Consider the following 56,774-nt stretch of genomic DNA (forward strand, 5'->3'; position numbering starts at 1 on the left):
GCTGTTCGCCACTGACGCCCTGCTCCAGCAGTTGCCGCGTGGGGATCTCCAGGCTTAACGGAACACTCGCTGGCAACCCGCGCAACAGGCCCGTCAGGTCGGCATCACCCTCCCCCGGAAAACGCCGCTCGTTACGGGCCTGGCGCAAGATTTCATCCATGTCTGCCGGCACCGGCCCAGCCACGTCACACAACTGGGCGTAGCGCATGCGCTGCGGGGCCAGGCGCGCCAGGTCGTCGAGCGACGACCCGGAGCGGTTGAAATGAAAGGCATCCACCAGTACGCAAGCGTTCGGGCGGTCTGCGTTGGCAACGATGCGCATGGCCTGTTGCAGGTCGCGAACGTCGGTCCAGGGCATGAACTCCAGATGCGGGTGAATACCGTAGCCGGCAGCCAGGTCGCACAATTGAGCGAAGCGCTCGGTGAGGCGCGCCTCGCTCGGGTCGTTGCCGGCAACCAGCAGTTCGCTGCCGCCAAGCTCGGCACCGACCGCCAGCATCGGCTCGAAATCGGCCACGCAGGTGTCGGGTTTGAGACGCAGGATTTCCAGGTCCAGGACTTTGATGCCAGTGTCGCGCAGGCGCGCCTGGGTCTGGCGGCGCAGCTCGGCATCGGTAACCAGCGGGAAGTGCTGCTCTTCGCTGGTCGCTGGCAGCAAGCGCAGGCCAACGTGGCTGTAACCGGCACGGGCGGCGGCTTCGACCATTGCCGGGGGTGACAGCTCCAGTACGGTGAGCGCGGCCAGGGAAAAGATTCGATCAGTCATGCGGGTTACCTGCGGGCAAATGGGTACGGGGCGAAAGAACGCTCACGCGGCTCACACGATTGTCTCTGGCGCGCAAGCCCGGCCGGTGGCGGCCGCCTGGCGGATCGCCTCGATCAACGCCAAGGTGCGGCCACCGTCAGCGGCATCGGTCAGTGGCGCTTCCTGCCCACGGGCAACACGGACAAAGTGCTGCAACTGCAGGGTCAATGCCGCCCCCGCCGGGATGCCCGCCTCGCTCTGCAGCAACGGTGTATGCCAACCCGAGTTTGCCTCGGCGTACTGCCAGTGCTTGAGCTGCGGGATGCTCAGCGCTCCCCGGGTGCCGGCCAGCAGGTAGCAGGGTTGGTCTGCCTGGCGTGGATAGACAGGGCTTTCTCCCGAGCTCAGCTCCCAGCTCCACGGCGCTGCCACCGCATCGGAGCCGGTCAGGCTGCCCAGCGCGCCGTTGGCGAACTCCAGCAACACTGCCGCGCTGTCCTCGTTGGCAAAGCCGCGCACCTGGTTACGGGTGAACGCCTGCACCTGTACCACCTCACCGCACAGGTAACGCAGCAGGTCGAGGTCGTGGATCAGGTTGGTCAGCAGGAAACCGGCGCCGGGCTCGCGGCGCCACGGTGTGTCGAAATAGCTGTCGGGCTTTTGCAACTGCCACAGCGCGGTGACGTTGACCAACCGGCCCAAGGCCCCTTCGGCGATCACGCCGCGCGCGCTGGCGATCAGCGGGTTGTGCCGCCGGTGGTGGCCGACCAGCACCGGCACGCCGCAGCGGCGCGACGCCTCCACCAGCGCCCGCACTTCATCCAGGTGCACTCCCACCGGTTTTTCTACCAATACCGGCACGCCGGCTTCGACACAATCGAGGGCGGTGGCCACGTGCAGGTTGTTCGGATTGGCCACGATCACGGCCTCGGGGCGCACAACCTCCAGCATCTGCCGGTGATCGGCGAAATACGCCACCCCGCACTCGGCGGCGAAGGCTTCAGCCTGGGGGCCGGGGTCGGCCACCGCGCACAACTGCGCTTGCGGCACCTGGCTCAGATGCTGGTAATGCTGGCGGCCCATGATGCCGGCGCCAATAAGGGCGATGCGAAGGGGTGCGTTCAACGGGCGGTCCTCTTTTCATTGTTGTTCTGGCAACTTCGGAACCCAGTTCCAAAATCAGCTATCGCTAATTTAGAACTGCGGTCCGCTTTGCAAAAGGACGCTGGGCATAGAGTGGGCGGTAATCGACCGGAAAGTTCAGAGGCAGGCCCGTGCTGCCGTGCATGTCAGGCAAACAACTCACTCGCCTGACTGGCTGCCGACAACTCCTCCACCGCCGCCAACAACAACGGCGCCAGCTCCGGCAGGCGTGCTTGCGAAAGGCGCGCACTGGGCCCGGCAATGCTCAGCACGCCAATGACCTCGTTACCCTGCGGCCGACGCACCACCGCAGCCAGGGCCGAGGTACCGACTGCCGAAGTTTGCTCGACCCAGGCATAACCCCGCTCACGGGCGCCCGCCAGGTAGCTCAGCAACTGTTCAGTGGAGCGCGGCGCGTTGGGGCCGAATTGCTCGGGGTCGGCAATGCCCTGGCGCAGGACCATCTGCAGCGCCTCGTCATCGCTCAGGCTGGCCAGCCAGGCATGCCCGGAGGCGGTATAGAACAGGGGCGCATCGCGGCCCATGTCCGGGTCGTAACGCAAACCGGACCGCGCGCCCTGGGATTTGGCGATCCAGGTCTGGCGGGCACCGTCGATCACGCCCAGGCGTACCAGCTCGCCGCTTTCCTGGGCCAGGCGGTCGAGTATCGGCTGGATGATGTCGGCGCCGCTGCTGGACAGATAGCGAAAGCCCAGCGCCACCAGCTTGGCGGACAACTGGTAGCGGCTGTTGTCACGGTTCTGGCGTACGTAGCCCAGGCGCGCGAGTTCAGCGAGCATGCGATGGGCTGCGCTCTTGGGGATCTGAAGCTGGTCAGCCAGGGTTTGCAGGCCCAGGCCCTGGGGCTCGGCGGCAAGGCTTTCTACAAGACTGAAGGCGCGTTCGATCTGACTACCGGCCATGACAGGGTTTCCTGATAAAGAAGGCAAATTCTGGAAGATGATTCCATATCTCGTTGGCCACCGCAGCTGACCAGCGCTGAAGTGTCCGTTTATCGACCACTACTTGCTGGCGTCACTTGCATCCCGGCGGGTCAACCAAGAAGAATATGGAACCTTGTTCCAATAATAATACCGGAGACCCGCAATGCCCACCGACACCTTGCAAGCCGAATGCGATGTACTGGTCATTGGCTCCGGCGCCGCCGGGCTGGCTGCTGCGGTCACGGCTGCCTGGCATGGGCAGCGGGTTACCCTTGTGGAAAAAGACCCGGTGTTCGGCGGCGCCACGGCCTGGTCCGGCGGCTGGGCCTGGGTGCCGCGCAACCCGCTGGCGCGCCGCGCCGGTATCGAAGAAGACATCGAGCAGCCACGCACTTACCTGCGCAACGAACTGGGCGCGCATTACGATGCGCAGCGCATCGACGCCTTTCTCGAAGCCTGCCCGCACATGGTCGCCTTTTTCGAGAAACACACGGCCCTGCAGTTCGCTGAGGGCAACGCCATCCCCGACATGCACGGCGACACTCCTGGCGCCGCCACCGGTGGGCACCAGGTCATCGCCGCCCCTTATGACGCCCGCGAACTCGGTGCGCTGTTGCCACGCTTGCGCAGGACACTGCGCGAAACCTCGTTCATGGGCATGCCGATCATGGCTGGCGCCGACCTTGCGGCCTTTCTCAACATGACCCGCTCGCCCCGCGCCTTCTGGCATGTGTGCAAGCGCTTCAGTCGCCACCTGTACCACCTTGCCCGCCATGGCCGGGCCATGCACCTGGTCAACGGTGTGGCACTGGTGGCGCGCCTGGCCAAGTCGGCCGAAGACCTGGGCGTGCGCCTGCTTGAGTCTGCGCCAGCCAAACGCCTGCTGATGGAGGACGGCCAGGTGCGTGGCGCGGTGATCGGTACAGCGCAGGGCGACATTACGCTTCGCGCCAAAGCCGTGGTGCTGGCCGCTGGTGGCTTTGCTCACGACCCCGTGCGGCGCCGGCAATTGTTCCCGCGCGATGCCAGTGGCCACGACAACCTCGCACTGCCGCCGCCGTCGTGCTCCGGCGACGGCCTGCGCCTGGGCGAATCAGCCGGCGGCGTGGTAGCCACCGACCTGAAGTCGGCGGTCGCCTGGGCCCCGGTGTCCAAGGTAGCGCACCGTGATGGCAGCGTCGGCCACTTCCCGCACATCATCGAACGCGGCAAGCCGGGCATCATCGGTGTGCTGGCCAACGGCAAGCGCTTCGTCAACGAGGCGCACGGCTACTACGACTATGTCGCCGCCATGCTCGACGCCGTACCGCAAGACGAGCAAGCTTGCTCCTGGCTGATCTGTGACCACCGCTTCCTGCGCCGGTATGGCCTTGGCCACGCCCGCCCCGCCCCGCTGCCGGTGTGGCCACACCTGCGCAGCGGCTACCTCAAGCGCGGTGCCAGCCTGGAACTGCTGGCCCGCGCCTGCGGCATCGACCCTGCGGGGCTGAGTGCCACGGTGGCCGAGTACAACCGCCACGCGCGCCAAGGCCAGGACCCTGAGTTCGGGCGCGGCAGCACCCCGTTCAACCGCAAACAGGGCGACCCCCAACACAAGGGGCCCAACCCCTGCGTCGCGCCGATCGAGCAAGGCCCGTTCTACGCGGTCAAGGTGCAGCCCGGCTGCTTCGGCACCTTCGCCGGCCTGCGCACCGACGGCCACGCACGTGTGCTGGATGAACACGGCCAGCCCATCGGCGGCCTGTATGCAGCGGGCACCGACATGGCCAGCGTGTTCGGCGGCTGGTACCCGTCCGGGGGCATCAACCTGGGCCCGGCGCTGACGTTCGGTTATGTGGCCGGTCGGCATGTCGCCGGGGCCCAGGCGCAGGAGTAAGCCAGCCCGGGGTCAGAACAGCTTTACCGTATAACTGAGGATCAACCGGTTCTCGTCAATGTCCGTGCGGTAGTTCGAGCGGGCCATCACGTTGCGAACCCGCACCCCCAGCCCGGCCAGGGGGCCGCTCTGCACCACATAGGCAAGGTCCAGATCGCGCTCCCGGTCACGCCCCTCGAAGCCCAGGCCGGTCTCCACGTCACGCCCCTTTACATAGCGCAGCGTCGAGGTCAGCCCGGGTATCCCCAGCGCAACGAAGTTGTAATCGTGACGAACCTGCCACGAACGCTCACCGGGCGCTGCGAACTCATAGGTGGGCAGGGTATTGCCCATCGGGTTGGTGTTGGCGCCAACCTGGATGAACCCGTCGTCCCCGCCGATCTGCTGGTACCCCACATAGAAGGTATGCCCACCCGTTTTGGCCGAGAACAGGCTGAACAGTGCATGGTTGTCGTAACGGCCTGCGATCTGCCGGCCATCCTCCTGGGCATCGAAGTAGCCGGCATTCACCCCCAGGGTCCAGTCACCCAAAGGTTCGGCGTGCTTGAGGCTGTAGAACCGCTGCTGGTAGATGTCTTCCAGTTGCGCTTGCCATACGCCGACCTGGGTACGGTTGTCGTTGAACGCATAGTCCGCGCCGACATAATTGAAACGATCACTGGTGAATCGCGCCAACCGTGAAGGGTTGATCGGGTCATTGACCAGGGCATACATCTTCTGGCTGTTGGAGGAGTCGCGCAGGCTGGTGGAGCGAAACTGCCCGGCGCTCAAGGTCAACCCGGCAAACTCGCGGGACTCGAGCATGGCGCCCTGGTAGGTCGGCGGCAGCAGGCGCAGGTCGCTGAACAGCAACACCGGCAGGTTGGGCATCAATTCGCCCACCTTCAGTTCGGTGCGCGACACCTTGAATTTCACCGCCGCGCCAAGGCGGCTGTAATCGTCTGCCGACTGGCCGCTGTCAAGGCTGGGCAACAGCCCTGACCTGGCATGCGCGGGGCTGCTGTCGAGCTTGAAGCCCAGTAGCCCGGTGACGTCCATGCCAACGCCGATGGGGCCTTGGGTGTAGCCAGAGGCGGCATTGAGGATGAAGCCCTGGGCCCACTCCTGGGTGCGCGACTGGGTGCTCGCGCCTTTGATATCGGCATAATCGCGGCTGAAGAAATAATTGCGCGCTTGCAGCGTAGCACTGGCGCCCTCGATGAAACCGGCCTCTTCGGCCGTCGCTTCAGCACAGAGGGCTGCGGCGATACAGCCGCCAGCCAGGCGCGCGGTCGGGGAATGACGCTGTGGCATGTTAACGGGCATTTGAAAACGACTCCTGGATTCGGGCAACAGCTCCCCGCCGCAGTGGCCTTGAGGCCACCCGCGCGGAGTGTTTTTGGAAGGGTCTTCAAGCGGGCTGGCTGGCCCGCTTGCACTGCCGTGACGCGAAGGGTCAGGCCGTTATCGGTTGACCAGCTTGGCCGGCAAGGCGATGACCAGGAAGCAGCTGAGCAGCAAGCAGAGGGCGAACACCCACAGCGCCGCATGGGAGGTGCCGGTCAGGTCGGTGACCATCCCCATCAGCGAGTTGCTCACCAGCCCCGCGATGTTGGCCAGCGAACACGCCAGGGCGAAACCGGTCGCCGCAGCGGTGCCTTTGAGGAAGGTCGCCGGCAGGCTGAAGAACACCGGCACTGCGCCGATGATGGCTGCCGAGGCGATGGCGAACAGCAGCACGGTCATCACCAGGTTCTGGCTGAACAGGGTGCTGCTGGCCATGGCAATTGCACCGATGATGAAGGGCACGATGATGTGCCAGCGGCGTTCGCGATGACGGTCGGAACTGGCCCCGATCATCAACATGCCAAGCAATGCCGCCAGGCTCGGGATCGCCGTGAGCAGGCCGATATGGAAGGTATCGCTGACACCGGCGTCGCGGATGAAGGTGGGCATCCAGAAGCCCATGGCGTAGGCGCTCAGCAGGATCGAGAAATCGATGCCACCGAGCATCCACACTTTCAGGTTGAAGAAACCGTCGCGGAAGCTGTGCTTGCTGCCCTTGCCTTCGGCATCGTCGGCGGCAAGGTCGGCGGCCAGTTGTGCCTTGTCGTCTGCGGACAGCCACTTGGCCTGCTGGAAGTTATTCGGCAATGCCCAGAACGTCAGGATACCGAGCAGCACACTGGGGATCGCCTCCAGCAGGAACAGCCATTGCCAGCCCTGCAGGCCATGCACCTGGTCGAAGTGGCCCATGATCCAGCCCGAGATCGGCCCGCCGATCACACTCGACAGCGGCAGCCCGATCATGAACAGCGCGATGATGCGCCCGCGCCGATAGGTCGGGTACCACATGGTCAGGTAGAACAGCACCCCCGGCAGGAAGCCCGCTTCGGCCGCCCCGAGCAGAAAGCGCAGGACATAGAACTGCGTGGTGGTGGTGACGAACATGGTGCAGGCCGAGAGCAGGCCCCAGGTGATCATGATGCGGGCGATCCACAGCTTGGCGCCGACGCGCTGCAGGACCAGGTTGCTTGGCACCTCGAAGATGATGTAGCCGACGAAGAACAGGCCCGCCCCCAAGCCATAGGCTGCGGTGCTGAACTGCAGGTCTTCGAGCATCTGCAGCTTGGCGAAGCCGACGTTGATGCGGTCCAGGTAGGCCGCAAGGTAGCAGAAGCACAGGAACGGTATGAGCCTCCAGGTGATCCTGCGGTAAAGCGCTTGAGTCGATTGGTCGATGTCGCTGTGGACCGCTGTTGCATTCGCAATTGGCATTTCCTGTCTCCTGGCGGGTGACTTTGTGGTTTTGTTTTCAGGCCAGCAGTTTTCGACGCTCCGGGCGCGCCGCGCACTATACGCGGCGTTTGAGGATGGCGTCACAAGACCCCGGGTGCTCCTGCGGGGTGGCCGCCCGCACAGCGGACGGTCATGCAACGGGCTTCCCGCGCCGTTACTTGATTGTTATGGGTGCAAGGTGTGCGGTTTCAGCTGGCCAGGCGCTGGAGTTGCGCCATGGCTTCCTGCAGGCTGACGACATCGCCGTACTTGCTGTCGATGTCGAACAGGTTTGCTTCGTGCGGCGCGGGGTGGCGATCACCGACGCACTCACGCACCACGATGGTTCGCAAGCCGTGCTGCAGCGCATCCACCGCACTGGCGCGGATGCAGCCACTGGTGGAGCAGCCGGCCAGCACCACGGTGTCGATCCCTTGTGCATGCAGCAGCGGTGCCAGGCTGGTGCCGAAGAACGCGCTGGCGTACTGCTTGGTGAGCACCGGCTCATCAGCCCGTGGCACGACGGCCTCGCAGAACGCCGCCAGCGGGTTGCCTTCGACCATGTCCTTCATTACCGGCGCCTTGCGTACCCACACGCCGCCATCGGCAAAATGCGGGGCCTGGTAGCGGATATTGGTATGGACCACCAGCGTACCGCAGTCCCGGGCCAATGCCAGCAGCACGGCAGCCTGCTCGACCGCCGTCACCACGCCGGGGGCGTAGAGCGGCGCACCGGGGGTGGTGTAGCCCTGCATGAAGTCGATCATCAGCAGGGCTGCCTTGCGCCCGAAGCCGATACGCTGACCCCATACGCCCTGGTAGTTGTCGCTGGCGCTTTGTGCGTCGCTCATGTTCGTCTCCCGATTCAGTAGGCGCCCGACAGCAAGGCGCCAGCGCCCGGAACCACCGGTTCCAGGTCCAGCGCCTTGAGCATGGCGTAGGTGGTGGCGATGGCAGCGGTGACCACCGGTTTGCCGGTTTGCGCCTCGACCTTGGCGACTGCCGGCAGCGACTGCATCTGCACGCAGGCCGAAAGCACCACCACATCGACGCCCTCAAGGTTCATGCCGGCGACGATGCCCGGCAGGTTGGCCGGGTCGTGACGGGCCACGGCGAGGTTGTCGGGGATTTCCAGCGCGCGCCAGTCCTGCACCTCGAAGCCTTCCTCACGGATGTAGTTGACCACCAGTTCGGTCAACGGCTTCATGTAGGGCGCGACGATGGCGATGCGCTTGGCCTTCATCACGTGCAGGGCTTCCACCAGCGCACCGGCACTGGTGATGACCGGCGCCAGTGCGTCGTTGTCGGCAGTGGCTTTTTGCAACCGCTTCTCTGACTGGCGGTGATACCCCAGCCCCATGGCCATGATCGCCACCAGGCAGGCATAGCCGAGCACGTCCACCTTGGCGTCTGACAGTTCCACTGCGCAGCGGTCGGACTCGCCGTCCATCGCCGCCAGTTCTTCCTTCTTCACCTGCTTCATGCGCATGCGGCTGGAGTGGAAGGTGAAGCGCTCCGGGCGGATCGCCTGGCGGGCCAGGAGCATCGCCGGGATCTCGGTTTCCATGGTGGTGTTCGAACTCGGCACGATCTGGCCGATACGGTAGGGCTTGGTCATGTCGCGTGCTCCTTCAGACAAGGGGGTGGCCCAGGAAATCACCGAAGGCGGCAAAGAAGCCTTCGAGGTCATCCCAGGGAATCATGTGGCCGGCGTTGTCGACGTGAGCGACCTGGATGTCCGGCTTGAGCTCACGGATCTCGGCGATGTCCTGGGGCTGGATCACCCCGCCTCGCCCCGCCACCATCAGCAATGCCGGTTGGCGCACGCGGGGCAAGTCCTGGTGGATGTCCACCTGGTGGAAATCGTTGAAGGCACGCACGATCGCAGGCTCGTGGCAGGTGTGCAGCCACTCGGCGCGCAGCGCCAGCTGCTCGTCGGTCCAGGTTGCACAGAAGGCGCGCATGTCGTCACCGCTCATGCCACTGCAGGCCTGCCGGATAGAGTCGACGTACCACGGCAGCTTGCTCGGGTATTCGCGCCGACCCGGCCCGGATACCGGCGGGTCGACCAGCACCAGGCGCTGCAGCCCGGGCGCCCCTTGCGCGGCGGCGCGGATGGCGAAACGCGCGCCCATCGAATGGCCGACCAGGTGGTAGCTGGCCAGGCCCAGCGCCGCTGCGAACGCCGGAATGTCCGCAGCGCAGGCATCGGTGCCATAGTCCAGTGCAGGCTCGCTCGCGGACAGGCCGCGGCCGCGTACATCCAGCACATAGGTGTCGAACTGCTGCCCAAGGCGCTCGGCGACGAAGCCCCAGGTGATCGCCGGGCTGGTGATACCCGGCACCAGGATCAGCGCAGGGCCCTTGCCGCCGTAACGCAGGTAATGCTGACGGATACCGTTGGCGTTGACGTTGCCGCCGGCGACGAAGGTGCTCATGCTGCCTCCCCGCTCTTGAGCGCCTGGCCGTAGAGGTCGTAGCCATAGACCCATGCCGGGTCTTCCTGGGTGTAGAGGAAGGTGTTGGCGTTGGAGACCGCCTGCACCCGCGAAGCGCGTTCCTTGCGGTTAGCCTCGTACAGAGCGAAGGCGGTGCGGTGGTCGGACAGCCCGGTCTCTTCCAGGCAACGGGTGAGCATCGCCGCGTCCTCGATGGCCATGCACGCGCCTTGCGCCATGTGCGGCTTCATCGGGTGGCAGGCATCCCCCAGCAGCACCAGGCGGCCACGGCTCCACAGCGGCAGCGGGTTGCGGTTGCGCAACGGCCACTTGGTGATCGATTCGGTGGCGTCGATCAGCTTTTGCACAGTGGGGTGGTAGCCCTGGAACGCAGCACGCATTTCTTCCTGGCTGCTGTCCACGAACGGGCCCTGGAAGTCCCACGCCTCGTGCGGGACGCCGGTGACGAAGTAGTACTCGTCGCGCTTGCCGGTGGTGTAATAGACCATCATGTGGCGGTCTTCGGTCCACCATTTCACGCAGTCCTCGAACACGTCGGCATGTTGCGCCAGATGCTCGCCGCGGATCAGTGCGCGGTGAGCCACCCAGCCGCTGTAGATCGGCGCTTCGACACCCAGCAGCGCTTCACGGATGCGCGAATGGATGCCGTCGGCACCGATGACGATGTCGGCCACGGTGTGGGTGCCGTCGGCGAAGTCCAGGCGTACCTGATCGCCGTCGTCCAGGATCTTCTCCAGGCGCTTGCCGAAGTGCACGGTGCCCGGCTTGATCGCATCGATCTGCAGGGCGTGCAGGTCGCCACGGTGAATGGTGATGTACGAGGCACCGTATTCACGGCGGGCGTAATCACCCAGCGGGATGCGCGCCAGGTAGTCACCCGTGTTGCCGTCGCGGCTGAACCAGAAATCCGGGTGCGACCCCATCAGCTCCAGCTTCTGCTCCAACCCCATGCGGCGGAATATCTTCATCACGTTAGGGCCGATGTGAATACCCGCGCCAAGGCGGGTGAACTCCGGTGCCTGCTCGTACACGTCGACCTCAAAGCCGGCCTGCTGCAACAAAGTGGCGGCGGCTGCCCCGCCCAATCCTGCACCGACGATTGCGATTTTCTGCCTGCCCCGCATAGGTATGTCCCCTCTTGTTCTGTGATGTAGTCAGCCGAACCGCCTGACGAATTAGAGTGTATACGCTGTATTTTTTTATTGGGAAGGGGAATATTCAAAAAAATTCAAACGGGTGATCGAAATCGGCGAGCCGGCTAGATGTAACCGTATTATCTAGGCTATGTGTGGATTCGTAACGTTTCAACGCACCACTTGCGCTTGCAGGCCGGATACGCTTTCATCAACGCATATAGGGCGTACACACTATTAATTTGCACCGAGATAAAGCGCCCCGCACCACTGCGGTGCGGCATTTCGGTTTCATCGAGGCCTGCCAGGAGAAAGCTGATGCCGGTTAGCAACGCAGAACTGACCCAGATGTTCGAACACGTACTCAAACTGTCCCGGGTGGACGAAACTCAGAGCGTCGCCGTGCTCAAGAGCCACTACTCCGACCCGCGTACGGTCAGTGCCGCGATGGAAGCGGCGCAGCGGCTCAAGGCGAAGGTCTACGCCGTGGAATTGCCCGCGTTCAACCACCCCACGGCCATGGGCAACGACATGACCGCCTACTGCGGCGACACCGCCCTGACCGGCAACCTGGCAGCCCAGCGGGCGCTGGAAGCCGCCGACCTGGTCGTCGACACCATGATGCTGCTGCACTCACCCGAGCAGGAGCAGATCCTGAAGACCGGAACGCGCATACTGCTGGCGGTCGAACCCCCGGAAGTCCTGGCGCGCATGCTGCCCAGCGAAGACGACAAGCGCCGCGTGCTGGCCGCCGAAACCCAGCTCAAGCAAGCCCGCACGATGCAGGTGCGTTCCAGGGCCGGCAGTGATTTCCACGCCCCACTGGGCCAATACCCGGCCGTTACCGAATACGGCTATGCCGACGAGCCCGGCCGCTGGGACCACTGGCCAAGCGGCTTTTTGTTCACCTGGCCGAACGAGGACAGCGCCGAAGGCACGCTGGTACTGGATGTGGGCGACATCATCCTGCCGTTCAAGAACTACTGCCGCGAGCGCATCACCCTGGAGATCGAGAAAGGCTTCATTACCGGCATCCATGGCGGCTTCGAGGCCGAGTACCTGCGCGACTACATGAAGTACTTCAACGACCCCGAGGTCTACGGCATCTCCCATATCGGCTGGGGCCTGCAGCCGCGTGCCCAGTGGACCGCCATGGGGCTGCACGACCGCAACGACGGCATGTGCATGGATGCCCGCGCGTTCTATGGCAACTTCCTGTTCTCCACCGGCCCCAACACCGAAGTCGGGGGCAAGCGCAAGACCCCCTGCCATCTGGATATTCCGCTGCGCAACTGCGATATCTACCTGGATGACCAGGCCGTGGTGCTGGCCGGTGATGTGGTCGCGCCTGAGGAGTCCAAGGCGCGATAGTGGTTATACTGGCCCGGCGCCCCGTTCCGGGGGGCCGGCCAGCCAACCCACACAGCCCAAGCCAACCCATGTCGAATAAAAACACCCCCGCTCCCGCTGCACCCGACACTACCCCCTACGACGTGACCGAACAGGTCGGCCACCTTTTACGCAAGGCCTACCAACGGCACACCGCGATTTTCCAGCAACAGGCGTGCGACCCGCAGTTGACCTCGATCCAGTTCGTCACCCTGTGCGCCCTGCGCGACCACGGCCCCAGCTCCCAAGCCGAACTGATCAAGGCCACCGCCGTCGATCAGGCGACCATCCGCGGCATTGTCGAACGCCTCAAGGCACGCGGGCTGATCGAGCTGTCACCAGACCCGGATGACCGGCGCAAGGTCATTGTCGGGCTCACCGACAGTGGCGCAGCCTTGCTCGATGCGATGATCCCCTGCGCCCGGCAAATCAGTGAACTGAGCATGGGCTGCCTGAACGCCGCAGAGCGGGTGGCGATCCTGTTTCTGCTGCGCAAGATGATCGACGGGGACGATCAGGCGGGCTGAGCGCGCCCAATACCCCGAGCAACCCCTACGGAATCGTCCCTGGCCTGCTTCTTGCCTGAACATTTCATGTAGTGAGTACTTACCTAAACAAGCGCACCACTTGAGTGGTTTGGTAGCGCAGGTACTCGCTTTTGAACGGCATGCAAACTTCCAGAGATGAGCCAACCATGCAAATCACCCTCCCCCTGCGGGTCAACGGCCAGGATGTCGAAGTCAGCGCCATGGCCGACACGCCCTTGCTCCTGGTCCTGCGCAACGACCTGCGCCTGAACGGCCCCAAGTACGGCTGCGGCCTGGGCGAGTGCGGGGCGTGCACGGTGATCATCGACGGCGTGGCCGCACGCGCCTGCGTGATCCCGCTGTCCGGCGCCGCCAACCGCGACATCACCACCCTCGAAGGCCTGGGCAGCAAGGCCGCGCCACACCCGGTGCAACAGGCGTTCATCGATGAGCAGGCCGCCCAGTGCGGCTACTGCATGAACGGCATGATCATGACCGCCAAGGCCCTGCTCGACCGCATCCCCGACGCCAGTGACGAACAGATCCGCAACGAACTGTCAGGCAACCTGTGCCGTTGTGGCACCCATGTCGAAATCCTGCGCGCAGTGCGCCGCGCTGCCGGCCGCCAGGCCTGAGACCCGGAGCAGAACATGAACCACTCCCAACACGTTCCCACCCGCGACCAGTTGCTGGGCAAAACCGGCGTACTGTTGATCGTCGACCAGATCACGCCGCCCTCGGGCCCTGTGGCCAAGGGTGTGACACCCACGGTCAAGGCGCGTGAGCTGGCGCTGTTTCTTGCCGTAAGCGATGACGGCATGGTCTACGCCTTCAATGGCCACGTTGACCTGGGCACCGGCATCCGCACTTCGCTGGCTCAGATCGTTGCCGAAGAACTCGACCTGCGCATGGACCAGGTGCACATGGTGCTGGGTGACACCGAGCGGGCGCCGAACCAGGGCGCTACCATCGCCAGCGCGACCCTGCAGATTTCCGCCGTGCCGCTGCGCAAGGCCGCAGCAACGGCGCGGCGCTTCCTGCTGGAACAGGCCAGCCTGCGCCTGGGCTGCCCGGTGCAGGCGTTGCGCATGGATGCCGGCACGCTGATTACCGAAGATGGCCGCACCCTGAGCTTTGCCGACCTGGTCGGCGGGCAGCGCCATCAACTGCACATTGCCGACGATGCGCCGCTCAAGGCCGTCGAGGATTACCGCCTGGTCGGTCGCAGCGCGGCACGGGTGGACATCCCTGGCAAGGCGACCGGCGAACTGACCTACGTCCACGACATGCGCCTGCCCGACATGCTGCATGGCCGGGTGATCCGCCCGCCCTATGCAGGCCACGACAGTGGCGAGTTCGTCGGCAACAGCCTGCTGGCAGTGGACGAATCGTCTATTGCCCATGTGCCGGGGGTGGTCGCGGTGGTGGTCATCCGTGACTTCGTCGGTGTGGTTGCCGAGCGTGAGGAGCAGGCGATCCGCGCCGCCCATGATTTGAAGCTCAGCTGGAAGCCGCTCACCGGCAAATTGCCTGACCTCAGCGATGTCGCTCAAGCAATCCGCGACAACCCCCGTGTGCAACGCACTGTGCTGGACCAGGGCGATGTCGACGCCGGCATCGCCAACGCCAGCCAGCGCCTGAGCCGCAGCTATCTCTGGCCCTACCAGTTGCATGGCTCGATTGGCCCCTCCTGCGCGCTCGCCGACTACACCGACGGGCAGATCCGCGTCTGGTCGGGCACCCAGAACCCGCACCTGCTGCGTGCAGACCTGGCCTGGCTGCTGGACTGTGCCGAACAACGCATCGAGATCATCCGCATGGAAGCGGCCGGCTGCTATGGCCGAAACTGCGCCGACGATGTCTGCGCCGATGCAGTGCTGCTGTCGCGTGCAGTCGGCCGCCCGGTGCGGGTGCAGCTGACCCGCGAGCAGGAACATGCCTGGGAACCCAAGGGTACCGCGCAACTGATGGAAATCGATGGCGGCCTGAATGCCGACGGCACGGTCGCCGCCTACGATTTCCAGACCAGCTACCCCTCCAACGGTGCACCTACGCTCGCCCTGCTGCTCACAGGCGCGGTGGAGCCGGTACCGGCACTGTTCGAAATGGGCGACCGCACCTCCATTCCCCCCTACGACTACGAGCACATGCGCGTCACCATCAATGACATGACGCCCCTGGTACGCGCCTCGTGGATGCGTGGTGTGTCGGCCATGCCCAACAGCTTCGCCCATGAGTCCTACATCGACGAACTGGCCTTTGCAGCAGGCGTCGACCCGGTCGAGTACCGCCTCAAGCACCTCAGCGATCCGCGCGCCATCGACCTGGTCAAAGCCACGGCCGAGCGCGCCGGCTGGCAGCCGCGCACCGAGCCCATGCAGACACCCGCCGAAGGTGATGTGTTGCGCGGACGCGGTTTCGCCTATGCACGCTACATCCACAGCAAGTTCCCGGGCTTCGGGGCTGCGTGGGCGGCCTGGGTCGCCGATGTTGCAGTGGACCGGCGCACCGGCGAGGTCGCCGTGACGCGTGTGGTCATCGGCCATGACGCCGGCATGATGGTCAACCCCGACGGGGTGCGGCACCAGATACACGGCAATGTAATTCAGTCCACCAGCCGCGTGCTCAAGGAGCAGGTGAGCTTCGAAGAATCGACGGTGGCGAGCAAGGAATGGGGCGGATACCCGATCCTGACATTCCCCGAGGTGCCGGCCATCGATGTAATGATGCTGCCGCGCCAACACGAGCCGCCGATGGGCAGCGGTGAATCAGCCTCGGTACCCAGTGCAGCAGCCATCGCCAACGCCGTGTTCGATGCCACCGGCATTCGTTTCCGCGAGCTGCCGATCACGGCTGAGCGGGTGCGCGAGGCACTGAGTGGCGATGGCCAGGGCTCCGACGGGCCGGCGCCGGCACAGCCCGCGCCGAAGCGCTCGAAATGGTGGTTCGGCTCGATCGCCGGAGTGTTCGGCGCCGCGTTGGGCATGGCCGCTACCGCCCTGCCCTGGCGCGCTGAAATCGCCCCGGTGACACCACCTGCTGCTGGCAGCTGGTCGGCCTCGATGCTCGAGCGCGGGCGCCAAGTGGCTGCTGCCGGCGACTGTGCTGTCTGCCATACGGTACAAGGCGGCAAGGTCAATGTCGGTGGCCTGGCGATGGAGACTCCGTTCGGTACGCTCTACAGCACCAATATCACTCCCGATCCGGATACCGGTATCGGCCGGTGGTCGTTCGCCGCCTTCGAACGGGCCATGCGCGAAGGCATCAGCCGCGACGGCCGGCACCTGTACCCGGCCTTTCCCTACACGTCATTTCGCAACATCACTGACGCCGACATGCAGGCCCTGTACGCCTACCTGATGTCGCAAACGCCTGTGTACCAGGCGCCCTCGGCCAATCAGATGCGCTTCCCGTTCAACCAGCGCCCACTGATGGCCGGCTGGAACGCGCTGTTTCTCAAGCGCGGCGAATACCAGCCCGACCCGCAGCGCAGCGAGCAATGGAACCGTGGCGCCTACCTGGTCGACGGGCTCGGCCACTGCGCGGCGTGCCACTCGCCACGCAACCTGATGGGCGCGGAGAAAAGCGGCAACAGCTACCTAGCCGGCGGCATGGTCGATGGCTGGGAAGCGCCTGCACTCAATGCCCTGGGCAAGTCATCGACCCCCTGGAGCGAGAATGAGCTGTTCACCTACCTGAGCACCGGTTTTTCCGACAAGCATGGCGTGGCTGCCGGCCCCATGGGGCCGGTGGTCAGCGAACTGGCAACTTTGCCGCAAAGCGATGTACGCGCCATTGCCCATTACCTGGCCTCACTGGACGGCACGCCGCAGGCGGTCGCAGCCAAGGCGCCAGCGCAAGTCGACACCCAGGTGTCCCTGAGCAATGGCGAGCGGGTGTTCAAGGGCGCGTGCATGGCCTGCCACAGCGACGGGCTGGGGCCGAAGCTGTTCGGGGTCAGCCCGTCCATGGCTGTGAACAGCAATGTTCACAGCGACCTGCCGGACAACCTGCTGCGCGTGATACTGCACGGCATACCGGCGCCGGCGACACGTGAGCTGGGCTACATGCCAGGGTTCAAGGACAGTTTGTCGAACCGCCAGGTGGCGGACCTTGCCGCTTACCTGCGCCAGCGCTTTGCGGCCCAAAAGCCGGCCTGGGAGGGGCTGGTGGCCAAGAGCGCTCAGGTGCGCGCCAACCCCGGCAGCCATTGACCCGTGCGCTTGCCCGTCAGCAGCGCAGCCCGCGCAAGGCCAGGTCGCTGATGAACGCCAGCCAGTCGGACTTGGCCTGTTTATCGGCCAGGTCCACGGCAAGAAACGAACTGAGCGTGTAGCGGTTGGAGTTATAGAAATAGCAGAGCGAGGCAATCATCAGGTAGGTGTGCCTGATGTCGATATCCGTGCGGAACACGCCCTTGGCCTGGCCCGCCTCGACGATCGGCCGCAGTACGCCGACCGCCTCGCCGGACAGCCCCTTCAGGTTTTGCGACTGCCTGACGTGCTTGCCCTGATGGAGGTTCTCTGTGGCCAGGAGGGTGACGAATTCGGGATGGCGCACGTAGTAGTCCCAGATGAACGCCACCAGCTCGCGCAGTGCCGCCTCGGGGTCGGAAAGGTCCAGTCGCAGCTTGGCTTCAGCTTGGTTGAAGCTTGCGTAGATGTGCTCCAGCACGCTGATGAACAGCTTTTCCTTGTTGCCGAAGTAGTAGTAGATCATCCGGTCATTGGAGTTTGCCAGCGAGGATATCTGCTCGATGCGCCCGCCAGTGAAGCCTTCCTTGCTGAAGACCTTCACCGCCGCCTGAAGAATGTTGTGCCTGGTGCGGTCCGCCTGCTGGGCGCGAACACCGGTTTTGCGAGTTTGCATGTGGAACCACTGTGGGGCTGGCCAGATGCCTAACACTGCCACAGACGTTGGGCCTTTGCGCGGCTTTTTCAGGTGCAGCGCCAACCATCGACAGCACTGCGCCCGGACGCATCATCACGATGCCGGCTGCTCGCCTACGTGCCGCGTGCGCCCGCCGCCGTTTGGCGCACGGTGCAGGCGCCCTCGTGAAAACAGGCTAAGCTCGGGTTTCCGAGGCCACACCAGTGCCCGGCAAAGCATCGCAGGTCCATCGTCGCTCGGGCGATCCACACCGACGGGCCGTTAACGGCTCAAAGAGGGTGCAGCAATGGCGACAATCGAGACAACAGCGCTCGCTCAGGGGCTGCAGCAGGTGGAAAACAGCTGGCAGGCATATCTTGCCTCGCAAAAGCACGCACAGGGGCTGACCGGTGAGCAGCTCAGCACAGCGCTCAAGGCCTGTAGCCGCGATTACATCAGGTTCCAGAACCAGAGCCAGCAGTTCTACGCTGAAGTACGCAAGCGCGTGGGGGATGCTGAAAAGCTGGAACTTGACCGGGTGCTTTACCCTCACCACTTCACCGACAAGCACTGAGACACCTGCAGACCAGTGGCTTGCTCGAGCAGGCAGGCGCTGATGCACCGGTGTGAACCCATCGGGTATACAGAGGCCCAGGGCGCCTGACCCTGGGCCGGGGCCATCACGGCTTGATTTTTTGCCAAGGCTGATAGCTGTACCGTTCAGCCTCAGAAGCCCTGGACGGGTCCGGCCGACCCGAACCTCTTTCGCCTTCCGTGCGCGCCTTCTCATCCCTATGGTCATCAGAAGCCTGTGCTTTGGAGCGCTCGTCCTGCTCACTGTCCTCGTCGTCTTCCCCGGTTGGCCAGTCTGCGTCCTCATAGGGTTTGGCACCTGGGGCATCGATATCCGTGAAGCGCTTGCCAGTGGTCATACGCACCTCTCAATGCCCAGAAGTCCTGGGCTGTTTCGAGTGTGCGCCTTCCCGTCCGGCAACAGGGTTATATCGGACCGACTGCGCGGCCCTGCCCTGCCTGCCGGGTACTGCCCTGCTCAGCTATGAACTGTGTTCACACCCGGTGTGACGCCTGGCCGGCTAATCCCACACGCCTTTGCCGCTTAAGGTGACCCTGCAAGGCCGTTGCGCAGACGGCCCACGACAACAACAAGCGAGCAACCGAGGTGCAAGCCGATGCGTGGCGATCAAGGCAATACAAACAACAAGCTGGGGACGGGCTTGAAAGGCAGGCAGGTCACGATGATCTCGATCGGCGGGGTAATTGGCGCCGGCCTGTTCGTGGGCTCCAGCAACGCCATCGTCACCGCCGGGCCGGCGGTACTGGTGGCGTACCTGATTGCCGCAGCGATCGTGGTGCTGGTCATGCAGATGCTCGGCGAGATGGCCACGGCGCGGCCAGACACCGGCTCGTTTTCCTCCTACGCCGACCAGGCCATCGGGCGCTGGGCCGGGTTTTCGATTGGCTGGCTGTACTGGTGGTTCTACGTGCTGGTGATCGCCATCGAGGCCATCGTTGCCGGCAACATCCTGGGTGACTGGCTGGGCTTGCCGCACTGGCTCACCGCCTTTGCCATGACCTTGGTACTGGTCTTGTGCAACAGCCTCAGTGTCGGTTCGTTCGGTACGCTGGAGTACTGGCTGTCGCTGTTCAAGGTGGTGTCGATCGTCAGCTTCATCGGGCTCGGCGTGCTGGCGATCCTGGGCCTGATGCCCGGCTCGGCCACCAGCGGCATCAGCAACCTGTACGCCAACGGCGGCTTCGCCCCCAACGGCAATGTGGCCATCGTCGCTGCGCTGCTGACCGCGATGTTCAGCTTCCAGGGCAGCGAGGTGGTGACCATCGCCGCCGCCGAATCACCCGACCCCAAAGCCAACATCAAAAAGGCCATCCGGGCCGTGGTGTGGCGCCTGGGCCTGTTCTACCTCGGCTCGATGTTCGTGGTGGTGTGCCTGATCCCGTGGAACGCCCCGGGCCTGGCCCAGGGCTCGTACCAAGCGGTGCTGAACGCGATGAACATCCCTTGGGCGCCGGGCATCATGAGCATCGTGGTGCTGGTGGCCGTCACCAGCTGCCTGAACTCGGCCATCTACACGGCGTCGCGAATGGTCTATTCACTGGCGCGCCGCGGCGATGCGCCCGACGCTGTTTCCCGCACCACCGCCCAGGGCGTGCCGCTACTGGCTGTGGCCCTGACCTCGGCGGCCGCACTGGCGGCGCTGGCCGCCAACTATCTGCTGCCGGCCCAGGTGTTCCAGTTCCTGCTGGCCACCAGCGGTGCACTGGCCCTGCTGATGTACCTGGTGATCGCCATCACCCAACTGTGCATGCGCCGCAAGCTGGTTGCCCTGGGCAGGCCACTGGCGGTGCGCATGTGGCTGTTCCCTTGGCTGACCCTGTTCACCATCGCCTTGATCGTCAGCGTGTTCGCCATCATGGCGGCGTTCCCCGGCCAGCGGGCCGAGTTGCTCAGCACCCTGGGGCTGACGGCCGTGCTGGTGGCCATCGGCGTCTACCTGCAAAAGCGCCAGCCGGCGCTGTCGGCCCAGCGCAGCGCCTTGCAGTTCGAGGCCTGCCAGCCGTGACCCCGCGTCACAGCTGCTGTGCCGAGCAAGCCCTTTTTCGCCCTGCAGCGCATCCCTAAGCTGCCTGCAACCCCGGCCCTGAACGGGCCGGGGATTCAAGAAACCCAACTGTGGAAGCCCTCATGAGCATTGCCCCCAAACCCGACGAACTGGCCATCCCCTATCAACTGCCGCAAGTACCGTTCATGTCCCCCGACATGGTCCACCCCGGTGTACTCGGCAAGTGGCTCGAAGACGACCAACTGTGGGTCCCGGTGACCGCTTCGGTATCGTTCAAGCCCTTGCTGCTGAGCGTCTCTGGCGGCTATTACATCAACCTGCTGCGGGTGCGCCAGAGCGGTGTGCTGTCGCGTCACCGCCACACCGGCGGCGTGCACGCACTGGTGCTCAAGGGCCGCTGGTACTACCTGGAGCACGACTGGGTCGCCGAGGAAGGCTCGTTCGCCTTCGAGCCACCAGGCGAAACGCACACCCTGTTCGTGCCGCAGGACGTCGAAGAGATGATCACCTGGTTCCACGTGCAAGGCGGTTACACCTATGTCGACCCACAAGGGGTCGCCGTGGGGTACGAGGACGTGTTCACCAAGCTTGAGGCCGCCCGCGCCCACTACAAGGCGCTCGGCCTGCCGGACGATTACATCGAGCAGTTCATTCGCTGAACGGCCACCACGCCACCCGACCCGCGTATCCCGATGCACGCGGGTTGCCACCCCGACGCGGCGCTGCCAGCATTCTGCTGATCACCGGAGGCAGAACATGGACAACTACTCACAACTGCTGGCCTTCCTCGGCGCTGCCGAACACGGCAACTTTTCAGCCGCGGCGCGTGCTTGCGGCATGACGCCGTCAGCCATCAGCAAGCTGATCTCGCGCCTGGAGGACCGCCTGCAGGTGCGCCTGTTTCAGCGTGGCACCCGCAGCCTGACGCTGACCGAGGAAGGTGCCGCCTACCTGGTCAGTGCCCGTGCAGTCAGCAATGCCATGGCCGAAGCCGACTCGCTGGCCGAGGCGTTTCCTACCCGCGTCAGCGGCACGCTGCGGGTCCACACCATGACCACCTTCGCCAAGCACCAGATCATCCCCTGGCTGCCGGAGTTCCTGGCTGCCTACCCGGGGCTGACCGTGGATATCCAGGTTGGCGCGCAGTTCAGCGACCAGTTCGACCAAGGGCTGGACGTGGCGATCCACAGTGGCGTGCTGCCCGACTCCTCGCGCATCGCCCGCAAGATCGGCCAGAGCCGTTGGATCCTCTGTGCATCGCCCGCCTACCTGGCCGCGCACGGCACACCTGCACACCCTGGGCAGCTGTTGCAGCACACTTGTTTTTCCTTTGGTTTCAGCAGCGTGTGGAACACCTGGGGGTTCGTGGTCGATGGCCAGGCCATCACCGTACCGGTGGTTCCCAAGGCCACGTTCGCCCAGGGCGACCTGCTGCGCGACCTGGCGCTGGGCGGCGCCGGCATCGTGCGCCTGGCGGAGTTTCATATTGGCCAGGACATCCAGGAGGGCCGCCTGGTCCCTCTGCTGCAGGCATACGCCCAGGACAGCGTCGAACCGCTCTACATGATCTACACCAATCGCAAACACCTCAGCCCGCGAATCCGCGTGTTCCGCGACTTTCTCGAACAGAAGCTCGCCAGCAGCCCGTGGAACACCCGCTGAGGGGACGAAATCCTGCCAGCAGAACCTGACGCGCCGTCAGCAATGCTGCGCACAATTACACAGAGGTACTCATGCGCAATCTCGTAGGCGATGTTTCCAGCGCCGCCCGTATCCTGCCCGCACTCGACGGTCAGGCATTGTTCATCCGCAACGGCAAAGGCCCGTACCTGTGGGATGACCAAGGCCAGCGCTACATCGATACCGCACTGGGCTTCGGCGCCGTACTGCTCGGCCATGCCGATGACAGCGTCAATGCGCAGGTGGCCCAGGCCCTGGGCGACTCCGCATCGCCCTCTTGGGCCCACGTGCGCGAACATGCTGCTGCCAGTGCGCTGGCAGCGCACACCGGCACACTCAGCCGCGTGATCTTCACCAACTCCGGCAGCGAGGCCGTGCACCTGGCCTGCCGCGCTGCCCGCGCTTACACCGGGCGCGGGCGAATCGCCAAGATGGCAGCCGGTTTCGACGGCTGGTTCGACGATGTCAGTTTCGGCAACGTCGGCTCGCCCGAAGCCGCGTTCGCTGATGGCGAGCGCCCCTCGACAGGCCGTACCACACTGCTGCGTTTCAACGACTTCGACGATGTGGAGCGGTTGTTCGCGCAGGACCAGGACATCGCTGCCGTGCTGCTGGAGCCGATGCTCGCCAACGCCGGCTGCATCATGCCGGCGCCAGGTTACCTGCAGCATGTGCAGGCCGTGGCTCATCGCCATGGTGCACTGGTGATCAGCGACGAAGTGCTGATGGGCTTTCGCCTGCATGCCGGCCTGGCCAGCCTGCAGGCAGGCCTTGACCCGGACATCGCCAGCGTCGGCAAAGCCATCGGCAACGGCGTGCCGGTATCGGCCATCGTCGGCAAACCGCACATTCTGGCGGGCTTCGAAGAGGGCAAGGTGCTGCGCGGCGGAACCTTCAGCGGCAACCCGATGGCCTGCGCAGCGGTGCTCGCCACGCTGGCAAAACTGGACAGCGCCGCTTACCCACAGCTGATCGAGCGTGGCGAGAAGCTGCGCCACGCCGTGCAGGCGATCTTCAAGGCCCAGGGCATCACCATCAGCACCAGTGGCTACGGCAACGTGTTCGCCATCTGGCCATGCGAACGCGCGCCCTCCGATTATGAAGAAGCCGCCGCGTTCGCCGACGCCGCGTTCAGCCAGGCGCTGCACCTGGCGCTACGTGCCGAGGGCGTGCTGGTGATGCCCTCGCCGTATGGCCGTATCTACCTGTCGTTCGAGCACAGCGATGAAGTCGTCGAACAGATGAAGCACGCGTTCGAAGCGGCGGCAGCTCGCCTGGCTCCACGTTTTGCAAAGGGTGGCGTCAACACCCGATGACGTGAGGGTGCAGCACACAAGCAATCAGAAAGGCGCCTGCATGGGCGCCTTATCAATCGCACTGATGATCACTATCGAAAGACCCGCCTGTCGGCCTGGCAGACAGGCCCCGTATACTCCTCCCCGAATTCTCCCCGCTCCACGCGCCTGCTCAAGGCGACACTCCCCTTCTGGAACCCCGCACCATGTCAAATACCAGCCCGGCCCCAAGTGGCCTCCCCGAACACAGTCAGCAAAGCGTCAAACAGCAGTGGCTGGCGATACTCTCGGTCGCCGTGGGTGCCTTCGCTTTGGTGACCAGCGAGTTTCTGCCGGTAGGCGTATTGAACGATGTCGCCAGTGACCTGGGCATAAGTGCAGGCCACGCCGGCCTGATGGTCACCCTGCCCGGCATCATGGCCGCCCTCGCCGCGCCCTTGCTGTCGGTGGGCATCGGTGCACTGGACCGGCGCTATCTGCTGATCGGCCTGACGCTGATCATGATCATTGCCAATGCGGTGGTGGCCTACGCCAGCGACTTCAACCTGCTGCTGTTCGGCCGCGTTTTGCTGGGCATCAGCATCGGCGGTTTCTGGGCTACCGCCATTGCCCTGAGCGGCCGCCTGGCACCCAAGGGGGTGGGCGTTGCCCAGGCCACCTCGATCATCATGGTCGGTGTGACCCTGGCCACTGTGCTGGGCGTGCCGGTAGGCACCTGGCTCAGTGGCCTGCTGGGCTGGCGCATGACTTTTCTGGTCACCGCCCTGGTAGGCGTACCGGTGCTGCTGGCGCAGATCCTGCTGCTGCCGCGGCTCAACCCGGACAAGGCCATCCGCATCAGTGACCTGCCGGCGCTGTTCATCAACCCACAAGCCCGGGTGGGCCTGATTGCGGTATTGCTGATCGGCCTGGCGCATTTTGCCGCCTACACCTACGTCGCGCCCTTCTTCAAACAGAATTCCGGTTTCGATGGGCCGACCATCGGTTCGCTGTTGCTGCTGTATGGCGTGGCCGGGGTGATGGGGAACATTTTTGCCGGTTTCGCCGCCAACCAAAGCGTGCGTCACACCCTGTTGCTGGTCGCGTTGATGATCGGCATCAGCACCGCCCTGTTCCCCCACTTCGCCACTGGCATGACTGGCGCGGCGATGCTGATCGCGCTCTGGGGCTTCGCCTTCGGCGCCTTCCCGGCCTGTGCCAGCATCTGGATGTTTGTCGTTGCACCCAAGGATGTCGAACGCGGCATGCCACTGTTCGTCGCCATGTTCCAGGTGATCATCGCGCTGGGCTCGTTCTTCGGCGGGCAGATCGTCGACCAGTTGGGCAGCTCGGTGCTGCTGAGTCTGGCCACGGCGCTGGTGGGCTGCGGGTTCGTCACGGTGCTGGTGCTGGGGCGCAGCGTCAGCAATAGCGCTGTGGCTGAGGCTTGCTGACAGGCAGGGTGCAATCACCACGAATTCAACGACATACACCTGGCATCCCGCGTTACCATTGACCCCTACCCGAAGCATGGAGCTAAGCGATGACCCTGCATATCCACACCCCTCTGATCGAATCCCGCCCGCTGTCGCTGGCCGCTGGCCGCTCGATCTGGCTCAAGCTCGACGCGCTTCAGCCCTGTGGCTCGTTCAAGCTGCGCGGGGTGGGCCATGCCTGCGAAGTGCACCATGCTCGGGGCGCCCGCCACTTCGTGTCCTCGTCCGGTGGCAATGCCGGCCTGGCGGTAGCCTACGCCGGGCGCCAGCTGGGTGTGCCGGTCACGGTGGTAGTGCCTGAGACCACCACCGAACGCGCCAAGGAACTGTTGCACCAGGAGGGTGCCAAGGTGGTGGTGCATGGCAGCTCGTGGCAGGAGGCCAACGCGTTGGCGCAAACCCTGGTCGGGCCGGACGATGCCTTCATTCACCCCTTCGATGACCCGCTGCTGTGGGCCGGGCATGCCAGCCTGGTGGATGAAGTTGCGGCAACCGAGTACAAGCCCGATGCGGTGGTGCTGTCGGTGGGCGGCGGCGGCCTGCTCAGTGGCGTGGTCGAAGGGCTCAGGCGCAACGGCTGGAACGATGTCCCTGTGCTGGCGGTGGAAACCGACGGGGCGGCCTCGCTGCACGCGGCGGTACAGGCAGGTCACCCGGTAGAGCTGGAGCGCCTCACATCGGTGGCGACCTCGCTGGGCGCCAAGCGTGTTGCCGACCAGGCCCTGGCGTGCGTGCAGGAGCATCCGGTGCACAGCGTTCTGGTCAGTGATCGCGCGGCGCTTGAAGCATGCGAGCGGTTTCTGGCAGACCACCGGGTGCTGGTGGAGCCTGCCTGCGGGGCGGCATTGGCGTTGGCTTATGAGGCCGCGAAGCTGGACGGTTACCAGAATGTGCTGGTGGTCGTTTGTGGGGGGGCTACGGCCACGCTGAAACAGATTCAGGACTGGTTGAAGCAGATCGCCTGAGGTTGCCTTCACGGCCCTGATCGCCGGCAGGCCAGCGATCAGGGCAGAGCATCACCCAAGCAATTGAATGATGCGCGGCGCCAGGTGCTCGCCCTCGATGTCAATGACCGCCACCGTGACCGGCAACTTGAACCGCCGCGGCCCGGCACTCCCGGGGTTCAGGTACAAGCGCCCTTGCCGCCAGTCGATCAATGGCTTGTGCGAATGCCCAGTGATCACCACGCGCACCGCCTCATCCAGTTCGGCCGGTACATCGGCAATGTCGTGCACCAGCAGTGTCTGCCACCCCTGCATGTCGAAGTATCGCTGATCGGCCAATCGAGCTGCCCAGGGCAGCGTCAGGTCGTTGTTGCCGCGCACCACCTGCACGGGCGCCAACGCCTGGAGTGCCTCAATGATTTCAGGCTTGCCGATATCACCGGCATGCACGATCAGTTCGCAACCGGCCAGCGCATCAAGCGCCTCGGGCCGCAGCAAGCCGTGGGTGTCGGAGATGACGCCAGTTTTCATTCATGGCTCCTGTGCGGGTCTGCTGCGTTGCAGCTACTCATCGGATTCTCCTTCAAATGCGCAGCCGGTGATTAGGATGGTCATACTGGCCTGTTCCAATGAGCTCGCCGCAATCGGAAAAATTCCGGCCTGTCGGCAACGACCTCGACGAAATGCATATCTCGCCCTTTCGGTATGCAGCAAGTGAAGGCACAATGCGTGTCCTTTTTTTGGCCGGCCTGGCCGGGGGCCTTTAAATGATCAAGACGCCGTATTACCTCATCGATAAAACCAAGCTGCTGAGCAACATGGAGAAGATCGCCTACGTGCGCGAACACTCCGGTGCCAAGGCTCTGCTCGCCCTCAAGTGCTTCGCCACCTGGTCGGTCTTCGACCTGATGCAGCAGTACATGGACGGCACCACGTCCTCGTCGCTGTACGAGCTCAAGCTCGGCCGCCAGAAGTTCGCCGGCGAGACCCACGCCTACAGCGTGGCCTGGGCCGACGACGAGGTCGAGGAAATGCTCGAGAACTGCGACAAGATCATCTTCAACTCGATCGGCCAGCTGCAGCGCTTCGCCGAGCAGTCCGAAGGCAAGGTCCGCGGCCTGCGCGTCAACCCGCAGGTCAGCAGCTCCGACTACCTGCTGGCCGACCCGGCCCGCCCGTTCAGCCGCCTCGGTGAGTGGGACCCGGAGAAGATCGAGAAGGTCATCTCGCAGATTTCCGGCTTCATGTTCCACAACAACTGCGAGAACGGTGACTTCGGCCTGTTCGACAAGATGCTGACGCACATCGAAGAGCGCTTCGGCCACCTGCTGCACAAGGTCGAGTGGGTCAGCCTGGGTGGCGGCATTCACTTCACCGGTGAAGACTATGCCGTCGATGCGTTCTGCGCGCGCCTGAAAGCCTTCGCGCAGACGTACGGCGTGCAGGTCTACCTGGAGCCGGGCGAAGCGGCCATCACCAACAGCGCCTCGCTGGAAGTGACCGTGCTCGACACCCTGTACAACGGCAAACACCTGGCGGTGGTCGACAGCTCGATCGAAGCACACCTGCTCGACCTGCTGATCTACCGGCTGAACGCCAAGATGGCCCCCAACGATGGCGAGCACACCTACATGGTCTGCGGCAAATCGTGCCTGGCCGGCGACATCTTCGGCGAGTACCAATTCGATCGTCCGCTGGCCATCGGCGATCGCCTGTCGTTCATCGACACGGCGGGTTACACCATGGTCAAGAAAAACTGGTTCAACGGTTTGAAGATGCCATCCATCGCGGTCAAGCAGCTCGACGGCAGCGTCGAAGTGGTGCGCGAGTTCGGTTTCGAAGACTACGTTTCCAGCCTGTCGTAAGACCGGCTATCAAGTAAGGAGCAAGGGATAAATTGAAGAAGAACGTTCTTATCATTGGTGCAGGAGGTGTCGCCAAGGTGGTGGCCCACAAGTGCGCGCAGCATAACGACGAACTCGGTCGTATTGCCATTGCGTCGCGGAACATCTCCAAATGCCAGGCCATCATCGACAGCGTCAAGGCCAAGGGTAGCCTCAAGGTACCCGCCGACATCCAGGCCTTCTCGCTCAACGCCCTCGATGTCGAGGCAACCAAGGCACTGATCCGCGAGACCGAATCGCAGATCGTGATCAACGTGGGCTCCGCCTTCCTCAACATGTCGGTGCTGCGTGCCTGCATCGATACCGGTGTCGCCTACCTGGACACCGCGATCCACGAAGAACCGGGCAAGATCTGCGAGACGCCGCCCTGGTACGGCAACTACGAGTGGAAACACCTCGAAGAATGCCAAGAGAAGAACATCACCGCCATTCTCGGCGTCGGTTTCGACCCGGGTGTGGTGAACAGCTACGCAAAACTGGCGCAGCAACAGTATTTCGACAGCATTGATTCGATCGATATTCTCGACGTCAATGCCGGGTCCCACGGCAAGTACTTCGCCACCAACTTCGACCCGGAAATCAACTTCCGCGAGTTCACCGGGCAAGTATGGAGCTGGCAGAACAGCCAGTGGACCAGCAACACCATGTTCGAGGTCAAGCGTACTGACGACCTGCCGGTCGTGGGTTCGCAGAACCTGTACCTGACCGGTCACGACGAGGTCCACTCGATCTCGAAGAACCTCAACGTGCCGAACGTGCGCTTCTGGATGAGCTTCGGCGAGCACTACATCAATGTGTTCACCGTGCTGAAGAACCTTGGCCTGCTTTCCGAGCAACCGGTCAAGACCGCTGAAGGCCTGGAAGTGGTGCCGCTGAAAGTGGTCAAGGCCGTGCTGCCTGACCCGGCTTCGCTGGCCCCGGGCTACACCGGCAAGACCTGCATCGGTGACCTGGTCAAGGGCACCAAGGATGGTCAGCCGCGTGAAGTGTTCATCTACAACGTGGCCGACCATGAAGAGGCCTACGCCGAGACTGACAGCCAGGGTATCTCCTACACCGCCGGTGTACCGCCAGTGGCTGCAGCCCTGCTGGTTGCCCGTGGCGAGTGGGATGCCAAGCGCATGGTCAACGTCGAGGAGCTGCCAGCCGAGCCGTTCCTCAAGGCGCTGGACGTCATGGGCCTGCCGACCCGCGTGAAAGATGAAAAAGGCGATCGTCCTTGGGACGCTGAAGCCTAAGCAGCAAGAGAAGGGGCGCCAACTGGGCGCCCCTTCTTTTTGTCTGCACCGGCCTCATCGCCAGCATAGATCTACGCCTACTTCCTGGCTTCCAGTATCAGGTTGAACGGTGTCTGTGTCGCCCGCCGGAACTGCGTGAACCCCGCCTCCTCGAACACCGCCCGCAAGCGCGCCTCCCCGGCCTGTGCACCCAGCCCCAGCCCGACCTCCTGGGACAACGAATTCGGTGTACAGATAAACGTCGACGCGGCATAGAACAGGCGCCCGACCGGCGTCAGGTTGCCGTCCAGCGTATCCTCGGCATAGGGCTCCACCAGCATCACCGTGCCGCCGGGCTTCAACGCCTGGTAGGCATGCCGTGCAGCGCCAACGGGGTCGCCCATGTCGTGCAGGCAATCGAAGAAGCACACCAGATCATGATCGCTGCCCGGATAATCCTTGGCCGAAGCCTGCTGGAAACTCACCTGCGGGGTCAAACCGGCCTCACTGGCGCGTTCGCGGGCCGTGCTGATGGACGGCGCATGGTAGTCATAGCCGATAAAGGTCGATGCTGGAAACGCTTGGGCCATGACCAGCGTCGAAGCGCCATGCCCGCAACCGACATCCGCGACCTTGGCGCCGGCCTGCAGCTTGGCCACCACACCGTCGAGCGCCGGCAGCCAGTCGGCCACCAGGAAGGTGCGATAGCCGGGCCGGAAGAAACGCTCGGTACCGCTGAACATGCAGGGGTGATGGTCGCCCCAGGCCAGCCCGCCATCACCGCGCATGGCAGCCACCAGCTTGTCCTTGTCATGGAACAGCGCGGCCACCACCGCCGCGCCACCCGCCATATAGGCCGGTGAGTCCTCCAGCGCCAGTGCCATGGCCTGTTCCTCGGGCAGCACGAAACTGCCCTGGTCATGGACCATATAGCCGGACGCGGCCTGGGCGTTGAGCCATTCGCGCACCAGCCGTGGGTGGCAGCCGGTCCGGGCCGCCAGCACCTCGGGGGTGACCGGCTGACTATCAGCCATGGCCCGGTACAACCCCAGTTCGTCGCCGAGTATCACATTGGCCAGGGTCGCCGCAGCGCCCATGTCTCCCACCAGCTTGCCCATGAAATCCTGAAGCTTTGCCTCGTCCATGACCTGCCCTCCTCTGCAAGAAGGCCACCGTCAGCGAGGGATGTCTGATCCGGGGTCGCGGTGGTCGGATTAAGGTGTGAGAGCCCGCCGTTATGGAAACCGCAGCGGGCTGTTTGTAAGTTTAGATGTCCTGACTGAGCGGGTCGGAACGTTTGATAGGGCTGCTGCGCCACTTGCATTCAGTCCATTCTCAAAATACTGTATGAATATTCAGTATCACGAGACACCCCCATGCAGCTCATTGCCAAGCTTGGCATCCTCGCCGATGCCGCCAAGTACGACGCGTCCTGTGCCAGCAGTGGCGCGCCCAAACGCAGCTCGCGCGGCAGCGAGGGCCTGGGCGCCACCAATGGCATGGGCATCTGCCACAGCTATACACCGGACGGGCGCTGCGTTTCGCTGCTCAAGGTGCTGTTGACCAACTTCTGCCTGTACGACTGCCAATACTGCGTCAATCGCCGCTCCAGCAACGTGCCGCGGGCACGTTTCACGCCCGAGGAGGTGGTGCGCCTGACCCTGGATTTCTACCGGCGCAACTGCATCAGCGGCCTGTTCCTGAGCTCCGGCATCATCCGCTCGGCCGACTACACCATGGAACAGTTGATCCGCGTGGCGCGCCTGCTGCGTGAGGAGCACAACTTCCGGGGTTACATCCACCTCAAGACCATCCCCGACGCCGACCCACTGCTGATCGAGGAAGCCGGGCGCCTGGCCGACCGCCTCAGCGTCAATATCGAACTGCCCACCGATGCCAGCCTCAAGCGCCTGGCACCGGAAAAACACGCTCACACCATTCGCCAGGCCATGGGCGTGATCCACCAGGGGCAGCAAGCCGTGGCGGGCGAACCGAAGGCACCGCGTTTCACCCCGGCCGGGCAAAGCACCCAGGTCATCGTCGGCGCCGACGCCACTGACGACAGCACACTGCTGCGCAACGCCGAGTCGCTGTACCAGGGTTACGGCCTCAAGCGCGTGTATTACTCAGCCTTCAGCCCGATACCCGACAGCCCCGGCAGCGTGCCGCTGGCAGCCCCACCGCTGCTGCGCGAGCACCGCCTGTACCAGGCAGACTTCCTGTTGCGCGGCTATGGCTACAAAGCGGGTGAGTTGCTTGGCCAGGAGGGTAACCTGGCGCTGGACATAGACCCCAAGCTTGCCTGGGCGCTGGCCAACCGTGAGGTGTTTCCGCTGGATGTGAACCGTGCCGAGCCCGCACTGTTGGCACGCATCCCCGGCATCGGCCTGCGCAGTGTGCAGCGGCTGGTGGCGCTGCGCCGTGAACGGCGCGTGCGCTACGACGACCTGATCCAGCTGCGCTGCGTGCTCGACAAGGCCCGGCCATTCATCATCACCAGCGACTACCGCCCAGGCCAGGCGGAGCTGCGCAGCGGCCTGCTGCGCGAGCGCCTGCGTGAACCACAGGCGCCGGTGCAGATGGGGTTGTGGGGGTGATCGCGCTCGACTGTGACGAGCACTTCAGCACCTGGCGCGACCAGGCCCGCACGCTGCTCGGGCACGGCATCGACCCGGCGCAAGTGACCTGGTCGCAAGGGCCGATCGACGACCTGCTGGCGGTGCCTGCCCCCCTGCCAGACGGGCCCGGCCCGTTCCGCGCCAAGGTACCGGCAGCGCTGTTGAGCCTTTTGGAACAGGCATCGCGCTACCGGGGCGAGCAACGCTGGAACCTGCTGTACGAAGTGCTCTGGCGCGTGGCCCACGGTGACCGCACGGCAATGCTTGCGGGCGACCGCCTGGGCAGTGAACTGCACCGGCGTATCAAGCAGGTCAGCCGTGAAGCACATCACCTGCATGCATTCGTGCGTTTCGTACCCTTGCCGCCAGCACTTGCCGAGCAGCTGCAATTGGACCTGGTGGCCTATCACGAGCCGGCCCATGACATTCTGCCCAGTGCCAGCGCGCACTTCGCCGACCGCCTGGGGCGCCAGCGCTGGTTGATCGCCACACCGCAGGACGGTATTCGCTTCGACGGCCAGGGTTTCGATTACCAGCGGCACTGCCCGGACGCCTGGCGGCAGTGGGCGCGCAATGCCGATGACCCGGGTGCCGAGCTGTGGCGGACCTACTACCGCCATACCTTCAACCCCGCCCGCCTCAACCCGGATGCCTTGCGCCTGCACATGCCGGGGCGTTTCTGGCGACATTTGCCCGAAGGCATGCTGATCCCGCAACTGGAAGGGTTGGCGCGCCAAGGCAAGCAACGTGATGGCCAGGCTGCGGAAGTGGCTGTGCAGCAGGGCAAGACGATAAACCGCACTGAACCCTGATCCCCTCTGCACGAAGCCGCCCGGCCACCGCCACAAATGTGAAAAAAAGGTAAAAATTCCTGCATCCCAATCTTTCAAGGGCAGGCAAATCCTGACAAACTTATTGTTAATCGTTCTCATACACACTTTCAATAACGTTTAACAATGTACAGGAACCCACCCCCAATGCCGTCGCCACTCGCGCCCTCGCGCCATCTCCCTGCCCGCAACCTGCTCGCCATGGCCGTGTGCATGGCCATCGTCACACCGGCCTTGGCCGAAGACGACCAGCCCACCACGCTGGTGTTGGGCGCCACCGAGATCAGCTCCGATCGGCTGGGCAGCACCACCGAGGGTTCGCAGTCCTACACCACAGGTTCCATGGCCACCGCCACCAAGCTGCCATTGAGCCTGCGTGAAACACCGCAGGCGGTGACCGTGATTACCCGTCAGCGCATGGACGACCAGGCGATGACCAGCATCAACGACGTGGTCAAGGCCACGCCAGGGCTGTTCCTTGACTATTCCGGCGGTCCAGGTCGGCAAAACTACATCTCGCGTGGCTTTGACATCGACAACCTGATGTACGACGGCATTCCGAGCGGTTACAAGCCGTATACCGTAGGCGCCCAGCCTAACCTGGCCATGTTCGACCGCGTCGAGATCGTCCGCGGCGCGACCGGCCTGATCACCGGCTCCGGCAACCCTTCGGCGGCCATCAACCTGGTACGCAAGCGTCCGCTGGCCGAACAGAAGGTCACCCTGACCGGCGCCGCTGGCAGCTGGGACGACTACCGCGGCGAAATCGATGCCTCCAGCCCGCTCAACGACAGTGGCACACTGCGCGGCCGCGTGGTGACGTCATACCGGGGGGCCAACAGCTACATCGATGACGTCGAACAAGACCACGGCCTGTTCTATGCAATCACCGAGGCGGACCTGTCCGAAGACACCACACTGACCCTCGGCTTCTCTCACCAGAAAGACCAGACCAACAACTTCTGGGGCGCCATGCCAACCGCCCTGAACGGCCACCACATGGACTTCTCGCGTTCCTACAACCCAGGCAGTGACTGGGAAAACAAGGATCAGGAGATCAACACCGTATTCGCCGAAGTGCAGCAGCGCCTGGCCAATGACTGGAAACTTCAGGTCAACGCCAACTATTCCCAGCAAGACGGCACCTTCACCGGCTCCTACCAGTCGCGCTGGGCCGGGCTCAATAAGCCGTTGTCCCGCACCGCTTACCAGTCCAAGCACCAGGAAAACCAGGCCGGCCTTGACGGCTTCGTCAGCGGCCCGTTCGAAGCGTTTGGCCGCACCCACGAGCTGGTGGTGGGCGCCAGCAAGCGCATCTACGACATGGACACACGCAACTACAGCCCGTACGACACCAACTGGCCGATCGATGGCGGCAAGCCGAACTTCGTGCACACCAACAACGTACGCGAAGTCACCACCCAGGAAGGCGTGTACATGACCACCCGGCTGAGCCTGGCCGATCCGCTGAAGCTGATCCTGGGCGGCCGCCTGGACTGGTATGACTATGACAACAAGGAAAGTGCCAGCGCCGATTACAAAGTCACGCGCAACGTCACTCGCTACGCGGGCCTGATCTACGACCTGGACGATCATCACTCGGTGTATGTCAGCTACAGCGACATCTTCAACCCGCAGGAGTACAAGGACGCTTCCGGCAGCCCGCTCAAGCCGGTCGAGGGCAAGAACTATGAAATCGGCGTCAAGGGCGAGTACTTCGATGGCGCCCTCAATGCCAGCGTGGCGCTGTTCCGTATCGACCAGGAAAACCGTGGCGTTTCGCAGACCGACCTGGCCGGCTGCAGCGACCCGACCAACTGCTACGTCGCCTCTGGCGAGGTACGCAGCCAAGGTATCGACATGGAGCTGCAAGGTGCGCTGACCCGCAACTGGCAGGTCGGTGCCGGCTACACTTATGCCCGCGTCCACACCCTCAAGGACGCCGCCAACCCAGGCAACGTCAACCAGCGCTTCGACACCGATACCCCCGAGCACCTGTTCAAGCTGACCACCACCTACCGCTTCGAGGGCCCGCTTGAGAAGCTGCGCATCGGTGGCAACATCTCCTGGCAGAGCCGCATCTACAACGACTTCACCGTTGCCGATGGCAGCGAGTACCGCCTGGTCCAGGGGTCGTACGCGGTCACCGACCTGATGGCCGGCTACCAGGTCAACAAGCACCTCGACCTGCAACTCAACGCCAACAACGTGTTCGATCGCAAGTACTACTCGGCTGTGGCCAACTCGGTCAACTATGCCGGCGACACCTGGGGCGCGCCGCGCAACATGATGCTGACGGCCAAGTACAGCTTCTGACCTGACGGGTTGCCAGCCTGTACCGGACGCTTCGCAGCACAACCCGCGAAGACGCCGGTACAGGCACCCCACGAATCAGCCGAACAATTTGCTCAGATACCCCAGCCTCTTCTTGTAAGACCGCCGCGCCTCAAGCGCATCCTCCATGCTCACCGGCAAGAACCGCGCCTGCTGGTTCGGCTGCATCTGCCCGATCAGGTCCAGGTCGGCGCTGATCACCGTGCCGATCATGGCGTACCCACCGCCAGACACCGCATCGCGGTGCAAAATGATCGGTTCCAGCCCGGCTGGCACCTGTATCGAACCGATCGGGTAGCAGCTGTCGACGATATTGGACGGGTCCGATCCTGCGCCGAATGGCTGCTCTCGCGGCTGGAAACTCAGCGCGTTGCCGCCCTTGTAGCGGTAGCCGATGCGGTCGGCCTCTGAGCCCACCGTCCAGGCATCGGTGAAAAAGCTTTTCGCCGCAGCATCAGTCAGGCGGTGGAAGTACAGCCCCGGCACCACGCGCAATACCACTTCCCCACCCAGTGCCTGGCGCAGCGCCATTGGCAAACTGGCTCCTGCACGGGCTTTGGCGCTGGGTACACCGACCGGCAATACATCGCCTGCCAGCAGCTTACGGCCGTGAAAACCGCCCAGCGCGCCCAGGGCGTAAGTGGACCGGCTACCCAGCACTTCTGGCACATCGATGCCGCCCGCAACTGCAAGGTAAGCACGTGCCCCGGCTGTGGGGAAGGCGAAGCGCAGCACCTGGCCTGCCCTGACTGCAAACGAAGTGTCAGGGCGCTGTTCGCGGCCATCGAGCAGCACCGGCATCTGTGCGCCACACACCGCCACTACGGCATCCTGCAGAAACTCCAGCTCCGGCCCCACCAGCGCACATTCAAGGCCAGCAGTACCCGCCGGGTTGCCGACCAGCTGATTGGCGGCGCGCAACGCATATTGATCAAGCGCACCGGAGGGCGGGATACCCAGGTGGTAATAGCCTTCCCGGCCCAGGTCCTGCACCGAGGTTGCCAGGCCAGGTTTGAGTACCTTGATCATGCCAGCACCTCCTGCAACGACTTGGGATAGCCGACCGGGTCGGCCAGGAAAGCATCGAGGGAAAACTCTACCGGGCGAATGCGCAGGTCGAAACGGCCGTCCTCGACATCCGCCACCGCCTGGTCGTAGGCCTGACGGTCGATGGGTTTGAACTGCACGATGTCCCCTGGGCGGAAGAACACCATGTGCTCCTTCAGGTAGTTCAGGCCCTGCTGCGGGTCGTAGATCGGCGCCGGGGTAACGCCGAACATCTGGTAGCCCCCTGCCCCGCGCACCGAATAGATGCAACCGAAACAACCGCCGTGGCCCAAGGTCAGCTTTGGCGTGTCGGTGCGTGGGCGCAGGTACTTGGGCACCTGCAACTGGCGCTCGCGCTCGACCATCTGGAACATGAACGGCAGGCCGGCGACGAAGCCGACCATCGACACGAACCAAGGCGCGCCACTGTGCGCGGCGATGAACGCATCGACATCGGTCAGGCCATTGATGCGCGCCGCGTATTCGAGGTCGGTACTGTTCGGGTCCTGGTGGCGGTCGCGAAAGCGCATGAGGGTTTCATGGGTCCAGGGGTCGTTGTACAGCACCGGGATCTCGATGATCCGGGTGTGCAACGCGCGTTCGGCAACCGCCTCGGCCTCTGCACCGCGCACCGCTGCAAGCAGCACATCGGGGGCGATGCGGTCGGGGTCGAAGCGGATCTGGAACGAGGCGTTGGCCAGGCAAATGTCCAGCACGCCCTCCAGCGCCAGGCGCTCCACCGCCCGGGTGACGGCCATGCCTTTGAAGAAGGCCTGGAGCGACATGCTGTCGCTGACCTCGGCAAACAGGTGCTCGTCGGCACCAAAGCTGTAGCGGATCGGGGTACTGGCAAGCGGCTCGGCCATGTCTGCTCCTTTTTTGGAATCTTTATCGTAAGGCAGGCAAAAACAATGCAGTGCAGCGGCACCGGTGTCTGGGCACCGGGTGCCTTGAACCTCAACGGGGCGTGCGCACCTCGATGCCGGCGGCGTCAAGCGCTGCGCGTGTGGCTTCGACCAGGTCGAGCGCGCCGGGAGTATCACTGTGCAGGCAGATCGAGTCGAATTCGATGGCCAGGTCCTGGCCCTCGACCGTGCGTACCACGCCCTCGCGGCAAGCCCGCAGCACGCGCTCGGCGACCGCCTGCGGCTCATGGCCACGCACATTGCGGGTAAACACGATGGAGCCGCTCAGGTCGTACTCGCGGTCAGCATAGAACTCACGCACCACCGGCTGGCCGAGCGCCTGCGCAACCCGGCAGATCACCGAGCCAGGCATGCAGTACAGCAACAGCTGCGGCTCGATCACCTGCAGGTTCTGCACCAGCAACCGGGCGGCTTCCTCATCACGGGCCAGGTGCATGTACAGGGCACCATGGGGCTTGATGTGTTGCAGTTTCACGCCCTGCGCACGGGCGATTTCACGCAGCGCGCCCAACTGGTAGAGCATGTCGTCGACCAGTTCCTGGGCCGGCGCGTTGATGTGCCGGCGGCCGAACCCGACCAGGTCACGAAACCCCGGGTGAGCGCCTACCGCCACGCCCAGCGCCTTGGCCCGCTCGACGGTGCGACGCATGGTGCCAGGGTCGCCGGCATGAAAGCCGGTGGCGATGTTGGCCGAACTGATGAAGGCCATCAGTTCGTTGTCGACGCCGTCGCCGATGGTCCACGGGCCGAAACCCTCGCCCATGTCAGAATTGAAGTCTACTGCCTGCATGCCTACGCTCCCGGTGCTTGTGACGGTGTGAAGGTCACGTTAGATTCTCCACAACCCCCTTGGGAAGATCTATAAACAGATAAGGTGTCTTCTGAAAAACAGATACCCAGGAGTCTCCCGTGTCACTGACCTTGCGCCAGGTTCGCTACTTCGTCGCCACCGCCGAGATCGGCCAGATCTCCCAGGCCGCCATCCACCTCAACATTTCCCAATCAGCGGTCACTACCGCGATCAAGGAACTGGAGGCAATGCTCGGGGTGTTGTTGTTCCAGCGCTCGGCGCAAGGCATGAGCCTGACCGATGCGGGCCGGCATTTTCTCAACCGCGCCTATGTGATCCTGCGCAGTGTCGATGACGCACTCAACAGCCCGCTGCCGGACGTGCGCGCCAGTGGCTTGCTGCGCCTGGCGGCGAGCTACACGGTGATCGGCTATTTCCTGCCGCACCACTTGCAACGCCTGGAACACTGGCACCCGGACGTAAACCTGCAGGTACACGAGCAGGAGCGCAGCGCCATCGAGCAAGGCCTGCTGGAAGGCCGCTTCGACATGGCGGTGGTGCTCACCGCCAACCTCACCCACCCGGATATCGTGTCCGAAACCCTGTTCAACTCCGAGCGCCGGCTGTGGCTGCCCAGCCACCATCCATTGTGCGAGCGCTCTACGGTCAGCCTGGCCGATGTTGCGCGTGAGCCGTTCATCCTGCTGACCGTGGACGAAGCCGAGCAGAGCGCCATGCGTTACTGGGAGCTGGCCGGCCAGCGGCCCAGCGTGCGGGTGCGCACCAGTTCGGTCGAGGCGGTGCGCAGCATGGTCGCCAATGGCAGCGGCGTGGCGATCCTGTCGGACCTGGTGCACCGGCCCTGGTCGCTCGAAGGCAAGCGCATCGAGACCGTGACCATCAGCGACCCGGTAACGCCCATGAGCGTGGGCCTGGCCTGGCACCGCGAGCGGGCATTCAGCCCGGCGATGCAGGCCTTGCGCGACTACTTCCATGGTGCTTTCCTGGCGCCGCAACAGTTGTCGGCTCGGCGCTGAATGGCCAGGGCCTTGAGACCTGAGCCGAACGTTCCGGCGCCGTCGTCGTCATAACTTGGCCGGTGCCGCCACGCAGAGAGGACGCGAAATGACTCAACCAGACCCGTCATACGTCAAATGGCTCGAAGAGCGTTCCATGCTCAAGGCCTCGCAGGAGCGGGCCCGACTGTATTCCGGGCAATCGCGCCTGTGGATGAACCCCTACGCCGAAACGCAGCCACGCCGCGCCACCGACATTGCGTCGGTATGGCTCACCGTCTACCCCGACGCGATCATCGCGCCTGAAGGCTGCTCGGTGCTCGGCGCGCTGGGCCACGAAGCCTTGTGGAAGCGCCTGTCGGAAATTGGCGTGCAGGGCATTCATACCGGCCCCATCAAACAGTCCGGCGGTGTCAGCGGGCGCGATTTCACCCCCAGCGTGGACGGCAACTTCGACCGCATCAGCTTCGACATCGACCCGCTCTACGGCAGTGAACAAGAGCTGGTGCAGATGAGCCGCATGGCGGCGGCGCACAATGCCGTGACCATCGATGACCTGATCCCCTCGCACACCGGCAAGGGCGCCGATTTCCGCCTGGCCGAGCTGGCCCACGGCGCCTATCCAGGGCTGTACCACATGGTCGAGATCCGCGAGGAAGACTGGCCGCTGCTGCCAGACGTGCCCCCTGGCCGCGACTCGGTCAACCTGCTGCCCGCACAGTGCGACGAACTCAAGGCACACCACTACATCGTCGGCCAGCTGCAACGGGTGATCTTCTTCGAGCCTGGCGTGAAGGAGACCGACTGGAGCGCAACGCCACCGATCACCGGTGTCGATGGCAAGACGCGGCGCTGGGTCTACCTGCACTACTTCAAGGATGGCCAGCCGTCGCTGAACTGGCTGGACCCAAGCTTTGCCGCCCAGCAAATGATCATCGGCGACGCCCTGCACGCGCTGGATTGCCTGGGCGCGCGCGGCCTACGCCTGGATGCCAACGGTTTTCTCGGGGTCGAGACCTGCGCCAGTGGTACCGCCTGGTCAGAAAGCCACCCGCTGTCGATCGTCGGTAACCAACTGATCGGTGGCATGATCCGCAAGGCCGGCGGGTTCAGCTTCCAGGAGCTGAACCTGACCCTGGACGACATCGCGCAGATGTCCAAGGGCGGCGCCGACCTGTCCTATGACTTCATCACCCGCCCGGCTTACCAGCATGCGCTGCTGACCGGCGATACCGAGTTCCTGCGCCTGATGCTCAAGGAAATGCACGGCTTCGGCATCGACCCGGCGTCGTTGATTCACGCCCTGCAGAACCACGACGAACTCACCGTCGAGCTGGTGCACTTCTGGACCCTGCACGCCCATGACATGTACCTGTACCGGGGCCAGACCCTGCCCGGCAACATCCTGCGCGAACATATCCGCGAGGAAATCTACGAACGCCTCTCGGGCGAACACGCCCCTTACAACTTGCGCTTTGTCACCAACGGCATCTCCTGCACCACCGCCAGCCTGATCACGGCGGCGCTGGGCATCCGTGACCTGGACCAGATTGGCCCGGCGGATGTCGAGCTGATCCAGAAGGTGCACCTGTTGCTGGTGATGTACAACGCCATGCAGCCCGGTGTGGTCGCACTGTCGGGCTGGGACCTGGTCGGCGCCCTGCCGCTGCCGGCCGAGGCGGTGGCGCAAAAGATGGCCGATGGCGATACCCGCTGGATCCACCGTGGCGGCTACGACCTGGCCGGGCTCGATGCGCAGGCCGAGGCATCGGTGCGTGGCATGCCGCGCGCACGCGCACTGTACGGCAGCCTCGACCAGCAGCTGGAAAGCAGCGATTCGTTCGCCAGCAAAGTTAAAAAACTGCTCGCCGTGCGCCAGGCCTACGGTATTGCCAGCAGCCGCCAGGTACTGGTGCCCGAGGTCAGCAGCCCGGGGTTGCTGGTGATGGTGCACGAGCTGCCGGCCGGGCGTGGCATCCAGATCAGTGCGCTGAACTTCGGGCAGGAGGTGATCGCTGAAGAGCTGCTGCTGACCGGCTTCACGCCCGGGACGGTGGTGGACATGATCAACGAGACGGTCGAAGGCGACCTGACCGAGGATGGGCGGCTGATGATCAACCTGGACCCGTATGAAGCCTTGTGCTTGAGAATCGTCAACAGCAGTGGGCACGTCTGAGGCTGTATCAGCTACACCTGTGGGCGCCGGGTTGCCGGCGCTCACGGTCCGCCCGGCTTGCTTTTAAAGCTCCAGGGGCATAGTTTCCGGGCATCATTTACCGCGCCCAGGAGCAAATTCCATGTACACCGGCATCGTCCAGGCCGTCCGCCCCCTGCTTGCTGTGACCACCTACCCGGGCCACAACGAGTTCACCATCGACCTTACCCCGGAACTGCTCGACGACCTGAAGATCGGCGCCAGCGTGAGTGTCGAGGGCACCTGCCTGTCGGTCACCGAAATTGACGGCACCCACGTGAAGTTCGACGCCATGACTGCCACCCTGGAGCGCACCAACCTGCGCTGCTTCAAGGCAGGCCAAGGCGTGAACATCGAGCGCTCGGCGAAAATGAACGCCGAAGTCGGCGGCCACCTGATGGCCGGCCACGTCGCCACCACCGCCGAGATCGTCGAGCTGTCGATCAAGGAAACCGGCGCCTTCATCACCTTCCGCATGCCGCCGCAGTGGGCCAGATACGTGTTCCCACGCGGGTTTCTCGGGGTCAACGGCTGCAGCCTGACCGTCGCCGACGTGGACGACACCTTGGTCACCATCAACCTGATCCCGGAAACCCTGCGCCAGACCACTTTCGCCAACTACCAGGCCGGTGAACTGATCAACATCGAAGTGGACCACCAGACCATGGTCCTGGTCGATGTGGTGGAGCGCACACTCAAAGCCACGCTGGCCCGTGCCTGATCAGATGCTGCGGGTAATACCGCCATCGACCCTGATGTTCTGCCCGGTGATAGGCACTGCATGATTGGCATGACCAGCCGCCTCGGGCGGATGACATACAGTTTATCGACTGGGTGAACAGGCCCTTCCCTTACTCGATGCGCGGGTGTTGCTGCACCAGCGACTTGCGCTTGGCCTCAAGCTCGGCAATCTGTTCGTCGATGTCTTCGATCTTCTGCTCGATGTTGTCGTGGTGCTCCTGCAGCAGCTCACGCGCTTCATCGATATCCGATGCCGCCGGGGCGGCGCCACGCAGTGGCTTGTTGGCGGTTTCTTTCATGGTCAGGCCGGTAACCAGGCCGATGGCGGCAACTACCATCAGGTAGTAGGCCGGCATGTACAGGTCGCCGGTGCTCTCTACCAGCCAGGCAGCCAGGGTTGGGGTCAGGCCGGCGATCAGCACCGAAATGTTGAAGGCGCTGGCCAGGGCGCTGTAACGAATGTGGGTGGGGAACATCGCTGGGAGGGTCGAAGCCATCACGCCGATGAAGAAGTTGAGCAACACGGCGATGATCAGCAAGCCGGCGAAGATCACCCCGAGCACACCGCTGTTGATCAGCATGAAGGCCGGGATGGCCAGGGCGAACAGACCGACACTGCCGACAATGATGAACGGGCGGCGGCCCCACTTGTCGCTCAGCAGGCCGATGATCGGCTGCACGAACAGCATGCCGACCATGATCGCGATGATGATCAGCACACCGTGGTCTTCGCTGTAGTGCAGGTTGTGCGACAGGTAGCTGGGCATGTAGGTGAGCAGCATGTAGTACGTGACGTTGGTGGCGATCACCACGCCAATGCACGTCACCAGGCTGCGCCAATGTTTAGTGGCGACTTCCTTGAACGACACCTTGGGCCCCGAGGCCAGGCCTTCGCGGTCGCCCTGTTCAAGTTTTTCGACATGCTGCTGGAACGCCGGGGTCTCTTCCAGCGCATGGCGCAGGTAGAGGCCGATGATGCCCAGCGGCAAGGCCAGGAAGAACGGCAGGCGCCAGCCCCATTCAAGGAATTTTTCCTCGCCCAGGAAGGTGGAAATCAGCACTACCACGCCGGCACCGAGGACGAAGCCGGCAATCGAGCCAAAGTCCAGCCAGCTGCCGAGGAAGCCGCGCTTGCGGTCGGGTGCGTATTCGGCGACGAAGATCGAGGCGCCGGTGTATTCACCACCCACCGAGAAGCCCTGGGCCATTTTCGCCAGCAGCAGCAGGATCGGCGCCCAGATGCCGATGGAGTCATAGGACGGTATCAAGCCGATGGCGAAGGTACTGAGCGACATGATCACAATGGTCGCGGCGAGGATTTTCTGTCGGCCGAACTTGTCGCCCAGGGCACCGAAGAACAGCCCGCCCAGCGGGCGAATCAGGAACGGAACCGAAAAGGTGGCCAAGGCCGCGATCATCTGTACGCTGGGGTCGGCGTTGGGGAAAAACACCTTGCCCAGGGCGTAAGCGACAAAGCCGTAAACGCCGAAGTCGAACCACTCCATGGCGTTGCCCAGTGCAGCGGCAGTGATCGCCTTGCGCATCTTGGCGTCGTCGACGATGGTGATGTCTTTCAAGCCGATCGGCTTGACGGTTTTCTTGCGTGATTTCATCCCTGTGTCCCTGTCACTGAGGCTCTTTGGCATCAGATACACAGGGACACAAAATAATTCCACACTCAGCGATTTCTCGCGTGTATTGGCCTCAGATGCCTTCGCGGGCCAGGTCCATGGCGAAGTAGGTCAGGATCAGGTCGGCACCGGCACGCTTGATCGCGCCGATGCTCTCGCGCACCACTCGCCCTTCGTCGATGGCGCCGGCCAGGCCGCCGAACTTGATCATCGCGTACTCACCGCTGACCTGGTAAGCCGCCAGCGGCAAACGCGACGCAGCGCGAATGTCGGCGATTACGTCCAGGTAGGCACCCGCCGGTTTGACCATCAGCACATCGGCGCCTTCCTGCTCGTCGAGCAGCGACTCGCGCACCGCTTCGCGGCGGTTCATCGGGTTCATCTGGTAGCTCTTGCGGTCGCCCTTGAGCGTGGTGCCACCGGCTTCACGGAACGGGCCATAGAGCGACGAGGCGAACTTGGTGGAGTAGGCCATGATCGCGGTGTCGTGAAAGCCCGCGGCATCCAGTGCACCACGGATGGCCTGAACCTGACCGTCCATCGCCGCCGACGGTGCGATGAAATCGGCACCGGCCGCGGCAGCGACCACCGCCTGCCTGCCCAGGTTGGCCAGGGTGGCGTCGTTGTCCACACCATGGTCGTGCAGCACGCCGCAATGGCCGTGGCTGGTGTACTCACAGAAACAGGTGTCGGACATCACCACCATTTCCGGCACGCTGTCCTTGCAGATGCGTGCCATGCGCGCCACCAGGCCGTTCTCGTTCCAGGTATCGCTACCGGTGGCATCGAGGTTGTGCGAAACGCCGAAGGTCATCACCGACTTGATGCCGGCGCGGGCGTAGCGTTCGATTTCCTGGGCCAGCAGTTTTTCGGGAATACGGTTGACCCCCGGCATGCTGCTGATCGGCACGAAGTCGTCGATGCCTTCCTCGACGAAGATCGGCAGGATCAGGTCTTCGAGGCGGAATTCCGTCTCCTGGAAAATCGTGCGCAGCGACTCGTTCTGGCGCAGGCGGCGGGGGCGAACGGAAGGGAAAAGATTGGACATGACAGCTCCAGGGAATATGGACGGCGTACACCATATGCCTGTTGAGCTTCAGTGAAAAGGCTCAATGACGAGATTGTGCCTTGCATCAGGGGCAATAGCCGGGGCGGTCAGCCCCGGTACACGGCCTCAGCGCAACAGGTCCTGGATCTGCTTGTGCAAGGTATCCAGGTCAAACGGTTTGGCCAGGATCGGCGCCTTGCGGGCGATGGGGCTGCCCGACTCGAGAATCTCCGCCGGGTAGCCGCTGATGAAGATCACCTTCAGGTCCGGTCGCAGTTTCACCGCAGGCTCGGCGATCTCGACGCCGGAAATGCCGCCGGGCAAGCGGAAGTCGGTGACCATCAGGTCCAGGTGCGGCTTGCTCGCCAGGATGGCGAACGCCTGTTCACCGTCCTCGGCCACCAGTACGTGATAGCCCTCGCCTGCCAGGTAGTCACGCAGGATCATCCGGATTGCCGGTTCATCCTCGACCACCAAAACCACATCTTGTGCATCTTCACTCATGACAACAGCGCCTTGAAATTCATACAGTTGGCCATCGGACCCCAGGCTCAGGCAGAGGTTGCCCGCACCTGGTCGTTTTGTTCGGTCAGCCGCGTCAGCGGCAATTGCAGGCTGAAGGTGGCGCCCTTGCCTTCCTCGCTCTGCACCTGGATCTGCCCGCCATGGGCCTGGACGATCTGCTCCGAGATATACAACCCCAACCCCAGCCCGGCGCTGGCCTGCTGAGTGGCCACGCGCTCGAACTGCTGGAAGATCCGTTGCTGGTTCACGCCACTGATGCCAATGCCGTGATCCTGCACTTGCACGCAGGCCATGCCCGCCTGCTCGAATACCCGAACCTCGACCGGCTGGCGTTCGCCATAACGCAAGGCATTGGACAACAGGTTGGCCAGTACTTGTTCAATCCGGAATTCGTCCCACTCACCCTGCAGGCCATCGCAGCGCTGCAGATCGATATGCGTGCCCAGCGCGGTGGCCTGGGCGGTGAAGTTTTCTACCAGGCCACGCACCAGCTGGCCGAGGTCGAACAGCTTTGGCCGCAGCGACAGCTTGCCGGTGCGGATGCGCGACACATCGAGCATGTCTTCGATCAGACGGATCAGGCTATTGATCTGCCGTTCGTCGCGCTCGACCATGGCCTGCAGCTTGTCGGCGCTGAACGCCTCCAGGCTGCCGCGGGCCAAGTGCATCTTGCGCAGCTGGGTCTCGAGGATAAGGCCATTGAGCGGCGTGCGCACCTCGTGCGCTACGATCGACATGAAGTCGTCGCGCATGCGTACCGCATGCTCCAGCTCACTGCGCGCCACCTGCAACTGCGTCAGCAGCAGCTCCTGCTCCTGGCGGCTGCGCTCAAGGGCCTGCAACTGCCTGTCGAGCACTTTGCGCTGGCGGTAAAGGTCGACAAACACCGTGACCTTGTTTTTCACCGCCAGGGTATCTAGCGGCTTGTACAGGAAGTCCACCGCGCCGCTTTCGTAGCCCTTGAAGGCGTAATTCATCTCGCGCCCGGCAGCGGTGACGAAGACGATCGGGATATTGCGAGTCTTTTCCGTGCCGCGCATCAGTTCGGCCAGTTCAAAGCCGTTCATGCCCGGCATCTGCACGTCGAGAATGGCCAGGGCAAACTCGTGCTCCAGCAGCAACGACAAGGCGGCTTCCGCAGACTGGGCCTGGTGCACCTCACGGTCTTGGCCCTGAATCAGGGCGTCCAGGGCCAGGAGGTTTTCCGGCAGATCGTCGACGATCAGCAGTTTGGCGGGGATGTGGCTTAGCATGCGCTGGATTCCAGGTTGGCGAGCAATTGCCCGATGCCGCTCAAAGAAAGAATAAGGTCGGGCTGGTGGAGCGCCAATGCGGCCTCCGGCATCAGCGCCACCTGGGCGTCGCGGGGGTCCTGGACCACGGTCCGGCCGCCGCTGTTCTTGATGTAGGCAAGGCCTTTGGCACCGTCCTCGTTGGCGCCTGTGAGCAATACACCCAGCAGGCCCGCGCCATAGGCATCGGCAGCCGAGATGAACAGGAAGTCAATGGCCGGGCGCGAGAAATGCACCGGCTCCTCCTGGCTCAGCGACAGGCTCAAATCCTGCTCGACCGACAGGTGATAACCAGGCGTCGCCACGTAGATCTGGCCAGGGGCGATGACCTCTTTGTCCCGAGCCTCACGTACCGGCCTGTGCAGGCGCCGCTGCAGCACTTCGGCCAGATGGCTGTGGCGGTCATCGGGCAGGTGCAGCACGCACAGCACAGGCGTCACGAATGCCGGCGGCAGGCCGCCGAGCACCTGAAACAGCGCCTGCACGCCGCCCGCCGAGGCACCGATCACCACCGCGCTCACGCCCTTCATGATTTCCGGAAGATCCGTTCGGGCTTGACCAGCGGCTCGAAGCGGTCGCTGTAAGCGGAGAAATCCACCGATTCCTTGCTGCCCAGCACCAGAAAGCCACGGTGACACAAGGACTCATGGAACAGCCCCAGGGCGCGGTCCTGCAGCTCCTTGTTGAAGTAGATCAGCACATTGCGGCAGGACACCAGCTGGGTTTCGGAGAACACACTGTCTGTGGCCAGGCTATGGTCGGCGAAGGTCACGTTGTCGCGCAGGCTGCTGTCCATGATGGCGTTACCGTAGGCGCTGGTGAAGTACTCGGCAAAATCGCGCCGCCCGCCGGCCAGGCGGTAGTTTTCTTCGTACTCGCGCATGCTCTGCATCGAGTAGATGCCCTGCTTGGCCCGGTCCAGGGAACGCGGGTTGATATCGGTGGCATACAGGATGGTGCGCTCGAGCAGCCCTTCCTCGCGCAGCAGGATGGCCATCGAGTACACCTCCTCGCCGGTGCTGCAGCCGGCGATCCAGATCTTGATCGACGGCCAGGTGCGCAACAGCGGCACCACTTCGTTGCGCAGGGCAAGGAAGTGGCTAGGGTCGCGGAACATCTCGCTGACCGGGATCGTCAGGAACTGCAGCAACTGCATGAACATGCCCGGGTCGTGCAGCACCCGCTCCTGCAGGGCCGACACCGTCAGGCAATCGAACTGGCGCAGGGCATGGAGGATCCGGCGCTTGATCGAAGCGCCGGAGTAGTTGCGAAAATCGTAGCTGTACTTGAGGTAGATCGCCTCGATCAGCAGCCTGATCTCGATGTCGGTGTTGCGCTCGCTAATCAAATTCGCTCCAGTTGCGGCAGCCACACACGGATCAACGAGAACAGGCGGTCCAGGTCGATCGGTTTGGCCAGGTAATCATTGGCGCCAGCCTGCAGGCAGCGCTGCTGGTCATCCTTCATCGCCTTGGCGGTCACGGCGATGATCGGCAACTTGCGCCAGCGCGGCTGCTGGCGGATCAGGCGGGTAGCCTCGAAGCCGTCCATTTCCGGCATCATCACATCCATCAGCACCAGGTCGATATCGTCATGCTGCTCCAGGCGTTCGATGGCCTCACGCCCGTTGCGGCCGATCTCGACGATGGCGCCCTTGTGCTCCAGGGCACTGGTGAGGGCGAAGATGTTACGCACATCGTCGTCCACCAGCAGCACCTTGCGGCCTTCGAACACCTTGTCACGGCTGCGCGCGGTCTTGAGCATGCGCTGGCGTTCATGGGACAGCTGCGATTCGACTTTGTGCAGGAACAACGTCACTTCGTCGAGCAACCGCTCTGGCGAGCGGGCCCCCTTGATGATGATCGAGCGCGAATACTTGAGCAGCTCGGCTTCTTCCTCACGGGTGAGGTTGCGCCCGGTATAGACGATCACCGGTGGGAAGGAGCGGATATCTTCTGCCGTCATGCGCTTGAGCAGCTCATTACCGAGCATGTCGGGCAGCTTGAGGTCGATGATCATACAGTCGTAGATGTTCTCGCGCAGCAACGCCAGGGCGTCCTGGGCCAGGGCCACGGCGGTGATCTCGATATCGTCGTCGCCGATCAGGCGGGCGATGCTCTCACGCTGCAGGTCGTCATCCTCCACCAGCAGGATGTGCTTGAGCTTCTGTGTCAGCTTGGCTTCCAGGCGAGCGAACACTTCTTTGAGCTCTTCGCGGCTGGTCGGTTTGACCGCGTAACCCACCGCCCCCATGTGCATGGCCGCCTCGACGCGGTCTTCCACCGATATGATGTGCACCGGGATATGCCGGGTGGCGGCCAGCTCCTTCAGGCGCTGCAACACGGTGAGGCCGGAGTGGTCGGGCAGGCGCATGTCCAGCAGGATCGCATCGGGAATGTACTGGGCTGCCAGCGCGAAGCCCTCGTCGGCGGCCTGGGCCACCAGGCAGCTGTAGCCCAGTTCGTGAGCCAGGTCGAAGAGGATACGGGCGAAGTTCGGCTCGTCCTCGATCACCAGGATGCAGCGGTTGCCGAACGGGGCGTGCTCGCGGTCATCGGCGAAGGTCGGTGCAGGCAGTTTCGGCGATGCTGCCGTGGCGACCTTGGGCGCCGGCGGCAAGGTGTCGACTGCCGGGCGCAGGCTGTGGGCCTCGACCTCCTCGACCTCGGCTTCGTAGCGCTCCGGCATGGTCAGGCTGAACACACTACCCTGGCCAGGGTTGCTGTCGACGCTGATCTGTCCACCCAGTAAATGCGCCAGGTCGCGGGAAATCGACAGGCCCAGCCCGGTGCCGCCGTATCGGCGGTTGCTGCTGCCATCGACTTGGTGGAAGGCACCGAAGATCGCCTGCTGCTGGTCGGCGGCGATACCGATGCCGGAATCGCGCACGGCGAAGACAATGCCGGTGCCTGCCTGGTGGCTGATGGTCAGGCTGACCTGGCCGTGGTCGGTGAACTTGATCGCATTGGACAGCAGGTTCTTGAGTATCTGCTCCAGGCGCTGGCGGTCGGTGAACAGTGTCACCGGTACATGAGGCTCGACGTTGACCTCGAAAGCCAGGCCCTTGTGCTCGGCCAGCGGCAGGAACATGCCGCGCAGGCCCTCGACCAGGCGCTCCAGCTGAGTGGTCTCGGGGCGCACTTCAAGCTTGCCGGCCTCGACTTTGGCGATGTCGAGAATGTCGTTGATCAGGTTGAGCAGGTCATTGCCGGCCGAATAGATGGACTCGGCGAACTTGACCTGTTCGGCGCTGAGGTTGCCCTCGCCGTTCTCCGCCAGCAGCTTGGCCAGGATCAGCGAGCTGTTGAGCGGCGTGCGCAACTCGTGGGACATGTTGGCGAGGAACTCGGACTTGTACTTGCTCGAACGCTGCAGCTCATCGGCGCGGGCCTGCAACTCTTGCTGGGCCTGCATCAGCTCGTCGTTCTTGCGGTCCAGGGCATCGGTACGCTCGGACAGTTGCTCGTTGGTCTGCTCAAGCTCGGCTTGCTGGGTCTCCAGGTGGGCCTGGGACTCCTTGAGCACGCGGGACTGCTCTTCAAGCTCCTCGTTCGCAGTCTTGAGTTCTTCCTGCTGCACCTGCAATTCTTCGTTGAGCTGCTGAGTCTCGGCCAGCACTTCCTGGAGGCGCTGGCGGTAACGGGCGCTTTCGATTGACATGCCGAGGTTGCCACCAACCCGCTCCATCAGCTCATCGTCCCGCTCCTGCAGTGGGCGCAGGAAGCCCAGTTCGATCACACCGTTGATCTGGCCATCATCGATGGCCGGCATCAGCAAGGCACTGCGCGGCAAGCCGCTCCCCAGGCCGGAACTGAGGCGGTAGTAGTCCTCGGGCAGGTCATCCAGGCGCAGCAGGCGGCCTTCGCGCACTGCCTGAGACAGCAGGCCATCGTGGGCGGCCAGCACCTGTTCGCGGCCCTGCTCCTCGGCGTCCAGGCCATAGCTGGCGACGCGCACCAGGCGCCCATGGCCGTCGCGCACGTACAGCGCACCGACCACGCTGCCCAGATAGCTGGCGAAGAAGCGCAGGATGTTTTCGCCAAGCATCGGCAGGGTCAGCTGCCCCAGCACCTGCTCGGCCAGCTGGGTCTGACCGTTGCGCAGCCAGGCCTGGTGTTCCAGGCGCTCGGCCGAGCGCTGCTGAGCCTTGAGGTTGTCATCGTAGCTGGTCGACAGCGCCATCAGGTCGCGGCGGCCCAGGTAAGCCAACAAGGCGCTCAGGCCAACGATCAACAGCACGAACGCTGAAATGGCGGTCACTGTAACGTTGCTGACCTTCTCGTTGCGGGCCATGCGCAGCTGCTGTTCAGTGCCGATCAGGTCGTCGAATTCCTTGCGGATCTCGTCGGTGATGCGTTTGCCGCGACCGTTAATGACCGACTGTCGGTAATCTCCGCCATCGCGGCGCTGGTTGATCATCTCGCCGCCAAACTCATTCCAGGCATGCTGCAGGGCGATCAAGCGGTCGATGCGGTCGACCTGCTGAGGGTTGTCCTCGACCATACCGCGCAGGCTGTTGAGGCTACCCTGAATCTTCGGTTTGGCGACCTCGTAAGGGTCCAGGAAGCGCTCGTCACCGGTGATCAGAAACCCGCGCATGCCGGTTTCCATGTCGATCGACAGCTTGACCGCTTCGTTGGCATTGCCGATCACCCGATCGGTGTGCTCGACCCACTGCATGGCCGACAGCAGGTAGTTGATCACCGCGACGAAAGCCACGGCACCGAGCAGGCCCACCCCCAGGGGCAAGCCAATGTTGCGGCTCAACAGCTTGCGGAAGCTTTGCTGGTCCATCGAGGCTGCTTGAATCATTTGAAAACGCCCGAGCGAAAAAGTCCATTGAACGGTGTGGCGGATAAAGCCTGTTCTTGTATGCCGCCGCGCTCACCGGTTAACAGCGAGTCTAACCAGCTTTGCTGGCCGCGACAGGGCATTTAGCCAGTATTTGAAGGTTACCTTCAGCAATCGTTCCATCCAATCGCAACGATCGGTATCCTCACGGAACTTCTGACGCTGGCCGGCGCACAGAATAAAGACATTCTTCTGGTACAGGATCACAAAATGCACCTCTTGGTAGTCGAAGATGACGACATCGTCCGTATGTTGATGGTCGATGTGCTCGACGAACTGGGCTATGAGACCCTCGAGGCGGACTGCGCCAGTGCCGCGCTAAAGATCCTTCAAGACCCAGACAAGGCGCTGGCCCTGCTGATGACCGATGTAGGCCTGCCGGACATGCGCGGCGAAGAACTGGCGAAACAGGCCCGCGCCATTCGGCCAGCGCTGCCTGTGCTGTTTGCCAGCGGCTACGCCGAAAGCCTCGATGTGCCCGAAGGGATGCACATGATTGGCAAGCCGTTCAGCATCGAGCAGTTGCGCGATAAAGTGGTGGGGATTTTGGGTACGCCGTGACATCGGTGGCGCCTCTTCGCGGTTTTACCCGTGAAGAGGCCGGCTCAAGTCCATGACTCGCGCCGCAGCAGGTAGGTATCCATGATCCACCCCTTGCGCGCCCTCGCCTCCTCGCGCACCTGCAGAATCCGCCCCTTCACCGCCTGCAAAGGCCCGGCGATCAGCACTTCGTCCTCCGTTCCCAGGTAAGCCCCCCAGTAGATAAGCAGCCCAGGGTCGTCGACCTGGGCAAATGCGCATTGCCCGTCGAGCATCACCACCACGTTGTCAATCTGCCCCTGTTGCGCCAGGCGCCGCCCCGGTAAAACCACCAATGGCTCGCCTATACGGTTCAGCGGCACCTGATGCCGCGCCGCCAGCGCCTGCACACTGCTGATGCCTGGGATGACCTGCAGGCGCAGTGCCACACCACGCTCGCGAACCAACTGCAGAATGCGCAGGGTGCTGTCATACAAGCCAGGCTCGCCCCAAAGCAAAAAGGCGCCGATATCCTCACTGCACATTTCATCGGTTATCAGCCGGGCATACAGCGCCGCGCGCTGGCGATGCCAGTCCTGGACCGCAGCCACATAGTCGGCCGCGTCAGCATCGCGTTGCGGGTCCGCCACCTGTACCAGGCGGTAGCCGCCCTGCGGCCTGTAGCGTTCAACAATGGCCTTGCGCAGGCTAACCAGCTCGTCTTTGTCCGAACCCTTGTCCAGTACGAAGAAGACGGTGGCGCGACGCAACGCCTCGACAGCCTCGTAGGTCACCTGGCGCGGGTCGCCCGGGCCGATACCAATCAACAACAGGTCTCTCATGGCTTCGCCCCGCACAAAAACCAGCAACCATTGTCGGCCGACCGCGGGTGTTTGGCAAAGCGCACTCAGAAGATCGAAAAGTTGTAGCTGACGATGACCCGTGTTTCGTCCATGTCACGCGCCCACTTTTCGTAGTTGCTGCGGTAGGTAGAATTGCGCAGGCGCACGCTGACATCTTTGAAGGTACCGCTCTGTACCTGGTACTTGAGCTCGGTGTCGCGCTCCCACTCCTTGCCTTGGGCGTCACTGCCCGGGACCTTGATGTGGTCGCCATTGATATAGCGGGTGAAGAACGTCAGGCCCGGCACGCCCAGGGCCTTGAAGTCGTAGTCGTAACGCAACTGCCATGAGCGCTCCTGCGCGGCGGCGAAGTCGTTGACCTGCGCATAGTTGACCAGGTACGGGTTGCTGCCATCGAGGTAGGGCATGGCGTTTTCGCCATACATGCGCTGCCAGCCTGCGCTGACCTTGTGGCCGCCCAGGCTGTAGCCGAGCATGGCGCTGAAGGCGCGATGATCGATTTGGCCTGCTCGGGCGCTACCGATGTCATCGCTCTTGATCAGCCGCAGGTCGGCCGACAGGCTGCCCAGCGCAAGCGGCTGGCTGGCCACCAGGCCAAGAAAGTGCTGACGGTAGATGTTTTCCAGCCTGGCCACTTGGTATTGAGCACTGAACCGGTCATTGAACCGGTAATCCAGCCCTGCCAGGTCGAAGTGGTCGGCTTGGGTATCGCAGGCATAGCGCTTGTTCTTGCAATGCACGCGAATGTCCTGGCGGTCGGTGGAATCACGGGCGGTGTACTTGTTCAGGCGGGCCAGTGTGAACTTCAGGTCGTGCACTTCTTCTGAAGTGAGCATGGCGCCGTGGAACAGGGTGGGCAACAGGCGACCGTCGTTGTATTTCAACAACGGTACATCCGGCATCATCGAGCCGTATTTGAGCACGGTATTGGACACCTTGGCCTTGGCAGCCAGGCCCATCTTCGCGTATTGGTCGGCAGCGCGCCTGGGGTCATGGCCGGAAGAAGGCAACAAACCGCTGTTACTGTCCGCCGGGCTGGAGTCCAGCTTGATACCGAACATGCCCAAAGCATCCACACCAACGCCTACCGGGCCTTGGGTATAACCCGACTGCACATTGAGAATGAAGCCTTGTGCCCACTCTTCGCGCTTGGACGCACCTTGGCTGGAAGTGCTGTGGCCGTCACGAAAGTCCCGGTTGAAATAAACAGTGCGTGCTTCGACCTTGGCACGGCTGTCTTCAAGAAAACCGGCGGCCTGGGCGTGCGTGCCGGCACACATCAGCAACAGGCCGGCAACTCGGCGCCCGGGGGCGAGAGGAAAAGAGGCAAACATGCGAGGGAACATCCAGAGAAAGACAGAAACAATGCACGGCGAACGCACGCGGCGCAGACAAGACGCGGCCGAACAATGCTCGGCCATCATCAGAAATGATCGCGAAAAGGCTCTGGCGCGCACCATTGGACCATGGTCTAGATGCGCCGGGCCGACGGCCTGTACCCACCGGAATTATGCGCCCGGAAAACTTGTAAAGTTCCCGTCTTATTTGGAAAAGTTTGCGGTTTACCCAATTGTCACAAGTGTCTACACTCGTCATCAGCGAACAGTTTAACCCACCCGCGTGGCCGGCGTTATTTCTCTTCAATGTTCGTCACGCCCCGCCACAGATGACGTACAGGAGTGATTACAGTGTCCAGACTTGCAGAGTTTCGTGCTGCCGAAAAAGCGCTCCAGGAACAGATGGCTCAACTGGAGGCGCTGAAAAAGGATACCGGCCTAAAACGTGAAATCGAATTCGAGCAGAAACTAGTCGGCCTGATGAAAAGCTATGACAAAAGTCTGCGCGATATCATCGCCATCCTCGACCCCAAGGCCGTCACCCGGGGCGCAACCAATGCGCCAAAGCAACAACGCCGCCCACGCGTGGTGAAAGTGTATGAAAACCCGCACACCGGCGAGCTGATCGAGACCAAAGGTGGTAACCATCGCGGGCTGAAGGCGTGGAAAGAACAGTACGGGGCCGGCACGGTGGAAAGTTGGCTGCGCTGATGAAACGTCAACGCTTGCTTCACACTTTTTTCACAAGGGCTGGCTCAATATCGAGACAGCTAAAGGACTAGCGACCCCATCACGCGCCCGCACACGCGGGCCTCTAATTCCAGCGCCCTGCACTCGTGCAGGGCGCTTTCATTTGCGCAATCGGTTCACTGCCGTATCATGGCCCTCCTGTCTGTTCCGCTGGCCCCGGTGCCAGCCTCGTCTCTGGAGTACCCATGAGCCTGCACGATCTGCAAAACCTGCCTGGCGTCACCGCACAGCCCGACGCCGCCACTGCCCAATTCGTCTTCAACCACACCATGCTGCGGGTCAAGGACATCGAGAAGTCGCTGGACTTCTACACCCGTGTGCTGGGCTTTCGCCTGGTCGACAAGCGCGACTTCCCGGAAGCGGAATTCAGCCTGTACTTCCTGGCCCTGGTAGACCCGGCGCAAATTCCAGCCGACGACGCCGAGCGCCATCAGTGGATGAAATCGATCCCCGGCGTGCTTGAGCTGACCCACAACCACGGTACAGAGAACGACCCCGCGTTCGCCTATCACAACGGCAACACCGACCCACGTGGTTTCGGCCACATCTGCATTTCGGTGCCGGACGTGCGTGTTGCCTGCGCCCGCTTCGAAGAGCTGAACGTGCCGTTCCAGAAACGCCTGGCAGACGGGCGCATGAACCATCTGGCCTTCGTCAAGGACCCGGACGGTTACTGGGTCGAAGTGATTCAGCCCTCTGAGCTCAAGGGCTGATCCGAAAGTGTGAGCTTCGTCGGCTCGCGCTCGTCAGGCCGGGAACTCCCGGCCCCTCGCTGTGGTATATGGGAGTAACAGCTTCACTAGCCACAGCGAGGTAAGGACGATGCAATCTCTTCACTGTGAATACCGCGACCACACCATCACCGCCAGCGTGATGCCTCACCCCGACTCCCCTCTGCCCTATTCTGCGGGCTGCCTGATCACCGATCCGCAAGGCCATACCAGCAAGCGTTTATCCATGCCGATGAAGTTCTTCTCTGACCTTGAGAACGCTCAGCATGTGTCGCTGGCCCATGGCCGGGCCCTGGTGGACGAGCAGCTGGACAAGGGGCACAAGGCGTTCTGATTTTGCGCACAGACGGCCTTCTCGCCGGGTTGCCCGCGAGGAGGCCGCAGAAGAAGAGCTAGACGTCCCGGGCGTACGCCACTGCAGCCTCGACCTGCTCTCGGGCAGGTCGCACGCCGGTATACAGCACGAACTGCTCCAGTGCCTGCAACGCGATCACCTCCAGGCCGGTAATCACCGGCTTGCCCAGCGCCTGCGCCCGCTGGATCAAGGGCGTCTGCGCCGGCATCGCCACCACATCGAAGACCCGCTGCGCCGCAGCAATGGCGTTCTCGCTGAACGCCAGCTCATGGGCCTCCTGCCCGCCCGCCATGCCAATCGGCGTCACGTTCACCAACATCGGCGGGCACCGGTCACCCAGCTCAGCGACCCAGCGATAGCCACAAACGTCGGCCAGCTGCCGCCCCGCCTGCTCGTTGCGGGCGACGATGATGCCCTCCTTGAACCCGGCATCGCGCAGCGCACTGGCAACCGCCTTGGCCATGCCACCACTGCCGCGCAGGGCAAAGGCTGTAGACGGGTCGACACCATGCTGTTCGAGCAACTGCCGTACTGCCAGGTAGTCGGTGTTGTAGGCTTTCAGATGACCAGCCGTGTTGACCACGGTGTTGACCGACTCGATGGCTGCCGCTGACGGGTCAACCTCATCGACCAAGGCCATGCAGGCCTCCTTGTACGGCATGGAAACACCACAGCCGCGGATGCCCAGCGCGCGGATACCCGCCACAGCGGCCGGCAAGTCATCGGTGCTCATCGCCTTGTAGTAGTAATCCAGGCCCAACTGCCGGTAAAGGTGGTTATGAAAGCGAACGCCAAAGTGACCTGGCCGGCCGGCCAGGGAAATGCACAGCACGGTGTCCCTGCTGGGAGTTGCCGTCATGACCTGCTCCTTGTTCGTAACTGAAACGTTTGTTCAGCGTAACAGACCCGCCCGTTCATCGTCCCTTACACAACCTTTACCGTTTCCCTGCGCTCAGCTGACAGTGGCAAGAGCCATAGTAGTGAACAGTTGATAAAGCTGATGAGCACTATTGAGCGAGTCGATTTCAAACCGAGCTGGCCACTGCGTAAGGTAGCGGCATGTTTTACAGGAGGTCCACATGGCCACTATCCAGATCATGTCCGTCGTCGGCAGCGCCGTCCCCTCTACTCTGCGTGAGCAGGGCCTGCTGGCATGCTGGTACCTGGTGCGTAACGGTGAAGCGGTGAGCGGACCGTTGGCCACCCGTGCATCAGCCCAGGCCCTTGCCGATCGACTGAAGGACGATTGCCTGCTCGCTTGAAACGAATGTGTTGTGCGTTGCTCTTTGCCCTGTTCTGGCCCGCCTTTTGGCGGGTCTTTTTTTGCCAGCGCGAAACCGACGAACGGAGGCAGAATAACCGTTACAGCATGAAGGTTTTTTCATTTCGACCGGGTGGCTCCACGAGCATTCGACAGCC

The 56,774-nt window shown here is 63.4% G+C and carries 51 protein-coding genes (1 of these 51 cut by a window edge); 25 read left to right on the forward strand and 26 right to left on the reverse strand.

Annotated elements, in window-relative coordinates; all coding sequences use genetic code 11:
* The 3 genes from IWW33_RS00900 to IWW33_RS00910 form a co-directional block, all read right to left on the reverse strand.
* Positions 1-766 carry the 5' portion of a sugar phosphate isomerase/epimerase gene (locus IWW33_RS00900; RefSeq protein WP_115275145.1) on the reverse strand. It extends 50 nt beyond the left edge of the window, so only the first 766 of its 816 coding nucleotides appear in the window; the start codon lies at positions 764-766; its stop codon lies off the left edge, out of view.
* Between the two features lie 51 nt (positions 767-817).
* A complete protein-coding gene (locus tag IWW33_RS00905; RefSeq protein WP_174141419.1) occupies positions 818-1,870 on the reverse strand; it encodes a Gfo/Idh/MocA family oxidoreductase in 1,053 nt (350 codons plus the stop codon).
* A 164-nt stretch (positions 1,871-2,034) separates the two neighbouring features.
* Positions 2,035-2,811 (reverse strand): IclR family transcriptional regulator, encoded by a 777-nt coding sequence (locus IWW33_RS00910; protein WP_012314036.1) that lies wholly within the window; start codon positions 2,809-2,811, stop codon positions 2,035-2,037.
* Positions 2,812-2,995: 184 nt separating this feature from the next.
* On the opposite strand from IWW33_RS00910, the gene IWW33_RS00915 reads away from it, so the two are divergent.
* Positions 2,996-4,708, forward strand: coding sequence for an FAD-dependent oxidoreductase (locus IWW33_RS00915; protein WP_174141418.1), 1,713 nt, complete (start codon positions 2,996-2,998; stop codon positions 4,706-4,708).
* A gap of 12 nt (positions 4,709-4,720) precedes the next feature.
* Here the strand turns inward: IWW33_RS00915 and IWW33_RS00920 are convergent, their stop codons facing one another.
* The 6 genes from IWW33_RS00920 to IWW33_RS00945 all read right to left on the reverse strand — a co-directional run bounded on the left by IWW33_RS00920 (position 4,721) and on the right by IWW33_RS00945 (position 11,048).
* Positions 4,721-6,013 (reverse strand): OprD family porin, encoded by a 1,293-nt coding sequence (locus tag IWW33_RS00920; protein ID WP_125922881.1) that lies wholly within the window; start codon positions 6,011-6,013, stop codon positions 4,721-4,723.
* A gap of 138 nt (positions 6,014-6,151) precedes the next feature.
* Positions 6,152-7,465: an MFS transporter gene (locus IWW33_RS00925; RefSeq protein ID WP_012314033.1), complete on the reverse strand. Its 1,314-nt coding sequence runs from the start codon at positions 7,463-7,465 to the stop codon at positions 6,152-6,154.
* A gap of 209 nt (positions 7,466-7,674) precedes the next feature.
* Positions 7,675-8,316, reverse strand: coding sequence for an N-carbamoylsarcosine amidohydrolase (locus IWW33_RS00930; protein ID WP_046785571.1), 642 nt, complete (start codon positions 8,314-8,316; stop codon positions 7,675-7,677).
* A gap of 14 nt (positions 8,317-8,330) precedes the next feature.
* The gene (locus IWW33_RS00935; RefSeq protein WP_115275151.1) at positions 8,331-9,083 is read right to left on the reverse strand and encodes an Asp/Glu racemase; all 753 of its coding nucleotides are present in this window, start codon (positions 9,081-9,083) and stop codon (positions 8,331-8,333) included.
* 13 nt (positions 9,084-9,096) lie between these two features.
* Positions 9,097-9,903 (reverse strand): N-formylmaleamate deformylase, encoded by an 807-nt coding sequence (gene nicD / locus IWW33_RS00940; protein ID WP_174141417.1) that lies wholly within the window; start codon positions 9,901-9,903, stop codon positions 9,097-9,099.
* Complete coding sequence (locus IWW33_RS00945; RefSeq protein WP_012314029.1) at positions 9,900-11,048, reverse strand: FAD-dependent monooxygenase; 1,149 nt, start codon at positions 11,046-11,048, stop codon at positions 9,900-9,902. Before IWW33_RS00945 ends, nicD begins: the two co-directional genes overlap by 4 nt.
* Before the next feature lie 327 nt (positions 11,049-11,375).
* Here IWW33_RS00945 and IWW33_RS00950 point away from each other — a divergent pair, with 327 nt between their 5' ends.
* The 4 genes from IWW33_RS00950 (at position 11,376) to IWW33_RS00965 (ending at position 17,187) form a co-directional block, all read left to right on the forward strand.
* Positions 11,376-12,428, forward strand: a complete 1,053-nt coding sequence (locus IWW33_RS00950) for a 2,5-dihydroxypyridine 5,6-dioxygenase (protein ID WP_046785574.1) — start codon at positions 11,376-11,378, stop codon at positions 12,426-12,428.
* A 68-nt stretch (positions 12,429-12,496) separates the two neighbouring features.
* The gene (locus tag IWW33_RS00955) at positions 12,497-12,973 is read left to right on the forward strand and encodes a MarR family winged helix-turn-helix transcriptional regulator (RefSeq protein WP_174141416.1); all 477 of its coding nucleotides are present in this window, start codon (positions 12,497-12,499) and stop codon (positions 12,971-12,973) included.
* Positions 12,974-13,140: 167 nt separating this feature from the next.
* A complete protein-coding gene (locus IWW33_RS00960; protein ID WP_046785575.1) occupies positions 13,141-13,608 on the forward strand; it encodes a (2Fe-2S)-binding protein in 468 nt (155 codons plus the stop codon).
* Between the two features lie 15 nt (positions 13,609-13,623).
* Positions 13,624-17,187 (forward strand): molybdopterin cofactor-binding domain-containing protein, encoded by a 3,564-nt coding sequence (locus tag IWW33_RS00965; protein WP_174141415.1) that lies wholly within the window; start codon positions 13,624-13,626, stop codon positions 17,185-17,187.
* Positions 17,188-17,203: 16 nt separating this feature from the next.
* Here the strand turns inward: IWW33_RS00965 and IWW33_RS00970 are convergent, their stop codons facing one another.
* Positions 17,204-17,842, reverse strand: a complete 639-nt coding sequence (locus IWW33_RS00970) for a TetR family transcriptional regulator (protein WP_115275155.1) — start codon at positions 17,840-17,842, stop codon at positions 17,204-17,206.
* Between the two features lie 307 nt (positions 17,843-18,149).
* On the opposite strand from IWW33_RS00970, the gene IWW33_RS00975 reads away from it, so the two are divergent.
* Positions 18,150-18,416 carry a hypothetical protein gene (locus tag IWW33_RS00975; RefSeq protein ID WP_046785578.1) on the forward strand — a complete coding sequence of 89 codons (267 nt, stop codon included), beginning with the start codon at positions 18,150-18,152 and terminating at the stop codon, positions 18,414-18,416.
* Positions 18,417-18,522: 106 nt separating this feature from the next.
* On the opposite strand, the gene IWW33_RS00980 is transcribed toward IWW33_RS00975, so the two are convergent.
* A complete protein-coding gene (locus IWW33_RS00980; protein WP_174141414.1) occupies positions 18,523-18,774 on the reverse strand; it encodes a hypothetical protein in 252 nt (83 codons plus the stop codon).
* A gap of 258 nt (positions 18,775-19,032) precedes the next feature.
* On the opposite strand from IWW33_RS00980, the gene IWW33_RS00985 reads away from it, so the two are divergent.
* The 6 genes from IWW33_RS00985 (at position 19,033) to IWW33_RS01010 (ending at position 25,857) form a co-directional block, all read left to right on the forward strand.
* Positions 19,033-20,442, forward strand: coding sequence for an amino acid permease (locus IWW33_RS00985; RefSeq protein ID WP_119688765.1), 1,410 nt, complete (start codon positions 19,033-19,035; stop codon positions 20,440-20,442).
* A 122-nt stretch (positions 20,443-20,564) separates the two neighbouring features.
* Positions 20,565-21,101, forward strand: a complete 537-nt coding sequence (locus tag IWW33_RS00990; protein WP_046785581.1) for a 2,4'-dihydroxyacetophenone dioxygenase family protein — start codon at positions 20,565-20,567, stop codon at positions 21,099-21,101.
* A gap of 97 nt (positions 21,102-21,198) precedes the next feature.
* Positions 21,199-22,104, forward strand: a complete 906-nt coding sequence (locus IWW33_RS00995; RefSeq protein ID WP_046785582.1) for a LysR family transcriptional regulator — start codon at positions 21,199-21,201, stop codon at positions 22,102-22,104.
* A 71-nt stretch (positions 22,105-22,175) separates the two neighbouring features.
* Complete coding sequence (locus tag IWW33_RS01000) at positions 22,176-23,438, forward strand: aminotransferase class III-fold pyridoxal phosphate-dependent enzyme (RefSeq protein WP_174141413.1); 1,263 nt, start codon at positions 22,176-22,178, stop codon at positions 23,436-23,438.
* A gap of 185 nt (positions 23,439-23,623) precedes the next feature.
* Positions 23,624-24,850 (forward strand): MFS transporter, encoded by a 1,227-nt coding sequence (locus IWW33_RS01005; RefSeq protein WP_046785584.1) that lies wholly within the window; start codon positions 23,624-23,626, stop codon positions 24,848-24,850.
* Positions 24,851-24,939: 89 nt separating this feature from the next.
* Positions 24,940-25,857 (forward strand): pyridoxal-phosphate dependent enzyme, encoded by a 918-nt coding sequence (locus IWW33_RS01010; RefSeq protein WP_174141412.1) that lies wholly within the window; start codon positions 24,940-24,942, stop codon positions 25,855-25,857.
* A gap of 51 nt (positions 25,858-25,908) precedes the next feature.
* On the opposite strand, the gene IWW33_RS01015 is transcribed toward IWW33_RS01010, so the two are convergent.
* Entirely contained in the window at positions 25,909-26,367 is a 459-nt protein-coding gene (locus tag IWW33_RS01015; RefSeq protein WP_046785586.1) for a metallophosphoesterase family protein, read from the reverse strand.
* 236 nt (positions 26,368-26,603) lie between these two features.
* On the opposite strand from IWW33_RS01015, the gene IWW33_RS01020 reads away from it, so the two are divergent.
* Together IWW33_RS01020 and IWW33_RS01025 are read left to right on the forward strand one after the other, a co-directional pair.
* Entirely contained in the window at positions 26,604-27,701 is a 1,098-nt protein-coding gene (locus IWW33_RS01020) for a carboxynorspermidine decarboxylase (protein ID WP_119688762.1), read from the forward strand.
* Between the two features lie 32 nt (positions 27,702-27,733).
* Positions 27,734-28,978: a saccharopine dehydrogenase family protein gene (locus IWW33_RS01025; RefSeq protein WP_039602482.1), complete on the forward strand. Its 1,245-nt coding sequence runs from the start codon at positions 27,734-27,736 to the stop codon at positions 28,976-28,978.
* 77 nt (positions 28,979-29,055) lie between these two features.
* Here IWW33_RS01025 and IWW33_RS01030 read toward each other — a convergent pair whose 3' ends face one another.
* Positions 29,056-30,102 carry a class I SAM-dependent methyltransferase gene (locus IWW33_RS01030; protein ID WP_174141411.1) on the reverse strand — a complete coding sequence of 349 codons (1,047 nt, stop codon included), beginning with the start codon at positions 30,100-30,102 and terminating at the stop codon, positions 29,056-29,058.
* 231 nt (positions 30,103-30,333) lie between these two features.
* On the opposite strand from IWW33_RS01030, the gene IWW33_RS01035 reads away from it, so the two are divergent.
* The 3 genes from IWW33_RS01035 to IWW33_RS01045 all read left to right on the forward strand — a co-directional run bounded on the left by IWW33_RS01035 (position 30,334) and on the right by IWW33_RS01045 (position 34,721).
* Complete coding sequence (locus IWW33_RS01035; RefSeq protein WP_115275162.1) at positions 30,334-31,554, forward strand: putative DNA modification/repair radical SAM protein; 1,221 nt, start codon at positions 30,334-30,336, stop codon at positions 31,552-31,554.
* Entirely contained in the window at positions 31,545-32,387 is an 843-nt protein-coding gene (locus IWW33_RS01040; RefSeq protein WP_174141410.1) for a TIGR03915 family putative DNA repair protein, read from the forward strand. The genes IWW33_RS01035 and IWW33_RS01040 overlap by 10 nt, the downstream gene beginning before the upstream one ends.
* A gap of 165 nt (positions 32,388-32,552) precedes the next feature.
* On the forward strand, positions 32,553-34,721 hold the full coding sequence (locus IWW33_RS01045; protein ID WP_012314010.1) for a TonB-dependent siderophore receptor: 2,169 nt from the start codon (positions 32,553-32,555) through the stop codon (positions 34,719-34,721).
* A gap of 75 nt (positions 34,722-34,796) precedes the next feature.
* Here IWW33_RS01045 and IWW33_RS01050 read toward each other — a convergent pair whose 3' ends face one another.
* The 3 genes from IWW33_RS01050 to IWW33_RS01060 form a co-directional block, all read right to left on the reverse strand.
* Positions 34,797-35,768 (reverse strand): biotin-dependent carboxyltransferase family protein, encoded by a 972-nt coding sequence (locus IWW33_RS01050; protein WP_174141409.1) that lies wholly within the window; start codon positions 35,766-35,768, stop codon positions 34,797-34,799.
* Positions 35,765-36,652 (reverse strand): carboxyltransferase domain-containing protein, encoded by an 888-nt coding sequence (locus IWW33_RS01055; protein ID WP_174141408.1) that lies wholly within the window; start codon positions 36,650-36,652, stop codon positions 35,765-35,767. Before IWW33_RS01055 ends, IWW33_RS01050 begins: the two co-directional genes overlap by 4 nt.
* A 91-nt stretch (positions 36,653-36,743) precedes the next feature.
* Positions 36,744-37,502, reverse strand: coding sequence for a 5-oxoprolinase subunit PxpA (locus IWW33_RS01060; protein ID WP_119688758.1), 759 nt, complete (start codon positions 37,500-37,502; stop codon positions 36,744-36,746).
* Between the two features lie 119 nt (positions 37,503-37,621).
* On the opposite strand from IWW33_RS01060, the gene IWW33_RS01065 reads away from it, so the two are divergent.
* From IWW33_RS01065 to IWW33_RS01075, 3 genes are all read left to right on the forward strand, one after another.
* Positions 37,622-38,539 carry a LysR family transcriptional regulator gene (locus tag IWW33_RS01065; protein WP_046785595.1) on the forward strand — a complete coding sequence of 306 codons (918 nt, stop codon included), beginning with the start codon at positions 37,622-37,624 and terminating at the stop codon, positions 38,537-38,539.
* Between the two features lie 88 nt (positions 38,540-38,627).
* The gene (gene treS / locus IWW33_RS01070; RefSeq protein WP_174141407.1) at positions 38,628-40,694 is read left to right on the forward strand and encodes a maltose alpha-D-glucosyltransferase; all 2,067 of its coding nucleotides are present in this window, start codon (positions 38,628-38,630) and stop codon (positions 40,692-40,694) included.
* Positions 40,695-40,815: 121 nt separating this feature from the next.
* Entirely contained in the window at positions 40,816-41,433 is a 618-nt protein-coding gene (locus IWW33_RS01075) for a riboflavin synthase (protein ID WP_046785597.1), read from the forward strand.
* A gap of 130 nt (positions 41,434-41,563) precedes the next feature.
* Here IWW33_RS01075 and proP read toward each other — a convergent pair whose 3' ends face one another.
* The 7 genes from proP to IWW33_RS01110 form a co-directional block, all read right to left on the reverse strand.
* On the reverse strand, positions 41,564-43,066 hold the full coding sequence (gene proP, locus IWW33_RS01080; RefSeq protein WP_174141406.1) for a glycine betaine/L-proline transporter ProP: 1,503 nt from the start codon (positions 43,064-43,066) through the stop codon (positions 41,564-41,566).
* A gap of 91 nt (positions 43,067-43,157) precedes the next feature.
* Positions 43,158-44,132 carry a porphobilinogen synthase gene (gene hemB / locus IWW33_RS01085; protein WP_046785599.1) on the reverse strand — a complete coding sequence of 325 codons (975 nt, stop codon included), beginning with the start codon at positions 44,130-44,132 and terminating at the stop codon, positions 43,158-43,160.
* A gap of 126 nt (positions 44,133-44,258) precedes the next feature.
* A complete protein-coding gene (locus tag IWW33_RS01090; protein WP_012313999.1) occupies positions 44,259-44,636 on the reverse strand; it encodes a response regulator in 378 nt (125 codons plus the stop codon).
* 47 nt (positions 44,637-44,683) lie between these two features.
* Positions 44,684-45,910, reverse strand: a complete 1,227-nt coding sequence (locus tag IWW33_RS01095) for a hybrid sensor histidine kinase/response regulator (protein WP_119688754.1) — start codon at positions 45,908-45,910, stop codon at positions 44,684-44,686.
* Complete coding sequence (locus IWW33_RS01100) at positions 45,904-46,479, reverse strand: chemotaxis protein CheB (RefSeq protein WP_119688753.1); 576 nt, start codon at positions 46,477-46,479, stop codon at positions 45,904-45,906. The genes IWW33_RS01095 and IWW33_RS01100 overlap by 7 nt, the downstream gene beginning before the upstream one ends.
* On the reverse strand, positions 46,476-47,297 hold the full coding sequence (locus tag IWW33_RS01105; protein WP_174141405.1) for a protein-glutamate O-methyltransferase CheR: 822 nt from the start codon (positions 47,295-47,297) through the stop codon (positions 46,476-46,478). Before IWW33_RS01105 ends, IWW33_RS01100 begins: the two co-directional genes overlap by 4 nt.
* Positions 47,294-50,761: a response regulator gene (locus tag IWW33_RS01110; protein WP_174141404.1), complete on the reverse strand. Its 3,468-nt coding sequence runs from the start codon at positions 50,759-50,761 to the stop codon at positions 47,294-47,296. Before IWW33_RS01110 ends, IWW33_RS01105 begins: the two co-directional genes overlap by 4 nt.
* Before the next feature lie 249 nt (positions 50,762-51,010).
* Between IWW33_RS01110 and IWW33_RS01115 the strand changes: the two genes are divergently transcribed.
* Positions 51,011-51,361 carry a response regulator gene (locus tag IWW33_RS01115; protein ID WP_115275172.1) on the forward strand — a complete coding sequence of 117 codons (351 nt, stop codon included), beginning with the start codon at positions 51,011-51,013 and terminating at the stop codon, positions 51,359-51,361.
* A gap of 44 nt (positions 51,362-51,405) precedes the next feature.
* Here IWW33_RS01115 and cobF read toward each other — a convergent pair whose 3' ends face one another.
* Positions 51,406-52,161, reverse strand: coding sequence for a precorrin-6A synthase (deacetylating) (cobF, locus tag IWW33_RS01120; protein WP_046785666.1), 756 nt, complete (start codon positions 52,159-52,161; stop codon positions 51,406-51,408).
* 65 nt (positions 52,162-52,226) lie between these two features.
* Positions 52,227-53,516: an OprD family porin gene (locus IWW33_RS01125; RefSeq protein ID WP_174141403.1), complete on the reverse strand. Its 1,290-nt coding sequence runs from the start codon at positions 53,514-53,516 to the stop codon at positions 52,227-52,229.
* A 354-nt stretch (positions 53,517-53,870) separates the two neighbouring features.
* Here IWW33_RS01125 and IWW33_RS01130 point away from each other — a divergent pair, with 354 nt between their 5' ends.
* From IWW33_RS01130 to IWW33_RS01140, 3 genes are all read left to right on the forward strand, one after another.
* Entirely contained in the window at positions 53,871-54,230 is a 360-nt protein-coding gene (locus IWW33_RS01130) for a histone-like nucleoid-structuring protein, MvaT/MvaU family (protein ID WP_046785606.1), read from the forward strand.
* A gap of 224 nt (positions 54,231-54,454) precedes the next feature.
* Positions 54,455-54,982, forward strand: coding sequence for a lactoylglutathione lyase (gloA, locus tag IWW33_RS01135; protein WP_046785607.1), 528 nt, complete (start codon positions 54,455-54,457; stop codon positions 54,980-54,982).
* Between the two features lie 109 nt (positions 54,983-55,091).
* Entirely contained in the window at positions 55,092-55,334 is a 243-nt protein-coding gene (locus tag IWW33_RS01140; protein WP_039601125.1) for a hypothetical protein, read from the forward strand.
* A 58-nt stretch (positions 55,335-55,392) separates the two neighbouring features.
* Here the strand turns inward: IWW33_RS01140 and IWW33_RS01145 are convergent, their stop codons facing one another.
* On the reverse strand, positions 55,393-56,214 hold the full coding sequence (locus IWW33_RS01145; RefSeq protein ID WP_125922861.1) for a shikimate 5-dehydrogenase: 822 nt from the start codon (positions 56,212-56,214) through the stop codon (positions 55,393-55,395).
* Positions 56,215-56,434: 220 nt separating this feature from the next.
* On the opposite strand from IWW33_RS01145, the gene IWW33_RS01150 reads away from it, so the two are divergent.
* A complete protein-coding gene (locus tag IWW33_RS01150; RefSeq protein ID WP_012313987.1) occupies positions 56,435-56,617 on the forward strand; it encodes a hypothetical protein in 183 nt (60 codons plus the stop codon).
* Positions 56,618-56,774: the final 157 nt, after the last annotated feature.

Source organism: Pseudomonas sp. M2 (assembly GCF_015751845.1).
Lineage (GTDB): Bacteria > Pseudomonadota > Gammaproteobacteria > Pseudomonadales > Pseudomonadaceae > Aquipseudomonas > Aquipseudomonas putida_E.

Excerpts from the sequence above, each read along its gene's own strand:
- IWW33_RS00910 (WP_012314036.1), bottom strand. The coding sequence starts at position 2,811 with ATGGCCGGTAGTCAGATCGAACGCGCCTTCAGTCTTGTAGAAAGCCTT.
- IWW33_RS00915 (WP_174141418.1), top strand. The coding sequence starts at position 2,996 with ATGCCCACCGACACCTTGCAAGCCGAATGCGATGTACTGGTCATTGGC.
- IWW33_RS00920 (WP_125922881.1), bottom strand. The coding sequence starts at position 6,013 with ATGCCCGTTAACATGCCACAGCGTCATTCCCCGACCGCGCGCCTGGCT.
- IWW33_RS00925 (WP_012314033.1), bottom strand. The coding sequence starts at position 7,465 with ATGCCAATTGCGAATGCAACAGCGGTCCACAGCGACATCGACCAATCG.
- IWW33_RS00930 (WP_046785571.1), bottom strand. The coding sequence starts at position 8,316 with ATGAGCGACGCACAAAGCGCCAGCGACAACTACCAGGGCGTATGGGGT.
- IWW33_RS00935 (WP_115275151.1), bottom strand. The coding sequence starts at position 9,083 with ATGACCAAGCCCTACCGTATCGGCCAGATCGTGCCGAGTTCGAACACC.
- nicD (WP_174141417.1), bottom strand. The coding sequence starts at position 9,903 with ATGAGCACCTTCGTCGCCGGCGGCAACGTCAACGCCAACGGTATCCGT.
- IWW33_RS00945 (WP_012314029.1), bottom strand. The coding sequence starts at position 11,048 with ATGCGGGGCAGGCAGAAAATCGCAATCGTCGGTGCAGGATTGGGCGGG.
- IWW33_RS00950 (WP_046785574.1), top strand. The coding sequence starts at position 11,376 with ATGCCGGTTAGCAACGCAGAACTGACCCAGATGTTCGAACACGTACTC.
- IWW33_RS00955 (WP_174141416.1), top strand. The coding sequence starts at position 12,497 with ATGTCGAATAAAAACACCCCCGCTCCCGCTGCACCCGACACTACCCCC.
- IWW33_RS00960 (WP_046785575.1), top strand. The coding sequence starts at position 13,141 with ATGCAAATCACCCTCCCCCTGCGGGTCAACGGCCAGGATGTCGAAGTC.
- IWW33_RS00965 (WP_174141415.1), top strand. The coding sequence starts at position 13,624 with ATGAACCACTCCCAACACGTTCCCACCCGCGACCAGTTGCTGGGCAAA.
- IWW33_RS00970 (WP_115275155.1), bottom strand. The coding sequence starts at position 17,842 with ATGCAAACTCGCAAAACCGGTGTTCGCGCCCAGCAGGCGGACCGCACC.
- IWW33_RS00975 (WP_046785578.1), top strand. The coding sequence starts at position 18,150 with ATGGCGACAATCGAGACAACAGCGCTCGCTCAGGGGCTGCAGCAGGTG.
- IWW33_RS00980 (WP_174141414.1), bottom strand. The coding sequence starts at position 18,774 with ATGACCACTGGCAAGCGCTTCACGGATATCGATGCCCCAGGTGCCAAA.
- IWW33_RS00985 (WP_119688765.1), top strand. The coding sequence starts at position 19,033 with ATGCGTGGCGATCAAGGCAATACAAACAACAAGCTGGGGACGGGCTTG.
- IWW33_RS00990 (WP_046785581.1), top strand. The coding sequence starts at position 20,565 with ATGAGCATTGCCCCCAAACCCGACGAACTGGCCATCCCCTATCAACTG.
- IWW33_RS00995 (WP_046785582.1), top strand. The coding sequence starts at position 21,199 with ATGGACAACTACTCACAACTGCTGGCCTTCCTCGGCGCTGCCGAACAC.
- IWW33_RS01000 (WP_174141413.1), top strand. The coding sequence starts at position 22,176 with ATGCGCAATCTCGTAGGCGATGTTTCCAGCGCCGCCCGTATCCTGCCC.
- IWW33_RS01005 (WP_046785584.1), top strand. The coding sequence starts at position 23,624 with ATGTCAAATACCAGCCCGGCCCCAAGTGGCCTCCCCGAACACAGTCAG.
- IWW33_RS01010 (WP_174141412.1), top strand. The coding sequence starts at position 24,940 with ATGACCCTGCATATCCACACCCCTCTGATCGAATCCCGCCCGCTGTCG.
- IWW33_RS01015 (WP_046785586.1), bottom strand. The coding sequence starts at position 26,367 with ATGAAAACTGGCGTCATCTCCGACACCCACGGCTTGCTGCGGCCCGAG.
- IWW33_RS01020 (WP_119688762.1), top strand. The coding sequence starts at position 26,604 with ATGATCAAGACGCCGTATTACCTCATCGATAAAACCAAGCTGCTGAGC.
- IWW33_RS01030 (WP_174141411.1), bottom strand. The coding sequence starts at position 30,102 with ATGGACGAGGCAAAGCTTCAGGATTTCATGGGCAAGCTGGTGGGAGAC.
- IWW33_RS01035 (WP_115275162.1), top strand. The coding sequence starts at position 30,334 with ATGCAGCTCATTGCCAAGCTTGGCATCCTCGCCGATGCCGCCAAGTAC.
- IWW33_RS01045 (WP_012314010.1), top strand. The coding sequence starts at position 32,553 with ATGCCGTCGCCACTCGCGCCCTCGCGCCATCTCCCTGCCCGCAACCTG.
- IWW33_RS01050 (WP_174141409.1), bottom strand. The coding sequence starts at position 35,768 with ATGATCAAGGTACTCAAACCTGGCCTGGCAACCTCGGTGCAGGACCTG.
- IWW33_RS01055 (WP_174141408.1), bottom strand. The coding sequence starts at position 36,652 with ATGGCCGAGCCGCTTGCCAGTACCCCGATCCGCTACAGCTTTGGTGCC.
- IWW33_RS01060 (WP_119688758.1), bottom strand. The coding sequence starts at position 37,502 with ATGCAGGCAGTAGACTTCAATTCTGACATGGGCGAGGGTTTCGGCCCG.
- treS (WP_174141407.1), top strand. The coding sequence starts at position 38,628 with ATGACTCAACCAGACCCGTCATACGTCAAATGGCTCGAAGAGCGTTCC.
- IWW33_RS01075 (WP_046785597.1), top strand. The coding sequence starts at position 40,816 with ATGTACACCGGCATCGTCCAGGCCGTCCGCCCCCTGCTTGCTGTGACC.
- proP (WP_174141406.1), bottom strand. The coding sequence starts at position 43,066 with ATGAAATCACGCAAGAAAACCGTCAAGCCGATCGGCTTGAAAGACATC.
- hemB (WP_046785599.1), bottom strand. The coding sequence starts at position 44,132 with ATGTCCAATCTTTTCCCTTCCGTTCGCCCCCGCCGCCTGCGCCAGAAC.
- IWW33_RS01090 (WP_012313999.1), bottom strand. The coding sequence starts at position 44,636 with ATGAGTGAAGATGCACAAGATGTGGTTTTGGTGGTCGAGGATGAACCG.
- IWW33_RS01095 (WP_119688754.1), bottom strand. The coding sequence starts at position 45,910 with ATGCTAAGCCACATCCCCGCCAAACTGCTGATCGTCGACGATCTGCCG.
- IWW33_RS01100 (WP_119688753.1), bottom strand. The coding sequence starts at position 46,479 with ATGAAGGGCGTGAGCGCGGTGGTGATCGGTGCCTCGGCGGGCGGCGTG.
- IWW33_RS01110 (WP_174141404.1), bottom strand. The coding sequence starts at position 50,761 with ATGATTCAAGCAGCCTCGATGGACCAGCAAAGCTTCCGCAAGCTGTTG.
- IWW33_RS01115 (WP_115275172.1), top strand. The coding sequence starts at position 51,011 with ATGCACCTCTTGGTAGTCGAAGATGACGACATCGTCCGTATGTTGATG.
- cobF (WP_046785666.1), bottom strand. The coding sequence starts at position 52,161 with ATGAGAGACCTGTTGTTGATTGGTATCGGCCCGGGCGACCCGCGCCAG.
- IWW33_RS01125 (WP_174141403.1), bottom strand. The coding sequence starts at position 53,516 with ATGTTTGCCTCTTTTCCTCTCGCCCCCGGGCGCCGAGTTGCCGGCCTG.
- gloA (WP_046785607.1), top strand. The coding sequence starts at position 54,455 with ATGAGCCTGCACGATCTGCAAAACCTGCCTGGCGTCACCGCACAGCCC.
- IWW33_RS01140 (WP_039601125.1), top strand. The coding sequence starts at position 55,092 with ATGCAATCTCTTCACTGTGAATACCGCGACCACACCATCACCGCCAGC.
- IWW33_RS01145 (WP_125922861.1), bottom strand. The coding sequence starts at position 56,214 with ATGACGGCAACTCCCAGCAGGGACACCGTGCTGTGCATTTCCCTGGCC.
- IWW33_RS01150 (WP_012313987.1), top strand. The coding sequence starts at position 56,435 with ATGGCCACTATCCAGATCATGTCCGTCGTCGGCAGCGCCGTCCCCTCT.